The sequence below is a fragment of the Bacteroides sp. 3_1_23 genome (assembly GCF_000162555.1).
GTDB classification, from domain to species: domain Bacteria; phylum Bacteroidota; class Bacteroidia; order Bacteroidales; family Bacteroidaceae; genus Bacteroides; species Bacteroides ovatus.
Genome location: NZ_GG774949.1, coordinates 2,452,814 through 2,507,130 on the forward strand (window position 1 = coordinate 2,452,814; position 54,317 = coordinate 2,507,130).

The 54,317-nt window shown below is 42.4% G+C and carries 50 protein-coding genes, 1 tRNA gene and 1 pseudogene (1 of these 52 cut by a window edge); 18 read left to right on the forward strand and 34 right to left on the reverse strand.

Annotated elements, in window-relative coordinates; translation table 11 throughout:
• The 10 genes in view from HMPREF9010_RS14665 to HMPREF9010_RS14620 are tightly spaced (at most 40 nt apart) and all read left to right on the forward strand, a layout consistent with a single transcriptional unit that may run on beyond the window.
• Window positions 1-252, forward strand: partial view of a DUF3876 domain-containing protein gene (locus tag HMPREF9010_RS14665; protein WP_004326111.1) — the 3' portion only. Its footprint begins 99 nt before the window's first position; only the last 252 of its 351 coding nucleotides appear in the window; its start codon lies beyond the left edge, outside the window; its stop codon occupies window positions 250-252.
• Entirely contained in the window at window positions 252-878 is a 627-nt protein-coding gene (locus HMPREF9010_RS14660; RefSeq protein ID WP_008648479.1) for a DUF4141 domain-containing protein, read from the forward strand. Before HMPREF9010_RS14665 ends, HMPREF9010_RS14660 begins: the two co-directional genes overlap by 1 nt.
• Window positions 879-897: 19 nt before the next feature.
• Window positions 898-1,893: a conjugative transposon protein TraJ gene (gene traJ, locus HMPREF9010_RS14655; RefSeq protein WP_008648480.1), complete on the forward strand. Its 996-nt coding sequence runs from the start codon at window positions 898-900 to the stop codon at window positions 1,891-1,893.
• Between the two features lie 20 nt (window positions 1,894-1,913).
• Window positions 1,914-2,537, forward strand: a complete 624-nt coding sequence (gene traK, locus HMPREF9010_RS14650; protein ID WP_004308760.1) for a conjugative transposon protein TraK — start codon at window positions 1,914-1,916, stop codon at window positions 2,535-2,537.
• A 4-nt stretch (window positions 2,538-2,541) separates the two neighbouring features.
• Entirely contained in the window at window positions 2,542-2,838 is a 297-nt protein-coding gene (locus tag HMPREF9010_RS14645) for a TraL conjugative transposon family protein (RefSeq protein WP_008648481.1), read from the forward strand.
• A complete protein-coding gene (gene traM / locus HMPREF9010_RS14640) occupies window positions 2,816-4,147 on the forward strand; it encodes a conjugative transposon protein TraM (RefSeq protein ID WP_008648482.1) in 1,332 nt (443 codons plus the stop codon). The genes HMPREF9010_RS14645 and traM overlap by 23 nt, the downstream gene beginning before the upstream one ends.
• A gap of 40 nt (window positions 4,148-4,187) precedes the next feature.
• Window positions 4,188-5,123, forward strand: coding sequence for a conjugative transposon protein TraN (traN, locus tag HMPREF9010_RS14635; RefSeq protein ID WP_008648483.1), 936 nt, complete (start codon window positions 4,188-4,190; stop codon window positions 5,121-5,123).
• A gap of 3 nt (window positions 5,124-5,126) precedes the next feature.
• Window positions 5,127-5,708: a conjugal transfer protein TraO gene (locus HMPREF9010_RS14630; RefSeq protein WP_007845747.1), complete on the forward strand. Its 582-nt coding sequence runs from the start codon at window positions 5,127-5,129 to the stop codon at window positions 5,706-5,708.
• 13 nt (window positions 5,709-5,721) lie between these two features.
• Window positions 5,722-6,180, forward strand: a complete 459-nt coding sequence (locus HMPREF9010_RS14625) for a DUF3872 domain-containing protein (RefSeq protein WP_008648484.1) — start codon at window positions 5,722-5,724, stop codon at window positions 6,178-6,180.
• A gap of 12 nt (window positions 6,181-6,192) precedes the next feature.
• Window positions 6,193-6,513 carry a hypothetical protein gene (locus tag HMPREF9010_RS14620; RefSeq protein ID WP_004327301.1) on the forward strand — a complete coding sequence of 107 codons (321 nt, stop codon included), beginning with the start codon at window positions 6,193-6,195 and terminating at the stop codon, window positions 6,511-6,513.
• Window positions 6,514-6,716: 203 nt separating this feature from the next.
• Here HMPREF9010_RS14620 and HMPREF9010_RS14615 read toward each other — a convergent pair whose 3' ends face one another.
• From HMPREF9010_RS14615 to HMPREF9010_RS14590, 6 genes are all read right to left on the reverse strand, one after another.
• Window positions 6,717-7,199 carry a DUF6956 domain-containing protein gene (locus HMPREF9010_RS14615; protein WP_032852536.1) on the reverse strand — a complete coding sequence of 161 codons (483 nt, stop codon included), beginning with the start codon at window positions 7,197-7,199 and terminating at the stop codon, window positions 6,717-6,719.
• An 11-nt stretch (window positions 7,200-7,210) separates the two neighbouring features.
• Window positions 7,211-7,432 (reverse strand): DUF3873 domain-containing protein, encoded by a 222-nt coding sequence (locus tag HMPREF9010_RS14610; RefSeq protein ID WP_008648489.1) that lies wholly within the window; start codon window positions 7,430-7,432, stop codon window positions 7,211-7,213.
• 77 nt (window positions 7,433-7,509) lie between these two features.
• A complete protein-coding gene (locus HMPREF9010_RS14605; RefSeq protein ID WP_008648490.1) occupies window positions 7,510-8,043 on the reverse strand; it encodes an antirestriction protein ArdA in 534 nt (177 codons plus the stop codon).
• Window positions 8,044-8,677: 634 nt separating this feature from the next.
• Window positions 8,678-9,208 carry an ORF6N domain-containing protein gene (locus HMPREF9010_RS14600; RefSeq protein ID WP_008648491.1) on the reverse strand — a complete coding sequence of 177 codons (531 nt, stop codon included), beginning with the start codon at window positions 9,206-9,208 and terminating at the stop codon, window positions 8,678-8,680.
• 84 nt (window positions 9,209-9,292) lie between these two features.
• Window positions 9,293-10,522: a site-specific integrase gene (locus tag HMPREF9010_RS14595; protein WP_008648492.1), complete on the reverse strand. Its 1,230-nt coding sequence runs from the start codon at window positions 10,520-10,522 to the stop codon at window positions 9,293-9,295.
• Between the two features lie 273 nt (window positions 10,523-10,795).
• Window positions 10,796-10,880, reverse strand: a tRNA-Ser gene (locus HMPREF9010_RS14590).
• Between the two features lie 241 nt (window positions 10,881-11,121).
• Between HMPREF9010_RS14590 and pflB the strand changes: the two genes are divergently transcribed.
• Both pflB and pflA read left to right on the forward strand, forming a co-directional pair.
• The gene (gene pflB, locus HMPREF9010_RS14585; protein ID WP_004308785.1) at window positions 11,122-13,350 is read left to right on the forward strand and encodes a formate C-acetyltransferase; all 2,229 of its coding nucleotides are present in this window, start codon (window positions 11,122-11,124) and stop codon (window positions 13,348-13,350) included.
• A 15-nt stretch (window positions 13,351-13,365) separates the two neighbouring features.
• Window positions 13,366-14,094 carry a pyruvate formate-lyase-activating protein gene (pflA, locus tag HMPREF9010_RS14580; protein ID WP_004308786.1) on the forward strand — a complete coding sequence of 243 codons (729 nt, stop codon included), beginning with the start codon at window positions 13,366-13,368 and terminating at the stop codon, window positions 14,092-14,094.
• A gap of 27 nt (window positions 14,095-14,121) precedes the next feature.
• Here pflA and HMPREF9010_RS14575 read toward each other — a convergent pair whose 3' ends face one another.
• Genes HMPREF9010_RS14575 through HMPREF9010_RS14565 form a run of 3 tightly spaced genes read right to left on the reverse strand, consistent with a single transcriptional unit; the run spans window position 14,122 to window position 15,243 of the window.
• Window positions 14,122-14,565, reverse strand: a complete 444-nt coding sequence (locus HMPREF9010_RS14575) for an N-acetylmuramoyl-L-alanine amidase (protein WP_008648493.1) — start codon at window positions 14,563-14,565, stop codon at window positions 14,122-14,124.
• Window positions 14,552-14,743, reverse strand: coding sequence for a hypothetical protein (locus tag HMPREF9010_RS14570; protein WP_004302306.1), 192 nt, complete (start codon window positions 14,741-14,743; stop codon window positions 14,552-14,554). Before HMPREF9010_RS14570 ends, HMPREF9010_RS14575 begins: the two co-directional genes overlap by 14 nt.
• A complete protein-coding gene (locus HMPREF9010_RS14565) occupies window positions 14,740-15,243 on the reverse strand; it encodes an HU family DNA-binding protein (protein ID WP_004305836.1) in 504 nt (167 codons plus the stop codon). The genes HMPREF9010_RS14570 and HMPREF9010_RS14565 overlap by 4 nt, the downstream gene beginning before the upstream one ends.
• A 193-nt stretch (window positions 15,244-15,436) precedes the next feature.
• Between HMPREF9010_RS14565 and HMPREF9010_RS14560 the strand changes: the two genes are divergently transcribed.
• Both HMPREF9010_RS14560 and HMPREF9010_RS14555 read left to right on the forward strand, forming a co-directional pair.
• A complete protein-coding gene (locus HMPREF9010_RS14560) occupies window positions 15,437-15,667 on the forward strand; it encodes a DUF4248 domain-containing protein (RefSeq protein ID WP_004305834.1) in 231 nt (76 codons plus the stop codon).
• Window positions 15,668-15,754: 87 nt separating this feature from the next.
• Window positions 15,755-17,872 carry a BT4734/BF3469 family protein gene (locus HMPREF9010_RS14555; protein WP_008648495.1) on the forward strand — a complete coding sequence of 706 codons (2,118 nt, stop codon included), beginning with the start codon at window positions 15,755-15,757 and terminating at the stop codon, window positions 17,870-17,872.
• Between the two features lie 238 nt (window positions 17,873-18,110).
• Here HMPREF9010_RS14555 and HMPREF9010_RS14550 read toward each other — a convergent pair whose 3' ends face one another.
• The 14 genes from HMPREF9010_RS14550 to HMPREF9010_RS14490 form a co-directional block, all read right to left on the reverse strand.
• On the reverse strand, window positions 18,111-18,416 hold the full coding sequence (locus HMPREF9010_RS14550; RefSeq protein WP_004325432.1) for a helix-turn-helix domain-containing protein: 306 nt from the start codon (window positions 18,414-18,416) through the stop codon (window positions 18,111-18,113).
• A 101-nt stretch (window positions 18,417-18,517) separates the two neighbouring features.
• Window positions 18,518-18,763, reverse strand: coding sequence for a hypothetical protein (locus tag HMPREF9010_RS14545; RefSeq protein WP_008648497.1), 246 nt, complete (start codon window positions 18,761-18,763; stop codon window positions 18,518-18,520).
• Between the two features lie 8 nt (window positions 18,764-18,771).
• Window positions 18,772-18,906 carry a hypothetical protein gene (locus tag HMPREF9010_RS26700; RefSeq protein WP_004325429.1) on the reverse strand — a complete coding sequence of 45 codons (135 nt, stop codon included), beginning with the start codon at window positions 18,904-18,906 and terminating at the stop codon, window positions 18,772-18,774.
• Window positions 18,907-19,025: 119 nt separating this feature from the next.
• Complete coding sequence (locus tag HMPREF9010_RS14540; RefSeq protein ID WP_008648500.1) at window positions 19,026-20,297, reverse strand: histidine-type phosphatase; 1,272 nt, start codon at window positions 20,295-20,297, stop codon at window positions 19,026-19,028.
• 36 nt (window positions 20,298-20,333) lie between these two features.
• Window positions 20,334-21,539, reverse strand: coding sequence for an MBL fold metallo-hydrolase (locus tag HMPREF9010_RS14535; protein WP_232284332.1), 1,206 nt, complete (start codon window positions 21,537-21,539; stop codon window positions 20,334-20,336).
• 102 nt (window positions 21,540-21,641) lie between these two features.
• Window positions 21,642-22,493: an endonuclease/exonuclease/phosphatase family protein gene (locus HMPREF9010_RS14530; RefSeq protein ID WP_032852537.1), complete on the reverse strand. Its 852-nt coding sequence runs from the start codon at window positions 22,491-22,493 to the stop codon at window positions 21,642-21,644.
• Between the two features lie 9 nt (window positions 22,494-22,502).
• Window positions 22,503-23,426, reverse strand: coding sequence for a fibronectin type III domain-containing protein (locus HMPREF9010_RS14525; RefSeq protein ID WP_032852538.1), 924 nt, complete (start codon window positions 23,424-23,426; stop codon window positions 22,503-22,505).
• 22 nt (window positions 23,427-23,448) lie between these two features.
• Entirely contained in the window at window positions 23,449-24,867 is a 1,419-nt protein-coding gene (locus tag HMPREF9010_RS14520; RefSeq protein ID WP_004325424.1) for a RagB/SusD family nutrient uptake outer membrane protein, read from the reverse strand.
• Between the two features lie 19 nt (window positions 24,868-24,886).
• Entirely contained in the window at window positions 24,887-28,225 is a 3,339-nt protein-coding gene (locus tag HMPREF9010_RS14515; protein WP_008648505.1) for a TonB-dependent receptor, read from the reverse strand.
• Between the two features lie 170 nt (window positions 28,226-28,395).
• Complete coding sequence (locus HMPREF9010_RS14510) at window positions 28,396-29,955, reverse strand: ATP-binding protein (RefSeq protein WP_008648506.1); 1,560 nt, start codon at window positions 29,953-29,955, stop codon at window positions 28,396-28,398.
• A 76-nt stretch (window positions 29,956-30,031) separates the two neighbouring features.
• On the reverse strand, window positions 30,032-30,991 hold the full coding sequence (locus tag HMPREF9010_RS14505; protein ID WP_008648507.1) for a FecR family protein: 960 nt from the start codon (window positions 30,989-30,991) through the stop codon (window positions 30,032-30,034).
• Between the two features lie 63 nt (window positions 30,992-31,054).
• Window positions 31,055-31,651: an RNA polymerase sigma-70 factor gene (locus HMPREF9010_RS14500; RefSeq protein ID WP_004302285.1), complete on the reverse strand. Its 597-nt coding sequence runs from the start codon at window positions 31,649-31,651 to the stop codon at window positions 31,055-31,057.
• Window positions 31,652-31,863: 212 nt separating this feature from the next.
• The gene (locus tag HMPREF9010_RS14495) at window positions 31,864-33,168 is read right to left on the reverse strand and encodes an outer membrane beta-barrel protein (RefSeq protein ID WP_008648508.1); all 1,305 of its coding nucleotides are present in this window, start codon (window positions 33,166-33,168) and stop codon (window positions 31,864-31,866) included.
• 6 nt (window positions 33,169-33,174) lie between these two features.
• Entirely contained in the window at window positions 33,175-33,723 is a 549-nt protein-coding gene (locus HMPREF9010_RS14490) for an RNA polymerase sigma factor (protein ID WP_004305819.1), read from the reverse strand.
• Between the two features lie 175 nt (window positions 33,724-33,898).
• Between HMPREF9010_RS14490 and HMPREF9010_RS14485 the strand changes: the two genes are divergently transcribed.
• Window positions 33,899-34,621, forward strand: a complete 723-nt coding sequence (locus HMPREF9010_RS14485; RefSeq protein WP_004325420.1) for a NigD-like protein — start codon at window positions 33,899-33,901, stop codon at window positions 34,619-34,621.
• Window positions 34,622-34,752: 131 nt separating this feature from the next.
• Here HMPREF9010_RS14485 and HMPREF9010_RS14480 read toward each other — a convergent pair whose 3' ends face one another.
• Both HMPREF9010_RS14480 and HMPREF9010_RS14475 read right to left on the reverse strand, forming a co-directional pair.
• Complete coding sequence (locus tag HMPREF9010_RS14480; RefSeq protein WP_004302280.1) at window positions 34,753-35,433, reverse strand: MIP family channel protein; 681 nt, start codon at window positions 35,431-35,433, stop codon at window positions 34,753-34,755.
• A gap of 146 nt (window positions 35,434-35,579) precedes the next feature.
• Complete coding sequence (locus HMPREF9010_RS14475; RefSeq protein ID WP_004302279.1) at window positions 35,580-36,506, reverse strand: hydrogen peroxide-inducible genes activator; 927 nt, start codon at window positions 36,504-36,506, stop codon at window positions 35,580-35,582.
• A 136-nt stretch (window positions 36,507-36,642) separates the two neighbouring features.
• On the opposite strand from HMPREF9010_RS14475, the gene HMPREF9010_RS14470 reads away from it, so the two are divergent.
• Window positions 36,643-37,119: a Dps family protein gene (locus tag HMPREF9010_RS14470; RefSeq protein ID WP_004305814.1), complete on the forward strand. Its 477-nt coding sequence runs from the start codon at window positions 36,643-36,645 to the stop codon at window positions 37,117-37,119.
• Window positions 37,120-37,236: 117 nt separating this feature from the next.
• Here the strand turns inward: HMPREF9010_RS14470 and HMPREF9010_RS14465 are convergent, their stop codons facing one another.
• The 9 genes from HMPREF9010_RS14465 to HMPREF9010_RS14425 form a co-directional block, all read right to left on the reverse strand.
• Window positions 37,237-39,585, reverse strand: coding sequence for a glycoside hydrolase family 3 N-terminal domain-containing protein (locus HMPREF9010_RS14465; protein ID WP_032852640.1), 2,349 nt, complete (start codon window positions 39,583-39,585; stop codon window positions 37,237-37,239).
• 73 nt (window positions 39,586-39,658) lie between these two features.
• Complete coding sequence (locus HMPREF9010_RS14460; protein WP_004310010.1) at window positions 39,659-40,735, reverse strand: DUF1573 domain-containing protein; 1,077 nt, start codon at window positions 40,733-40,735, stop codon at window positions 39,659-39,661.
• A gap of 65 nt (window positions 40,736-40,800) precedes the next feature.
• The gene (locus HMPREF9010_RS14455) at window positions 40,801-42,075 is read right to left on the reverse strand and encodes a BT_3987 domain-containing protein (RefSeq protein ID WP_224440802.1); all 1,275 of its coding nucleotides are present in this window, start codon (window positions 42,073-42,075) and stop codon (window positions 40,801-40,803) included.
• Window positions 42,076-42,105: 30 nt separating this feature from the next.
• Window positions 42,106-43,320 carry a DUF1735 and LamG domain-containing protein gene (locus HMPREF9010_RS14450; protein WP_032852641.1) on the reverse strand — a complete coding sequence of 405 codons (1,215 nt, stop codon included), beginning with the start codon at window positions 43,318-43,320 and terminating at the stop codon, window positions 42,106-42,108.
• A 22-nt stretch (window positions 43,321-43,342) separates the two neighbouring features.
• Complete coding sequence (locus HMPREF9010_RS14445; protein ID WP_032852642.1) at window positions 43,343-44,428, reverse strand: endo-beta-N-acetylglucosaminidase family protein; 1,086 nt, start codon at window positions 44,426-44,428, stop codon at window positions 43,343-43,345.
• A gap of 24 nt (window positions 44,429-44,452) precedes the next feature.
• A complete protein-coding gene (locus HMPREF9010_RS14440; protein WP_008648518.1) occupies window positions 44,453-46,066 on the reverse strand; it encodes a SusD/RagB family nutrient-binding outer membrane lipoprotein in 1,614 nt (537 codons plus the stop codon).
• Between the two features lie 23 nt (window positions 46,067-46,089).
• On the reverse strand, window positions 46,090-49,383 hold the full coding sequence (locus HMPREF9010_RS14435; RefSeq protein ID WP_032852539.1) for a SusC/RagA family TonB-linked outer membrane protein: 3,294 nt from the start codon (window positions 49,381-49,383) through the stop codon (window positions 46,090-46,092).
• 251 nt (window positions 49,384-49,634) lie between these two features.
• Entirely contained in the window at window positions 49,635-50,555 is a 921-nt protein-coding gene (locus HMPREF9010_RS14430) for a FecR family protein (RefSeq protein ID WP_008648521.1), read from the reverse strand.
• Between the two features lie 94 nt (window positions 50,556-50,649).
• On the reverse strand, window positions 50,650-52,641 hold the full coding sequence (locus HMPREF9010_RS14425; RefSeq protein WP_008648523.1) for an SUMF1/EgtB/PvdO family nonheme iron enzyme: 1,992 nt from the start codon (window positions 52,639-52,641) through the stop codon (window positions 50,650-50,652).
• Between the two features lie 173 nt (window positions 52,642-52,814).
• Between HMPREF9010_RS14425 and HMPREF9010_RS14420 the strand changes: the two genes are divergently transcribed.
• The gene (locus tag HMPREF9010_RS14420; protein WP_008648524.1) at window positions 52,815-53,378 is read left to right on the forward strand and encodes an RNA polymerase sigma-70 factor; all 564 of its coding nucleotides are present in this window, start codon (window positions 52,815-52,817) and stop codon (window positions 53,376-53,378) included.
• A 634-nt stretch (window positions 53,379-54,012) separates the two neighbouring features.
• Window positions 54,013-54,317 (forward strand): annotated as a pseudogene (locus HMPREF9010_RS26345) (ISL3 family transposase); the annotation flags it as partial.

Genomic DNA, 54,317 nt, shown 5'->3' on the forward strand with positions numbered 1-54,317 from the left:
TATTGGGTACACGTCAGGGGACACCCGGCTTTCACACTCTCGGAAACGGGCGGCAGATACACCGTCACCCGGAAAGCGAATGTCAGGGGCAGAATACTGGAAACGGCTTACCCGGTAACAGAACGGAACGGCTGCCTGTTCATCGAAACGGGCTTCCGCATACAGTTCACCTATGACAAAAAGACCGACCGGATAACGCTCATGCCCGGCGGCGAATACAAACGAGTTACAAACCCTGAAAACAAAAGATAATGAAAAGAACAATTCTCCTTATGGCGGTGTGCCTTTGCTTCATCGGCAAGGCATCCGCACAGTGGGTGGTGTCAGACCCCGGCAACTTGGCGCAGGGCATCATCAACACCACCAAGCAGATAGTGCAGACTTCCACCACTGCCAAGAACACGCTGGACGGCTTCATGGAAGCGCAGAAGATTTTCCAGCAGGGTAAAAAATATTACGATGCGCTCAAAGCGGTACACGATGTTGTCAAGGGCGGCATCAAGGTGAAGAAGTCCATTGAGCTGGTGGCGGAAATATCCGAAATCTACGTGCGAAACTATCAGAACATGCTGGCAGACCCGAACTACACGCCGGATGAACTCACCGCCATTTCAGCCGGGTACGCCAAGCTGCTCTCCGAAAGTGCGGACGTGTTGCAGGACTTGAAGAATGTAGTGAACGTGACGGGCATGTCGCTGACGGATGCCGAAAGGCTGGCGGTAATCAACAACGCCTATAAAAGCCTGCTCAACTACCGCAACCTCGTGAACTACTACACCCGAAAGAACATATCCGTGTCCTACCTGCGGGCGAAGAAGAAGAACGACACCGACCGGGTGCTGGCTCTCTACGGCTCGGCGGATGAACGCTACTGGTAACATATAAATCGGTATGCCTATGTTATTAGCAGCGGTGGATTTTGACAACCTGCACCAAGTGTTGCGGGTGCTGTACGATGAAATGATGCCCTTGTGCAGCAACATGACGGGGGTAGCCAAAGGGATAGCCGGGCTGGGAGCTTTGTTCTATGTAGCCGCCAAAGTGTGGCAGTCGCTCGCACGTGCCGAACCCATAGATGTGTACCCGCTCCTGCGTCCCTTTGCGTTGGGGCTGTGCATCATGTTTTTTCCAACTTTCGTGCTGGGGACTATCAACACGGTATTGTCGCCAGTGGTAAAAGGGTGCAACCAGCTTATGGAAACGCAGACTTTCGACATGAACGAGTACCGGGCGCAGAAAGACCGACTGGAATATGAAGCCCTGATGCGAAGCCCCGAAACGGCTTACCTCGCATCGGACGAGGAATTTGACCGACAACTGGAAGAACTGGGCTGGTCGCCCTCCGACATGGTGACTATGACGGGCATGTACATGGACAGGACGGCTTACAACATCAAGAAGTCCGTCCGGGACTGGTTCAGGGAGTTATTGGAAATGCTCTTTCAGGCGGCGGGGCTGATTATAGACACGCTGCGCACGTTCTTCCTAATCGTGTTAAGCATACTGGGTCCGCTGGCGTTTGCGATTTCCGTTTATGACGGTTTCCAAAGCACGCTGACCCGGTGGATTTCACGCTATATCTCCATTTACCTGTGGCTGCCCGTGTCGGACTTGTTCAGCAGCGTGCTGGCACGCATACAAACCCTGATGCTCCAAAAAGACATCGAGCAGCTTTCAGACCCGAATTTCATCCCGGACGGGAGCAGCACCGTGTATATAATCTTTATGATTATCGGCATCGTGGGCTACTTCACCATTCCAACGGTGGCAAGCTGGATAGTGTCGGCTGGCGGTACGTCTGCCTATAACCGCAACGTGGCACGGGCTGGTTCAATCGCCGGGGCTGCGGTCGGTGCGGCAAGCGGGAAAGTAACCGGGAAACTACTCAAATAACCAACATCAATATTTAGTATATGGAATTTAAGTCATTAACGAACATCGAAACGAGTTTCCGGCAAATCCGGCTCTTTGCGCTGGTATTCATCTGCCTGTGCGCACTGGTGACGGGCTTTGCCGTGTGGAACTCGTACAGCTTCGCCGAAAAGCAGCGGCAGAAGATATACGTCCTCGACAACGGCAAAAGCCTGATGCTGGCACTCTCGCAGGACATGGCACAGAACAGACCCGTGGAAGCCAAGTCGCACGTGCGGCGTTTCCACGAACTTTTCTTCACCTTATCACCCGAAAAGGGAGCTATCGAAAGTAACATCAAACGCTCGTTGTTTCTCGCCGACAAGACCGCTTTCAACTATTACAAGGACTTGGCGGAAAAGGGCTACTACAACCGGGTGATTTCCGGAAACGTCACGCAGACGGTGGAGATTGACAGCGTGAAGTGCGACTTCGACCAGTACCCCTACAAGGTGAACACGTATGCCCGCCAGTTGATTGTCCGGGAAAGCAGCCTGACGGTGCGAAGCCTTGTCACCTCGTGCCGGTTGCTTAACGCCACACGGAGCGACAACAACCCGCACGGCTTCATCATCGAAGCGTTCACCATTACCGAGAACAAGGATTTGCAGACCATTAAAAGATAGCCTTATGGAAAGAAAACGAAACCACATCGAAAAGGTGCGGGACTGGGCGGACGACCGCCTGCGCCGAATGTGCGGACGGATTACGCCGGGCAAAAGGCTGGCGGTTATCCTCGTGATGTTCTTCTTTTTCGGCGGCTTGTCTATCTACATCACCGTTTCATCAATCTACAATATCGGGAAACGGGACGGGCAAAGGCTGCAAATAGAACACATCAGACAACTGCCGTTGCACGGCAATGACACAACCAAAAGTATCAACCCGTTAAACAGACCGCAATATGGAAGAAGTACAGAAGAATGAGAACGGCACGACCGTACCGCAGGCGGACGGGAAGCCGAAAAAGGAAGATAAACCCAAACGGGAACTTACCCCGCAGCAGGTGCAGCAGCGCAGGAAAATGATAGTCTTCCCGCTGATGTTCCTTGCCTTTGCAGGGTGCATGTACCTGATATTCGCACCCTCCGGCAAAGAGGACGTGAATGTGGAAAGCGTGGGCGGCTTCAATGCCGACATACCCCTGCCCGCAGAGGACGGGATTATAGCCGACAAGCAAAAGGCTTACGAGCAGGCGGTGACAAGCCGCAAACAGCAGGACAAGATACAATCCTTGCAGGACTTCGGTTTCACGCTGGACGATGATACGGAAGAACCACAAGAGGAAATCAATCTGATGCCGGAAGAAGATCCTAAGCCACAAAGGGGCGGCGGTGCTTCTTCACGGGCGGCTTACCGGGACATCAACCGCCAGTTAAGCACGTTCTACGAAACGCCCCCTGTGGACGAGGAAAAAGAGGAATTGAAACGGCAGGTGGCGGAACTGACCGACCGACTGAAACAGCAGCAGAACGCCACGCCTACGGCTGACGACCAAATGGCACTCTTGGAAAAGTCCTACGAGCTGGCGGCAAAGTATATGAACGGGCAGGACGGACAAAGGGGACAGATTGCCCAAATACCGACAGCCGGGCAGAACGGTGGCGGTATCGGCACTCCGGCTATTCCGGTGCAGGCTATCCGGGAAACGACCGTTTCGGGATTGCAGCAGCCCATGAGCGATGCCGACTTCATCCGGGCTTACAGCCAGCCACGAAACTACGGCTTCAACACGGCGGTAGGCACGGGGTACGCTATGGGAAAGAACACGGTAGCCGCCTGCATACACCAAGACCAAACGCTGGTGGACGGGCAGGCGGTGAAACTCCGGTTGCTCGAACCCATGCAGGCGGGAAATATCGTTGTGCCGAAGAATACCCTTGTGGCGGGAACGGCAAAGGTGCAGGGCGAACGGCTCGACATACTGGTGTCCTCGATTGAGTACGCTGGCAACATCATCCCGGTGGAACTCGCCGTGTTCGACACGGACGGGCAAAAGGGGCTTTCCGTCCCGTCCTCTATGGAGCAGGAAGCGTTCAACGAAGCTATGGCGAATATCGGAAGCGGGCTGGGTACAAGCATATCCTTTGCCCAAAGTGCCGGGCAGCAGGTGGCTATGGACGTGACAAGGGGCTTGCTGCAAGGAACGTCCGGCTACCTCGCCAAGAAGTTCCGAACCGTGAAAGTGAAGCTGAAAGCCGGGTACAGGGTGATGCTTTACGCCAAACAGCAATAATTACTCAACAAATATTCATCCACTAAAATTTTAATTGACAATGAAACAGATTTTTGTATTGCTCGCCCTCTTGCTGGGCGTGTGTGCAGCAAACGCACAGGAAACCGACACAGTGAAGTATGCGGCTGGCAACGACTTGTACCGGGGGATTACCCGGAAACTCCCGTACCGACAAATGGTAACGCCCTACGGCGTGGAAGTGACCTTTGCCAAGACGGTGCATATCATCTTCCCCGCCGCCGTCCGCTACGTGGATTTGGGAAGCAACCACATCATAGCGGGCAAGGCGGACGGTGCGGAGAACGTAATCCGGGTGAAAGCCACGACAGAGGGCTTTCCGGGAGAAACGAACTTCTCCGTCATTTGCGAGGACGGGAGTTTCTTTTCATTCAACGCCAAATATGCACGTGAACCGGAAATGCTCAACATCGAAATGAAAGACTTCTTGGAGAACGAGGACACCAGCGACTTTTCGCATACCCGCATGAACATCTATTTCCGGGAACTGGGTAATGAAAGCCCGCTGCTGGTGAAGCTGATAATGCAGAGTATCTACAAGAACAATGACCGGAAAGTGCGCCACTTGGGTAGCAAGCGTTTCGGCATACAGTTCTTAATCAAGGGGATTTACACATATAACGGGATGCTCTACGTGCACACGCAGACAAAGAACAGTTCCAACGTGCCTTTCGACACGGACTTCATCAGGTTTAAGATAACCGATAAAAAAGTGCCCAAACGCACGGCTATTCAGGAAACGGTACTGGATGCGGTACGCAGCTACAACGAGGTGATAGAGATTGCCGGGAAATCGACCGTGCGCACGGTGTACGCCCTGCCGAAGTTTACCATTCCTGACGACAAGCTGCTGGTCGTGGAACTCTACGAGAAGAACGGCGGGCGGCATCAGACCATACGGGTGGAAAACGCCGACATCGTGAACGCAGAAGTGATTGACGAACTAAAAATCAAATAGGGAATGAAAAGACACATCTTTATAATGATGCTCTTTGCGCTGTGCCTGACCTCGTTTCAGGCACACGCACAAAGATACCTGCCGGGCATGAAAGGCTTGCAGGTCACGGCGGGCATGACGGACGGGGTGCATTGGAACGCTGGCAGTGATTTCGCCTACCACATCGGGGCGGCGTACAGCGTTTACACCAAGAACGCCAACCGCTGGGTGATTGGCGGCGAATACCTGCACAAGAAGTATGACTACAAGGATATGCAGATACCCGTAGAACAGTTCACCGCAGAGGGCGGCTATTACCTGAAATTCCTATCGGACAGACGAAAGACCTTTTTCCTTTCATTGGGCTTGTCGGCTCTCGCCGGGTACGAAACAAGCAACCGAAGCGAAAAGCTGCTGCCGGACGGCTCTACCTTGCTGGATAAGGACTGCTTCATTTACGGCGGTGCGCTGACGCTGGAACTGGAAACCTACCTGACCGACCGGGTGGCTCTGCTGTTGAACGCAAGGGAACGGGCGTTGTTCGGCTCGGACATCGGCAAGTTCCACACGCAGGTATCTTTGGGACTGAAATTCATTATCAACTGACCGCTATATAATAATGTATATGAAGAATGTAATGTATAAAATCATCATGGGCTGCTGCATCGTGGCCGCCCTCGTGCTTGTGACCGCCTGTAATGACAACTTGGATATTCAGCAGGCGTACCCGTTCAGCATCGAAACACTGCCAGTACCCAAAAGGCTGAAAGTCGGGGAAACCGCCGAAATACGCTGCCGACTGGTGCGTGGCGGCTACTACCAGCCGACTACCTATCAGATAAGGTACTTCCAGCCGGACGGCAAAGGGAAGCTGGAAATGGATAACGGCACGGTGTTCCTGCCCAATGACTTTTACCCGCTGGAGAAAGAAACATTCCGGCTCTACTACACCTCGGCATCGACAGACCAGCAGACGATTGACATTTATATCATCGACAGCTTCGGGCAGATGCAGCAACTTACACTATCATTTAATAATGACAACAGCGAAGAAGGAACGGAAACAATAACCCCCTAATAATAAAACGACATGGTAAAAATAGAATTGGATATAGAAGGTATCTCGTGGTACATAGAAACCACGTTGGAAACAGATACAGTTCCGGCAGTAGGTGACATCATCATTGTGGACAAGGACTGTATTTCCGAACGTGACAGTGCTGAATTATGGAAAACGCCGTCCAATCAGGTTTTCAAATGGGCGGACGAAGAAGATGATGCGCCCGTAATGGTATGGTTCGATTGCGAAACGGAAATGCTTGTCACTAAACGGACATGGAAATATGACATCGAGGAAGAAGAAACCGTGTGCATACTTGGGGTAAAATTTATTCACTATGAGGATTTATAGTTGCGACATCCGTTTTTATCATCCTCTTGGGAAACCGGGTATGGAATGATACGCAAAGCGTAAATATCGGGCAGACAGCCCGCCGGGAAGCATCGGCGGGCTGTTTCCATGATAGGGAAAACGAAAGGCTTCTTTGTTACTTTCTTCACCCGCTGGCAGGCTCACGGAAGAAAGTAACGGCGGCAAGCAGCCGCCGTCCTCTATCAACTGGTTTTAAGGCTCTTTATGGACGTGTATTTCTCTAACCACACCTTTACCTGCTCCATGTTATATTCGCCCGTGATGATTGCCGTATGGTCGTCTATGGCTACAAACCGGACACTTTCATAGCTGTTTACCCAACCTTGCAGGGAACAGACGCCCCACGTTTCCACATCTTCAAAAACACTGCGGTCTATCCGGCTGATTGGCTCGCCGAAAACTACCGTCATTATCTGAAAGTCCGGTTTGTCCTCCAACAGTTGCAAATGGTGCAGCGTGCCGAACTCGTCTATTTTGCGCCCCCACGCCCACACATCATTATACAAATCATCGCCCCACTGGTGCGGGTGGTCGAAACGGACTTTTACCTCTATGGTGTGTTCGTTTTCTTCTGTGTCCTCGATAACGCCCGTTACCATTAAGCCCGTAAAAATACACTCGCAACGCCTGCCGATAAGCTTCTTGTTTACTTCTGTTGTTTTCATGTCCCTGAAATTTACTTGTTTATTACTCCGTTCTTCTTCACTACCCATTCGTCACGCCTGCGGCGGCACTCGTCCAGCGTTTTGGCTACCATGCTGAAAAGTTCGCCGTCCGTGTGGCGGTAGTCATATTGATAATAAATTTGTCCCCTGAAAGCCCCTAAACGGCATTTCACGAACTTTTCTTCTCCCGGTGTTTGGGTGATGCTTACCCCGTTTTTGTTAAGTGACTGCATGATGTCTTATTTTTTTATGGTTATAAACTTGGTTGTTTTAAGCGGGCAGGGCTTTGACACCCCGCCCGGATTGGTTGTTATGACGCCCGGAACACAAAGCCGTCATCAAACCAGTAATCGCACATGAACAGGTCACGGGCAAACTGTTTGTAATCGAAATAGGTCTTTGCGAACTCCGGCAGGTCGTAACATTCCTCTACAATTTCATAGGCGAAATCTTCTTCATCGTCATATTCCCCTTGATATTCATCCCGGAAATCCCGTACAAGGTCGTCCGCATCTTCCTCGCCCAAATCATGGCTTTTATAGTTGCACCACACGAAAAAGGCTTCCTGCTCGGTGTCGCTCAAATCCTCCACCGCATCACGCAGGGCAAAGAAGTTTTCAGAAATCCAGCTTTCGTCGATTAAGCCCTCCGGCACGTTCTCCCAGTCCTGAAACATGTATTCCGCATCTTCCTCGTCCTTGTGAAGTTCCCGGCAGGCTTCATAAAATTCTTCCTTGTCCGAATAGTCCGAAAGGTCGAGCCATGCGCCGGACAATGAACCGTTGTTGTACTTGGCATAAGTGCCTACATAAACTTTTGCTTCCGATAATACCTTTGCTTCCATATTGCTGTAATTTTTAAGTTTTTAATTTTATGCGGATTTGAGAGGTGAGGGAGTTGAAGTTTCACTGAACTTTTTTCCTGTTTCCCGTAAATCCGACTTTTTTTTTATGCGTCTTCCGGTCGGGTCGGTCGTTTTCGTTTCACATAGGCGTAAAAGGGTAGTGTTTAGAGTTTGCAAGGTTTTGGGCAAAAAATACCTCGCAAGGCAGGGAAGATTTTTTCGCCAAACCGGAACGGCTCGACCTTGCAAAATCGTGAAGAACACGTAACTACCTTTGCCTATTGAAATGATTAAAACGACTGTCCCGGCTGGGGGACTGCGTAAGAGGAAGATTTACAGATAGGGAAACCGGGAAAAAGTGCCTGTTCTCTTTCATCTTTTAGGGAACACTCCATGCGGGCGGGAAAGGCAAGGGTATGGCAAGTTTACCTTGCGGTACGCTTGTGCGGGTTTCCAACGGCTCTTTTCACGAAATACAGTCAGCCATGCCACGCACGGCTGGCGTTTCGGGGAATGTGCCAGTTGGAAAAGGATATAAAAAATGCGGGTAGTCGGTGGACTGCCCGCAAGGTGGAAGAATGTACTTTATTGGGATATAGTTTGTTAGGCGGAATTTCGTTACCGAAATCGTTACCTATTCGTTTTTGTCACGGTTATAGGTAACGAAACCTACCGGACGGCGTTCTTTCTGTTGTTTCGACTGGCTTAGAAGCTGGGTAAGGGCTTGGTACAGTTCGTTGAACTGCGCATCGGTGCTTACCTCCAGTTCCTCGATGCGCCTTGACAGTTCCTCGTAACCGATTGCCATTTGGCGCATGAGGACAAAAGACCGCATGATTGAAATGTTTACTTCTATGGCTACTTTGGAGCGGAGAACCGAAGAAAGCATGGCTACGCCCTGCTCGGTGAAAGCCATAGGCATAGCAACGCCGAAGTTGTAATCAGGGGGTATCACATTTTGTGATACCCCTATGGATAACAGCAAGTTAGCTTCCTCTTGGGTGAGTACAAACATAAAATCACCCGGAAAACGCTCGATATTGCGCTTGACCGCCTGCTTCAAGGCTCGTGTTTCCACTTGGTAGAGTTCTGCCAAATGATAATCGAGCATCACCCGGCAACCTCTGACCTCAAAAATCTTGTTTTGGATAATCTGCAAATCCATAATCGTATATTTTAGGAGATTTAGCAATGTTGGAATAATAGTAAGGACTGGTCACAAATTGTGACCAGTTCCCAATAATCAAGATTACATGGCGACTTCCTTGTAAATCTTCTCGATGCCGACAAACTTCTTGTCAAGCCCCTGCATATCGCTGCCTATCTTGCTGTTGGTGATGCGGGCGTAGATTTGCGTGGTTTCTATGTTTGTGTGTCCCAGCATCTTGGACACCGTTTCAATGGGTACGCCCTTTGACAGCGTGGTGGTCGTGGCGAACGTGTGCCGGGCAAGGTGGAACGTCAGGTTCTTTTTAATACCGCATATATCGGCAATCTCTTTCAAGTAGGCGTTTAGCTTCTGATTGCTGATTACGGGAAGTATCTTGCCGTCCGGCAACTTGCCCTTGTACTTCTTCAAAATCATCTTGGGAATATCCAGCAGGGGAACATTCACGTCCGTATTCGTCTTTTGCCGCTTGGTGATTATCCAAAGGTTACCGTCAAAGGACTTTTGGATATTCTCCTGCCGCAAGTTGGCGACATCGCTGTAAGCCAAACCGCAGAAACAGGAAAAGACGAACAAGTCCCTGACGTGTTCCAGCCGTTCGGAAACCATTTTCTTTTTAAGGATGATTTTTATCTCGTCCTCTGTCAGATAACCCCTGTCCACTTTCTCCAGCCGGATTTTGTAGCTGGCGAACGGGTCGCCCACCAGTATGCCATTGTTACGGGCAATGATGATGATACGCTTGAAGAACTGCATGAACTTGGCGGTGGTGTTATAGCCGCACTTGCAGGCGGTACGCAAATACAACTCAAAATCGGTAATGAACATCGGGCTTATCTCCTTTATGGATATGTCCGATACATTGTACTTGCTTTGGATAAATTCAGCGAGGTGGCGGCGGGTCACTTCATACTTGCGGTAGGTCGCTATCGTCTTGGATATGCCCACAAGCTGCTTCACATCGTCATTGTGCTTTTGGAACAATGAAAGGATTGTTTCGTGGCTCTCGCTATGACCTAAAAACTCGTTTTTCACTTTCTCGGCGGTCACGTAGTTGTCACGCCGCTGCATTTCGTGGTAAATGGTATTCAGGGAAGAACGTATGTCGTCCAAAAGGGCGTTTATCCTCCCGGCATCCCTGCCTTTGGCTTTGCCCGCAGCAATGCTCCAGTTGTCGGGCTGGATGCTCTGTTTCGTACTGAACTGGCAAAGTTTGCCGTCTATGGTGATGCGTGCCATAATCATAACCTCGCCGTTTTTCTTTTCAGAACCTTTCTTCAAATAAAAAAGAACCTTGAATGTCGATTTCATAACTCAAAATTTTTAGTTGCAAAATTAGTTTTTACCTCTCATTTTCGAGTTATGCAGACTATGGACTAATATAGTCATTATCAGGTCATTTATGGACAATTCGTTACCGTTTTTGTCCGGCAGGGAATAGGTAACGATTTAGTAACGAAACTTTGTCTTTTACCGTACTTTTGAAGTCTTGGAAGCAGGACTTTCGGGCAATAAAAAAAGCCACAAATCATTGATTTGTAGCTTTTTGTCCGTTTGCTGACCATTTCTGTCCAGCACGTTCAGCGGAGAGACAGGGATTCGAACCCCGGGTACCTCGCAGTACAACGGTTTTCAAGACCGCCGCAATCGACCACTCTGCCACCTCTCCAAAACTTCTTTATCAGAAGTGCTTTTCGTTAAAAGCGGTGCAAAGGTACGAATATATTTTAAACTTACAAGAGTTTTCACAAAAAAAAATCACGAACATCATTTCCAAAGAATAGCAATATCTAGGTATTTTATGTTGAAAAGCATAAAATAGAGCATATTTATGCTGATTATATGAAAAAACGTTGTAACTTTGTGCGCTCTAAAGAAAAGGATAACTACAACCTCTAATTTTATCATTTATGGAATTAAATAAGATCTTTAAAGACGGTCTTTGGAGCACTGAAATCAATGTCAGAGATTTCGTAAGTCATAACATCACTCCGTATTACGGAGATGCTTCTTTCCTCGAAGGACCTACCGAACGCACAAAAGCTGTATGGAACCGCTGCCTCGAAGCACTGGCAGAAGAAAGAGCCAATAACGGAGTACGCTCACTGGATAATGTCACCGTCTCAACCATCACTTCTCATAAAGCCGGATATATCGACAAAGAAAACGAACTGATCGTCGGTCTGCAGACAGACGAACTTCTGAAACGTGCCATCAAGCCTTTCGGAGGTATCAATGTGGTAAGCAAAGCCTGCCACGAAAACGGCGTGGAAGTGGACGACCGCGTAAAAGATATCTTCACTCACTACCGCAAGACGCACAACGACGGAGTATTTGACGTATATACCGAAGAAATCCGCTCGTTCCGTTCTCTGGGATTCCTCACCGGACTTCCTGACAACTATGCCCGCGGACGTATCATCGGCGACTACCGCCGTATGGCTCTCTATGGTATCGACCGATTGATTGAGGCAAAAAAAGAAGATTTGCGTAACCTTACCGGTCCGATGACCGAAGCCCGCATCCGCCTGCGCGAAGAAGTGGCAGAGCAAATCAAGGCATTGAAGGACATGAAGGTAATGGGCGAATACTACGGACTCGACTTGAGCCGTCCTGCCTACACCGCACAAGAAGCCGTACAATGGGTGTACATGGCTTACCTTGCTGCCGTAAAAGAACAAGACGGTGCTGCTATGTCACTGGGTAACGTCTCTTCGTTCCTCGACATTTATATGGAATATGAATTGAGCAAAGGAACCATCACAGAATCTTTCGCACAGGAGCTGATCGACCAGTTTGTCATCAAACTGCGTATGGTGCGTCACCTGCGTATGCAATCTTACAACGACATCTTTGCCGGCGACCCGACATGGGTAACCGAATCCCTGGGTGGACGCCTCAACGACGGACGTACCAAGGTGACAAAGACTTCTTTCCGCTTCCTGCAAACACTCTACAACCTCGGCCCTTCACCGGAACCGAACCTGACTGTATTGTGGAGCCCGGAACTGCCGGAAGGATTCAAAGAATTCTGCGCAAAAGTATCTATCGACACTTCTTCCATCCAATATGAAAACGACGACCTGATGCGTGAAGTGCGCCAGTCTGACGATTACGGAATCGCATGCTGCGTATCTTATCAGGAAATCGGAAAACAAATCCAATTCTTCGGCGCACGTTGCAACCTGGCAAAAGCCCTGTTGCTTGCCATCAACGGCGGACGTTGCGAAAACACCGGTACGGTAATGGTGAAAAATATCCCCGTACTAACCAGCGACACACTGAACTTCGAAGAAGTAATGAGCAACTACAAGAAGGTATTGACGGAAATCGCCCGTGTTTACAACGAAGCGATGAACATCATCCATTATATGCATGATAAGTATTACTACGAAAAAGCCCAAATGGCTCTTGTAGATACCAACCCACGCATCAACCTTGCTTACGGTGTAGCCGGACTTTCTATCGCCCTCGATTCACTGTCGGCCATCAAATATGCCAAAGTAACTGCACGCCGCAACGACATCGGTCTGACAGAAGGTTTCGATATTCAAGGCGAATTCCCTTGCTTCGGTAATGACAACGACAAGGTAGACCACCTGGGTGTTGACCTGGTCTATTTCTTCAGCGAAGAATTGAAGAAACTTCCGGTTTACAAAAATGCCCGTCCTACTTTATCTTTGCTCACCATCACTTCCAACGTGATGTATGGCAAGAAGACAGGTGCTACTCCCGACGGACGCGCCAAAGGTGTCGCTTTTGCTCCGGGAGCCAACCCTATGCACGGACGTGACAAGAACGGTGCCATCGCCTCTTTGAGTTCCGTAGCGAAATTACGTTACCGCGACTCACAGGACGGTATCAGCAACACTTTCTCCATCGTCCCCAAATCACTGGGAGCTACTGAAGAGGATCGCGTAGAAAATCTGGTGACAATGATGGATGGCTATTTCACCAAAGGCGCTCACCACCTGAACGTGAACGTACTGAACCGTGAAATGCTTTACGATGCCATGGAACATCCGGAAAAATATCCGCAACTCACCATCCGTGTTTCCGGTTATGCCGTAAACTTCGTGAAGTTGAGCCGCGAACATCAATTGGAAGTTATCAGCCGTAGCTTCCACGAACGTATGTAATCAGATCTACTCAATATGACGATAAACGTACATTCATACGAAAGTATGGGAACATTCGACGGGCCGGGCTTACGGCTCGTCGTTTTTCTTCAAGGATGCAATTTCCGCTGCCTATATTGCGCCAACCCCGACACAATAGCCGGAAAAGGAGGCACACCTACCCCACCGGAAGAAATCGTCCGCATGGCTATGAGTCAACGTCCTTTTTTCGGGAAACGCGGAGGAGTCACTTTCTCCGGAGGAGAACCTACGTTTCAGGCCAAAGCACTAGTCCCTTTAGTGCGTGAACTGAAAGAAAAGGGAATACATGTATGCATAGACAGCAACGGCGGTATCTGGAACGAAGAAGTAGAAGAACTTTTCAAACTGACGGATCTTGTATTGCTGGATATTAAAGAGTTCAATCCGGCACGCCATCAAGCACTGACCGGAAGAAGTAACGAGCAAACCATCCGCACGGCAGCATGGCTGGAAGAAAACGAGAAACCTTTCTGGCTGCGTTATGTATTAGTGCCCGGATACAGCGATTTCGAAGAGGATATCCGCCGCTTGGGAGAGGCTCTGGGAAAATATAAGATGGTGCAACGAGTGGAAATCCTGCCTTATCATACATTAGGCGTACATAAGTATGAAGCGATGGAGCAGGAATACAAGCTGAAAGACGTAAAAGAAAATACCCCCGAACAACTTGAAAAAGCCGCGGAGGTATTTAAAGAGTATTTTACTACTGTGGTGGTCAATTAACCACCACAATAATAAATAGGATAAAAATCACCATGTCTCTGTTTTCACCTCAAAACAGGGACACTCTTTGATCCGCTCCCAAGGGTCAACAATTCCATTATAATTAGTATCAGGACTCAAGTCCCGGTGACCGACCACCTTTGCATCCGGATAACGCTGCAACAACTCGCTTACCAGACGATGCATCGCCTCTTTCTGGCGGGAAGTACGCGTATCTGCTGCCTTTCCGTTCTCATCCAGCCCGCCTTCATAGCACACCCCTAAACTAATCGCATTAAAACCGCGTGCATGAGCACCCACCGTATCTTCATCCCTCATCGGTTCTATCTGTCCCGACTTGCGGATATAATAATGATACCCCCAACAAGAAAAGCCCCGAAAGCGATGGGCAGTGTCCACATCCTTCGCCGTGAAGTCGCGATCAGCACGGGTAGCAGAGCAGTGAATCACAATCAGACTAATCTTTCTCATCGTCCTTTTCCCTTTCCGTCGTTTTCACATTACACACTTCCTTATGGGTGGCATTGAAGCGCACCTCTCTCACAATTCTGTTCCGCTTTCTTTTTCCGAAGAAAGGCACAAGGAACATAATTACATCCAAAATCTTAGTTACAATTTCTTTCATTTGATCCAATATTAAAGTTATCATGCTGCCGGATCCGGAGCTTCTCCGCTTCCACCACCGTCTGAACCGCCACCGGAACCTTTGTCATCATCTTCTCCTTCATTGCCGCTACCGCCCGTTTGAGCCACCGCACGCGTCGTTACCTGCTGGTAGCTAAGAATCTTCGTGATGTCCGCCAACGTCTTTCCGGGACGAAAAATAATATGGGCAGCCGTAATCAGCGAACTTGAAAACTCCTTGACCGACACAGCTCCTTCACTGTTCAACCCGATCTGCAAACTACCCAAATCACCCAGCCGGACTATTCTTCCCGCTTTCAACGCACGCTTCGCCTCATAAAGAATACCCGAAATGGCGGCACGCACATCTGTCTCCGTACAGGTAGACCGGCTGGTGATTCCCTCGCACAACTCTTCAAAATCCAACTCTCCCGAAGCCTGTGCCTGCGCGTAATACTTTGCCGACTCATCCTTTTTGGCAGGATTCTTGCGCGGCACTACTGAATAAGTTACTGTCATTGCCATAATAAAATAATTTTAAATTTTCATACATTTCGAACGCGTTCCTTATTTGTTAACGACATAAAGATAACACATTTTTCACCCTCCGGATTCCCCAACGAAGTTTCCTGATATTCTATGAATAATAATGACGTTATTCTTTTAATAAGCCATTAATTTTCAGTAACTTTATAGCATAAACCAAATACCATTCATCATGTATTATCCGGATCAGCCGTTTCATATCCGCACTTATAAAAAGTCGGAACTAGCTCATCTTTACAACCCCAACGTATGCCTTAAAGTAGCCTTACAAATACTACGTCGTTGGATTGTCTACAACCTTCCGCTCCTGCAAGAACTCGAACAAGAAGGCTATCGTGCCCGCAACCGCCTTCTCTCTCCCCGGCAAGTGGCAACGATCATACGCTATTTGGGAGAACCCTAGGAACTTAATCAAAAAAACGAAAAGTTCCATTCTATTATTTTACAAACAAATTTCTTTGCAACCGCAAATTAAAAAGAACAAACCAACATGGAGCATTTTACCATCTTTCAAGACTTTTACCGCGTCATAGCCGAAATGACAGAAGAAGAAATCGTATCGGCCATCAGCAACGGCACATACCGGGAAACAGTGGAGGACGTGCGCCGAATCTTCGCGGAACAAGGCGAGAAAGCAGCCAACGAAAAGAAAATAGAACTACCGGAAATCACCTTTTCAGCCAACTACCGGGGAGGACGTTCAAACGCAACTCTCGTCAAGTATCTGGGATACATCGTGGTAGACATCGACCATCAGACACAGGAAGCATTGGCACGCATCCTCGCACTGGCAAAAAAGTGTGCCCACACCCGCATCGCTTTCATCAGTCCCAAAGGAATGGGACTGAAAATCGTGGTACGTGTATGCCGGACAGACGGGACATTGCCCGAAACAATTCAGGAAATTGAAGATTTCCATCATGCTGCTTATCACAAAATCGCTTCCTTTTATGCCCAGCTCTGCGGAGTTGAGGTCGACACTTCCGGGCAGGATGTTAGCCGCACTTGCCTGTTCTCTTACGATCCGGATATTTATTTCAATCCCGATGCCACAGCTGTCATCGTGGAACAGCCACCGATGTTCTTCAAGTCTCAAAAGAAGAAAAGGGCATCCGGCAAAAAGAAAAAGACGACAGCACCAGACAACAATCCCCTCACCGAACAAGTGGCCCTCAACTACCATTCCTCGCACGCTTCCTTAATGGTGACTCTGAACTATTATCACAATAAATCCGAAAAGTACGTCACCGGCAACCGGAACAACTACCTGCATTGCCTGGCTTGTATGTACAATCGCTACGGCGTCCCCCAGGAAGAGGCGGCAGCTTTTATCAAGAGCCAGTTCACCGATCTTCCCGCGGATGAAATGGACGCACTGATCGGGAGTGCTTACGGACACAACGAGGAATTCGACACCCGCAAGCTGAATAGTACGCAGAAGCGAATGTTACAGATTGAGCAACATATCAAAGAAAATTACGATACACGCTACAACGAAGTGCTTCATATCATGGAATATCGCAGAAGGAAAACGGACACGGAGCAACCGGAACCTTTCCATATTCTCGACGAAATGATGGAAAACAGCATTTGGATGGAGATGAACGAACTGGGCTATTCGTGCACCGTCAAGACGATTCAGAATCTGATCTACTCCGACTTCAGCATCACCTACCATCCTATTCGCGAGTATTTAGACTCGCTGCCTGAATGGGACGGAACGGATTATATCGGTATCCTTGCCAACAGCGTGCATACTAGTCACCAGAAATTTTGGGTAGAATGTCTGGAACGTTATCTGGTGGGAATGTGCGCTGCCGCCACACAAGACGATGTGGTGAACCACACTGTTTTGTTGCTTTGCAGCGAAATACAGAACATCGGAAAGACTACGTTTATCAACAACCTGCTGCCGCCCGAATTGCGCGCCTATCTTTCTACCGGTCTTATCAACCCGAGCAACAAGGATGATCTGGCTAAAATAGCGCAGGCGATGCTTATCAATCTGGATGAGTTTGAAGGGATGAGCGGACGGGAACTGAATATCTTCAAGGATTTGGTTACCCGCAAAGTAATCAGCATCCGCCTGCCATACGCGCGGCGTTCGCAAAACTTTCCTCATACGGCTTCTTTTGCCGGCACATGCAATTACCAGGAAGTGCTTCACGACACCACAGGTAACCGCCGTTTTCTCTGCTTTCATGTCAACTCGATGGAGTTTATCAAAATAAACTATGCGCAGTTGTATGCACAAATCAAGTATCTGCTCAACAAGCCGGGGTATCAGTATTGGTTCACCCAGTCGGAAAACTCACGGATTGAAGAAAACAACGAGGATTTCATTTTCCACTCACCGGAAGAAGAACTGGTGTTGACACATATCCGCAAACCGGAACGTTTCGAAAAGGTGCATTATCTGACGGTCACTGAAATTGCGGAATTGATTCGCGAACGGACGGGGTATCAATATTCTCACGGAACCAAAGCCCAACTGGGAAAAGTGATGTCCAAACACGGCTTCGAATTTCATAAGGGAAAAAACGGGAGAAGATACACTGTATTCATTATTGATACGGAACAGGTGAAATCAAACAGGCTATATGAATAAGATTTCATCTCCTTCGCACGCAAAAAGGTGAGGGTTGGTGAGGGTACTTTTGCAACTTTTCATTTTTATATTTCTTATTTCTATTCTTCTATTTTCTTCTAAAAAAAAATACGAATGTTAGAAATTGACCCTCACCTACCCTCACCTTTTTCCTTTTTCTTCCTCAAAAAAACGGTGGGAAATTTGAAAAAGACAGTTATCTTTTTCAAATTTCCCACCATGTTTTTTTAATCGCTTCTTATAAAGACATCGAAAATTCTATCCTACAACCTAACGCATTCATGATACGATAGAAGGTAGAAACCTTAGGTTCTGTCTGACCACTTTCCACTCTTGAAATATAAGAACGGTCGGAACCGATACGCCGGGCTAACTCTGCTTGAGTAATCTTAGCCTTTTTCCTTGCGTCTTCGATAATTTGCCCGGTGTAGAAAGCATACGCTTTTTCTTCTGCTTCCGCACGAGTAACAGTTCCTTCCTTACCAAAACGCTCATCTATTAATGCGCTGACGTTAAAGAATTCCTCATTTGTTTTTGCTTCCATAATACTCCTTTCTTAATATCTTTGCTTTTTCAAATTCTTTCTTTGGAGGTCAATATACGAATTGTTGTTCAACTATACAACAATCGTCTTTTTATTTTATATTATTTTTCCTCAAATTCTCCGGCACGCTTTTTCTTCTCATAAGACACCAGCGTCTCTACACTAAGCGTTTTCCCATTCTTAGGGCTTATCACATCTACAACGCTTGCTAACGCACGAAAAGTCTGTTCGCAATTTGCTACTCCGTCATACGTCAACCTACCCAGATTGATGGCATCGAGCACAACAGAGACATATTGCTTCGGATTTCCCCGATACTCGATGGTGACAGGCGTGAGATGCGACATCTCTCGAGTCAGTTGACTGACGATTCTTTTTTTTGGTCGAGCAGCTCCATTAATTTTTCACTATGCACATTGATTTGTGCGGTTACTTCACGAAGTTCATTTTTCAATGAACAAAACAATTCATCATTACATGAATTTTCCATAAAACTTTTCATTTAATTGATTATAAAAAAGCCATTCCAGAAAGATAAGCAATCATTACTTACTTCCCGGAATGGTGACTAACATTTTTAAGACCAGTTTTTGTATATTACTGTTTCTTTCAATGGACAAAAGTAGCCAATTTATTCCTATAATATCTTTCCACCTCTTCCCAATGATAATAGGGTACTAGCTCACTTGCAAGCGGAAGTTTCATTTCTTGTTCATTGAGTAAAATTTTCACCAAGATATTATCATTTCCTTTCTTACGGTAAAAAACGAACTGAATATTACAAGCTTTTGGAAAGATACGATAGTTACGCCATATATCTGACAATTTATTTATATCAGTAGTCTGATATGCACAATCACCTAATTCCAATAAACAAGCCAAAGGAAGTAGACAAGTCTCGTGCCCGAAGCGCAGGGTAGCACTATCCTCTTTTTTCACGACGCAAGTATCTACAGTATTCAGTATATTCTCAAGCAGGTTTGCTTCCACATAAGGCATCTTACCTTGAGTGAGCGGAGACGGCCCGTAGTCAATATACCAATTCAGATTGCTGATTAGCCATAAATCATAACACTCTTCTTTGGTAAAAAGAGAATAAAGATCAAGGTCCGTGTCGTGACTTTGCGTAATGGCTGCCAGTTCAAACAAATAACTCATCAACTTGCCAGCATCCACTTTCCACTTTACATAATTATCGTTATTAAAAAGAGACTTCATCAAACGTTCGGGATGGAGATGCTCTTTCCGAAAAGCTGCCTTTACAGCAATCACTTCATCTTCCTGACGCTTCTTTTTGAAGTATTCATTTCCATAATTCATATAATACATATCATAAGAAGTAGCCTCATCCTTGATTCTCAACTCCGGATTCAGAGATTGCAATTGCAAGCACTCAGCCGTCATAGAGAGTATACAGCGGATAACGGTTGTAGAACGTGCATCCACCTCTGCCGCTCCCTGAAACACTTCAGGAAAGTTATTGTACATTCTTCGGGCAATTCCCCTGTGTTGACGGGCACCTAATGGAGTCAAATCACCATATCTATTTTCTGCTCCGCGCGCAAGGCTGTCTACAAGCCAGAGGGCCTTCTTGCCTAAATCTGTAAGTACTCCGTCTTTCTCTGCTTCGCAAAGAATTGCCAACGGCTTCGTATAATCATCAGGATTCACTCTATAACGGGAACCGTGACGAGCATAATGGCTTAGGTAGAACGGTTTATACCCCTTGGGTGGGGCAGTCATTGTGAAATGGGGATCAGGATAGGCATAATGGTTGGCTGCCGAGCGATGTATGTCTTCAAATATTTCATCTCTTGCTGTCTGTGCACTTATACTAAGCACAAGACAACAAAGGATTGTCAATAAAATAAAACGTTTCATACTTTCTTTTTTTAATAAGTTTAAGATACCACAGAATTATTCACTAGAGTAAGGACCAAACCTGTTCGATATAACCAAGTCTGTTTTCCGGGCATCCAGCACATATACTTCATATTCCCCGTCCGGATATACCCTTATCACAATGTGCCCCTGTTTCGCTTTCAAGCTACGGGCAAACCAAGGACCAATAGCTACCCCCGTTTCATCATCATAGTAAGTCATAAAAACATCCCTAGGTTGCGTTCCGATATTCTTTGATAACAACCGTTGCCCCACTTCCGCTCCCGGATGATCCGTACTCCATGATTGAGCCACTACTACTTTAGGATCGAGCACTTCGAGAAAGTTCTGGTTAGTGGCATCCCGATTGCTATGATGATTGAGCGATACTGCCGACACCTTTCCTATTATGGGTGCCATAGGAGTTTCTATATCATACCATTCCGCATGGTCTTGGTCTACCAAACCGGAATTATCCCCTCCCGCATAATACTTGAATGCGCCATATTTCACCACAATAGCCGTCGACATTTGGTTTTCACTATACTTGTCATTTTTTGCCATCAATTCTTCCTTGGTAAACAGAATAGTCGTTTTTTTACCTTCCCCTGTCCACAACCGATTATTCGATTTTATATTCCTGACTTCAACCCCCGGATAAACTTTCGGTTCTTTCTTTAATACAAATTGCGTATTAGAGCCTATGTCGAACTTTTCAACTTTCAATCCGTTGTGTTTTTCCTGATAGTTGAGGAACTCCAATAGGTTCAAGAAAGTAGGCAAATCTACTCCATCATTCTTTGATCGTAAATCCACGGGGAATTGGTAGTCAGGATAATCCCTATCAACATACATTTTGATAGGAATCACATCTCCGACTTCCGTCAGCCCCGTAATACGATATCCGTTTTTGGAAGTTCCAGTGGCCTTCTGAACATCACCATAATGATCGGAATGAAAATGGGTCAGAAGAAAATAGTCAATCACTACATCCTTTCCCAATAGATTTGTCACATAATTAATGATAGACGAACCGGGCGTATAACTACTATCCGGAAATATCGGAGCTGCATGCATTGGTGCATACTTAGCGGCATATTCGTTGCCATCAAAATCACCGGCATCAATCATCATGGTCGTTCCGTCAGGAAAAATCAGAAAAGCACAATTCCCCCGCCCGGTATTGATATGATGAATATCAAGGCATCCTTTCTCCCATTTAGGGAAAGGCGATATTGCCATTTGAGCCTTGATTATACAACTAAAAACGAGTAAAAATATGAGATTAACAATTCTTTTTATATTCATCATTTTATCAATCTGTTTATGAATTATTACTATGTTTTATTCTCCGATATCTATTTTACTCCATAGAAACGGGTGATCTGAAAGACTAACGTCTGTTTTATAAACGCTATATGCAATTTCTGCTTTCATCCCTGAACTCTTATTGATTAACATATTATCAATCTGCCCATATTTGTATTTATCAATATATTGTTCAGCATCTTCCACATCATCCCATACACTCTTAAAGCCTGAATAAAAGATGTATTGCATGGCATTAGTTTCCGGCAAATCATTGAAGTCGCCCATGACTATGATTCTTTTACTAGTATCTTTCATCAAAACAACATCTACTAAATTCTTCATGACAGAACCTTCAACTACTCCTGCGCTACCCGGAATATGCAGACTATAAAAGGTTAGTTCCTTATTTTTAATCTTGGTTTCAATCCGAATAGTCGATGAATGTGTCCAACCTTTTCCCTCCAAAGCAAATTCTTTTGACTGCAATATAGGAGTTTTACTCAATATTACTTTGTATTTTCCAGCATATTTTCCAGTTTTATCCTTTCCCCATTCAATCCAATGATTTCCGGAGGATATATCACCGATATAAAAATATTCCATTCCCAAAGCTTTACCTATTATTGAATAAAACTCTTCAACTTCGGAATTCTTATCAATCAAAATGGGACATTCTTCCAATGAAAGAATATCTAAATAAAAAGACTTTAGACTCAATGCTATTTCTTCCGCTGTCGCCGTTTGCCCTACACCCACGTTAAAAGTTCCGACACGAATAGAAGTATCTATTATAGGGGGGATTTTTTCCTTATCATTCTCCGGAGTATCACTACTGCATGAGAATATAAAAGGCAATATTATAAGCAAAATATTCAGATATTTCATAGCTATTAATTATTTAGAATCAGACCCTCCATCATTTAAGATATCATCTACTGATGGATTGTAAGCATTACCTTCACAATGATAACTTACTGTAGGCAGACTGGTTAATATTGGTTTTAATGCGGAAAAGTCAGTTAATTTTTCATTACCTTTGTCCGATTTATTTCCACTTCTTATCCCTATATTAATTAGTTTCACTGCCGTAAGCCCTTCTAATCCATTCAAGTTTGTAAGGCTGGGATTTCCCATAATATAAAGATTCGTCTTTATTTCACTTAAATTTTTCAGACCGGTTATTGAAGTCAACATTGGATTATTTCTCAACCAAAAATTACCGCCAATCTTCTTTAGATTTTTTAGAAAATCAAGATTTTCCAGAAGACTATTACCATCTACCTCAAGGTTTGTACCCACCTCGGTAATGTTTGCAAGCATAGATACATCTGTAATATCACTGCCTGATGTCCCATTTCCAATTCGCAATTTACCGGTCACAGAAGTGTATTTCAACTGTAGACCATCGATTGCCGCTTGATTAGGCAAAAGCAAATCGCCTATATAAATATGCTCTATCACTCCTTCTTTCTGTGGAATCGTTACATGAACCGTATTTGCAAGAGAACGTACATTTGCATTATTCACCCAATACAAATCAATCTCGTAGTCCGTGCCCGGTTTCAACTTTTCAATTGAATATTTAGTTATAGCAGGATCAACGATATCAATCAGTCCGTCTCCGGGATTATATACAATGACATACTTCTTCACTTCTCCGTTTGGTACATCCCATGATAAAGAAATACTTTCTTCAAATACCTCAGTTGTCAACCCTATTATCGGATCTGGTTGATTTATCCCGTCTTTATCATCTCCACATGAGGCTAACAATAAGGACATCGATAAAATAATGATGAAGTTTAAAATATCTTTCATGACTCTATTTTTATTTTTTATATTAATATTCCGGATTTTGTTTAATAACGACAGGATTTGCATTAATCTCGCGTTGCGGTATAGGATATACTAATTGATAATCTTTCACCGTGAACTTACTGCTCTCCTGGCTGCTATTATTCATTGTTTCGACAGCAGTACCTGTACGAATCAAATCGAACCACCTATGGTTTTCAAAAGCGAGTTCCAATCTTCTTTCATCCGCAATGGCTTTTCTGAAACTTGTTTGATCCGGCAAATCGTCTGAATCATAAGTAGATACTCCTGCGCGCGAACGTATACTGTTCAGAAGCGTAAAGGCCTCACCTGAATCGTCACCCGTATATCCTATTTCATTTAAAGCTTCTGCCAGCATAAGAACTACATCCGCATATCTTAAAACTATCACATTTATATCAGAATCCTGATCCTTAACGGTAGGACCTACATATTTTTTTGCATATAATTTATTGTTGCTGACTCCGATTGTTACATTCTTGCGCTTGTCATCTGAAGAATATAAATCGTACAATTCTTGTGTCGGTATATTCTGGTTGTATACAGCTCCCACAATACCCAATGTCGGACCTTCGCCTGTAGGTGCAAACAGATTAGCCAAAGCACTTCCCTCGTTTTCTAAGTTTGAGGTAAAGTTAACTTCAAAAATGGATTCTTCATTGTATTCATTATCCGGACCGAATATTTGTGAATAATTTTTCACCAAAGCATATCCTTTTACGTTGTGCAGTGCTTCCACAGCTTCCTGATACTGCTTCAATGTAAGATATACTTTTCCCAAAAGCGTATATGCCGCCCCTATAGTAGCCCTTCCTTTCTCTTCCTGAATAGCAGGCAATCTTTTGATCGCTTCTTTCAAATCGATAATTACCTGTTCATATACTTTAGACTTATTTTCACGACCGACACTTAATAAATCTGCGGGGTCTTTAGTTTCGGTAAGAATCAACGGAACATCACCAAACAGTCTGACAAGATTAAAATAATTAAGTGCTCTTAAAAAGTAGGTTTCTCCTATAGTAATTGTTTTTAGGGGTTCATCCATAGCTATATTGTCTATCCGCTCAAGTAAAATATTACAAGATTGAATTGCTTTATAACAGTCAGTCCATGAAGCTTCTATGATGCTATTGTCTGTTGCTACCTGAAGTATCTCAAATTGATAATACACACCTCCACGCACTGTGGCAGACGTTTCTTTCGAATTATCAGAAGGAACTTCCATCAGGAAATGGAAATTTTGTCCATATTGGCCGTTTGATTGCAGAAAAGCATAAACCGAATTTAATAGCTGTGTGAAATCTTCGGGCTTAGTATAACTATTTTCTTTAGTCGAACTGGAAATAGGATATAAATCCAACATATTCGTACAAGAAGTTATAGTAAAAATACCACTAATGAGAATAAATAATATTTTTTTCATAATGCAATTTTTAAGGTTGTTAAAAACTAATGGAAGCACCTACGACAAAATTCTTCTCTGCAGGATATTGTCCTAAGGTCACACCAGCGTTAAGTGGATTTGACGAGCCTTCACTTTCGGGATTCAGCCCCATGTATTTGGAAACAAGAAGCGGGTTTTTAACCGAGACGTAGACTCTTACATTAGTCAAAAAGGTTCGCGTTAACCACTTCTTATCCAATGTATATCCCAAGGAAATATCCCTTATTCTAAAGAAACTTCCGTCTTGCATCATTAAGTCAGACTCTCTGCTTAAAGTATTCGAGTTTGACCCGGCTTTTGCGTATTTTCCGGGCTTATCAGGACTTATCCATCTGTTGTTATAATATTCCTTGGACATAACAGACCAAATTTCACTACTTAAAATGGTAGTAGGAAGGTCTCTGTTTATAACATCAACACCGTAAACTCCCTGTATCGTTATACCTAAATCAAAATTCTTATAAAACAATTGAATGTTTCCACCATAAGTAAATTCGGGGTGAGGATTACCGATGATTTCCCGATCTTTTTCCGTTATGGTATTATCGCTGTCATCAATGTTTTTGAAAATATAGTCACCCACTTTTTGTGAGTCCCGATAATTAGGTAAAGATTTCAGTTGCTCTTCGTTTTCAAATATACCGATGATCCGATAACCATACAATGCTCCGATGGGATGACCTACTTTTGTGATATTTCGTGCCGTAATTATTTCATTTTGATTTGCCCCCAATGACAATACTGTATTCTTATTGGTCGAGAAATTGGCAGAGATCTGATAATTAAAATCTTTGATAGGGTTCTTGAATGAAGCTGCAAATTCAAAACCTTTATTCCGAACACTACCTACATTCTGTAAAGAGGTAGAATAACCGGAATATGCAGGTACCGGCACTTCAAGTAGCATATCGCTTGTTTTCGATACATAATATTCAAAGTTTAAATTCAGCGCATTCCTAAATAAGCCAACATCAAGTCCGACATTAACAGTATTATTTTTTTCCCAGGATAAGTTGGCATTGGGAGATGTGTTTGGTCTCATTCCGGCTACCAGATTGCCATTGAAGTTATATTTAGCGCTACTCATCAGAGACAAACTGGAGTAATTACCAATCTCATCATTTCCTGAAATACCCCAACTTATACGTGGTTTTAATTCACTAATAATATCATTTTTCGGAAAAAAGTTCTCTTCTGATATTCTCCATGCGGCAGAAAGTGATGGAAATAGTCCAAATCTGTTATTGCGTCCAAATCTCGATGAGCCATCCATACGTAAAGCTGCCGTAAAAAAGTATTTCTTCTTATAGTCATACTTCAGTCTTCCAAAATATGAGAGTAACGCCCATTGATAACGGGTTGCAGAAGCGGTGTTTATAGTAAGAGCCGCATTCAATGTGGGGATATCATCATTAGGAAAGTTTTCCGCATCAATAGAGTTATTATTTGTCGTTTCTTTTTGGAATGACATACCACCCAGTATTTCAAAATCATGTTTTCCCCAACTCTTGTTGAAGGTTATTGTATTTTCAGACATCCAGTTGAAGGTTTCATAGGTAGAAGACGCAGCTTTTGCTACAGTCGGAGCGGCTTGCCTATAAGCCCCAATCGTAGATGGTCTATAATACTCGGCTCTGTTGGATATAAAATATCCTCCAACATAAGTTTTGAACGTAAGACCTTTAAGTGGCGTATAAGACAAGTATGCACCACCTAGAATCTTAAAGTTTTCAACTTGATTGGTCGTTAAGTTGGCAGTTGCAACATTGTTCTCCACTTCTGCCATACCTCCATAATTTTGAACCGCATGGATCTGTTTGCTTATTGCATAAGATCCATCGGGTTCATATACCGGGAAGAATGGATAGGAATTGTAAATCCCCATCGATAAAGGAGACTCTTCCCAGCCTTCCGTTATCTTATCTTGCATAGAATAATTGGGATTTAAATTAATTCCAAATTCAAATTTGTTTGATAGTTTTGATGTCAAATTTACTCTGCCCGAAATTCTTTCGTAGTCAGAACCGATTACTATTCCTTTTTGTTTGTAGTAACTGCCTGAAACAAAATAAACGGTTTGTTCATTTGCGCCTGAAACCGATAACTCATAATAATTTGTAGGTGCATCTCTAAATATATGATCTTGCCAATTGGTATTTACCAATCCCTGTTGATGCTCTAAATATGGCTTTATAAAATTGGGAATTTCTTGATTCTTATATTGAAAAGCTTCAGCCATCAATTCGGCCTGCTGATATGCATCTACAAGATCATATTTTTTCTCAACTTGTTGAACACCATAATATGTGTTAAATGTGTATTGTGCCTTACCAGCTTTCCCCTTCTTTGTAGTAATAAGAATTACACCATTTGCAGCTCTGGAACCATAAATTGCTGCAGAAGCTACATCTTTCAGAACGTTAATGCTCTCTATATCATTAGGATTGATTGAATTCAGTCCCACATCATCCGTCACCGGTAAACCATCTACAACAACCAAAGGTGAACTTCCGGAACTAATGGTTCCAGTACCTCTGATAGAAATCTGTGGATTGCCACCCGGTGCTCCACTTGCTTGTTTGACATAAATTCCTGGCATTCTTCCCGCAATAGCCTGTCCGGGATCACTATAAGATATGCTTTCAAAATCTTTAGACTTAACTTGGCTGACAGCGGTTGATAAATCAGATTTCCTTTCCGTTCCATAACCAATTACAACCACCTCATCCAACAATTCAGAATCTTCTTTTAATACAACTCTTGCCAACTGCTTGTCCTTCGCCGAAAATGTCAATGCGCCATAGCCAACAAATGAAATAGCAACCTTTGAATCTTCCTGAACATCAGTTAGAGAATACTTCCCTTCCAAATTGGTTATAGTACCTAACGCCGTTCCAACCACCGTAACACTCGCACCGATAACAGGTTCACCTTTCTCATCTACTACCGTTCCGGAAACATTTATATTCCGCTTCTTCTCTTGTTCTTTACGAATCAAAACGATGATATTTTCTTGTTCCTGTTTGTAAGTGAGTTCCATTTTGCCTAGAAGTTGCTTCATGACCTGCTGAATCGTTGTATTCTGTACATTCAACGATACTTTCTGATTTAATTCAGGAAGATTCTCATTGTAGAAGAATTTGTAATTACTTACTTGCTCGATTTTCTTTAAAGAGGCTCTTAAAGAGATGTCTTTTACATTCACCGTTATTTGAGAATAAGCGGTAAAAGAGACGCTTAAAAACAATAGCAGACAAAGAGCCCGCAGTGTTTTCCAGTTCTTACTTCTCCCTGCATTTGTTCGAGGGAATTTCTCAAAGGTTGTTCTGTTTTTCATATATCAAAACTTTTAAGTTGTTTGATAGGCATACAGACTGTCATACTCGCTCGTCCAATCGTCTATCAGACTTTAACTCTCGTTAACTTATTCAATTCAGAGAACAAAAAAACCATTCCAAAGAAGCGGGCTCCGGAATGGCTCTATTCTAGATTTTACTCAATAAGTAATTATACTACTTTGTATTCACCAATATTACGTTCTTCAGCATTAAAGGAGACACCGACTTTAACCAGCTCACGCCCGTCTGTTTGATAAGGTAACAGATATCCTTTTTCATCTATTTGTTTCAGAGCTTCGTCTACTGTTCCTTCCAGCTTAAACTCAAAAACATAAATACGGTCTTTTGTTTCCACCACGGCATCGGCACGCCCTTTTGCACTGCGGACTTCCGCATCTACATATTGTCCCATCAACTTAAAGACAAGATAGAAAATAACCTGATAATGACGTTCAGTCTTTGTATTCAATTCGTAGGGAATGTCGGCAAAGAATGATTTCATACGTTCCATAAAAGAATGAACGTCGCCCGACTGAAGTTCACGGACAAACTTAACGGCGTTAAAGTCCGTTTCATCAGAAGAGATGGGGGTATAATAGGGTATCAGGAATTTAAGGAAACCATATTTCACCTCGTCATTCGGGAAGCCTAATGTATATAGGTTCAATGATTTATCGAAATTTTTAATCGTCAAATAGCCGCTTTGGTAAATCATCGGAAGAGGATTCTTTGCTTCGGCCCGATATTCGGCAAAGCCGGAACTACCGACTTCCAAACCGTCTATGAGTAAACGTAAGTCATAATCACTTTGTTTCAACAAGTCTACAAGATAGGTAGGGGTACCGGTCTGGAACCAGTAATTATCAAACATTAATCCATCAAAAACATTGAGCACACTGAAGGGATTAAACAATCCATCTTCGCTATATGTAAAGTGATATCCATCGTACATCGCTGTCATTTTATCGACTGTATCGTCAAAAGACATCTCCTGCACTTCTGCCAAGCGCTCCAACTCGGGAGTAAATGTGGATACTAATTCCTTTTTAGTAATACCGCAGATATTGGCGTATGGAATCTTCATACTTATATCATTCAGCTGATTCAAATCACTGAACACACTTACTTGGGCAAATTTTGTGACTCCTGTCAGGAAGATGAACCGAAGATAGCGGTCGGAACTTTTCAGTACACCGTAAAAGGCTTTCAGGATACGACGGTATTCATCCAGCAGGTTCTCGTCTAAAAGGGCTTGCAGCAAGGGTTTATCATACTCATCTACCAATACCACAACTCCTTTTCCTGTTTTCAAGCAGGCTTGCTCAATGACATAGCTAAAACGTTCTTCAGGACTGCGGTCTTTTTTCTCATCGCCATAGACGGCTTCCCATTTTTCCAAATATTGGTTTAGCATGGCAACCAAATCTGCCGCCGTCTCATATTTCTTCGCATTCAAGTCAAGATGCAAAACCGGATATTGCTCCCATTTCTTCTCTAACTTTTCAATTGCCAAACCCTCAAAAAGGTCTTTACGACCCTGAAAATAGGCTTCAAGAGTAGAAATAAGCAGACTTTTGCCAAAACGACGGGGACGACTAAGGAAATAAGGCTTTCCCGTATTTATTATTTGCCATAAAATAGATGTTTTGTCCACATAAAGATAATTCCCTTGGCGTATATCTTCAAATGTCTGTATCCCTATCGGCAATTTGCGCTCTAATGTATTCATTGCATCTTCAAATTAGTGTACCACAAATATAGACGTTATTCGATGAATAAACAAAGATACTCTATGAAAGTTCCACTTATTTCTCTTTCAAAACTATCACCGAACCGTCCATTTCATAATAGAAAGGTGAAGTTAGCATCAGAATATTCAGCGCATTCTGTATGCCGCCTCCTGGAATGGTTCCGGTGAAATATTCATTAGGTAGTTTATTGGAGTCGAAACGAATCTCTACGTCATAAATACGTGAAAGGGTTTTCATGATATTTTCCAAAGATTCTTTCTCAAAGTACATATTTCCTTTCGTCCACTCAATATAGTCAGTCGGATGCACTTGAGTGGCTGTTATCTTATGAGTGGCTTTATTATATTCTATTTTGTCGCCGGGCTTCATGATATGCGATATTTTCTGCGCATAGACCCCAACTTTCCCTTCCAAAAGAACGACTATCACGTCTTTAGCATCTTCATAGGCGGATACATTAAAAGAAGTACCGAGCACTTTCACTTCCAAATCACCGATTTGCACAATGAAGGCGTGTTTCTCATCATGGGCTACTTTAAAATAGGCTTCACCATTCAGTTGCACGCGACGAACTTTTTCTCCGAAATTATTCAGATAACTTAATTGGGAAGCTGAATTGAGCACGACATTTGTTCCGTCCGGCAATTCAATGGTTGCTTTATCTCCTTTGCCCGCTTTCACAATAAAGGGTGTTTCTGCCGTTGGAGAAGAATCTAAAAGATAGTAAGTGAAGAAAGCGACACAGACAGGTAATAAAATGGCAGCAACCCATTTCCAAGGGATGATACGGAGGGGGCGCACTTCCTTGCCCAAAGTCTCTTCTTTGATCCGGGCAAAAAGTTTATCACGCAACACTGGGTTCATGGAGGAATCCGATCTCTCAAACTCTTGTTCCCACCAGTCATGCAACTGACGGTCATTCTTTATCCAGTCTGACAGTTCTTTTATCTCGACATCCGTGATCGTTTCTTCGAAATATTTTTCAATTAGCTCTTTATAATGTGTCTTATCCATCTTTCCACTTATTTACAAGTATACATTTTCATCCTACTTCCCATCCAAAAACAAGTATTACTATTACATTTCATTAACAAAAAAGGCCAACAAAAGGGTAATTACCTTATCATAATGCTTCATCAACTGTTCACGCATAAATTTCACAGCCAAAGATAATTGGGTAGCAACCGTACTTTCGGAAATTCCCATGATTTCGGCTATTTCTTTATTTGTGTAATTCTGCCTTTTGCTCAAAATGAATATTTTCTTCCGTTGCGCAGGCAGTTCTTCGGCAAGAGAATCGATATACTCATTCAAAAAGCGCAGATCAATATTCTCTTCTGTCTGTGAATCACGGTCTACGCTACTTTTCATGAGATATTCATTGTAAACATACTCTACGGTCTGACGCTGATACATATTCATCAATAAGTTTTTGGCAATCGTACAGAGAAAAGAGATAAACGAGGAAGCCGGGTCTACTTTTTCATGCACTTCCCATATACGAATAAAAGTGGCTTGCACCACTTCTTCGGCCATATATTGATTGCCGGAAGAGAGTCGCATAATGAAATTGTACAGTTTGCCACTATACATATTATACAATCTTTCGAATGCCTGAAAGGAACCGCCTTTTAAGTCGATTAATAAATGTTTTTCATCTGTAGAATCTACCATATCTTAGAATTTTGCAACAAAGGTATGCAGCCATAGGTCATAAACAGGTGACAATATTATTAATATTTTCTCAATTATCCGACTTTTCTGAAGAAAAAGATAGTAAATAGCAAATAGTAACGCCATCCGGTCAGGATAATGACGCTATCCAATCAGGATAGTGACGGTATCCGAACCGGATGGCGTTACTATATTTAGTGAGGTAGTTCGTACTAATAAGTCAGACGAACACCTGCTTGTATGTTGAAGTTAAACGGATTCTCTTTACGTATAGTCTGTATATCGGAGCCATCATTGAAATAATAAGCAACACCCGGTTCCACGTAAATACCCAAACGTTTCGTTGCATTGATCTGCGCACCTACACCACCGGATACCGAGAACTGCAAAGGCTTCACTGTTTCTTTTTCAGATCCTAGCTTTCCATAAACACATTTCTCAACCATACCTCCACCGGAAACATAAAGAGTGACGAGTTTCTTATCCAGGAAGTTCCAGTTGGCACGCAACGGAATACCGATATAATGCAGTTTCTGCTCTATCTGTTGTTCTTCACCTGCCAGTTTTGCATCCGAAGAAAGCAGCGTATAAGTCAGTCCTGTCTCAAGAGAGAATCCTTTAGCTAAACCTTTACGAACGGACAATCCGAAAGAAATAGGCTGATGATGTTTAATGTCAACCACCTGTTTTGCCTGACGCAGGTAAGGTACTCCATCTTCGAAAACCAATGTTTGGTCATTAGGAATCGTCTCCATCAGACCGTTGGAAACTGAAAGCATACTCACACGTGACATATAAGCATGAGATCCGGCACCTACTTCTGTTGAAGCACCTCCTGAATTTCCTACCGAAAGTCCCATTGACCATGTTCCCTTTTGAGAAGATCTTTTTTCTGTCGGAATATGAAGTTTGTCTTTACCGGAAGGACGACGCGGTCTGTTATTCGATCGCTCTGTATCCTGTGACTGTCCCTGACTGACATCTGTATTTTCTGCCTGCTTCGGTTCATCTTTTACATTTTCAGTTTCTCCATTTCCTTTTACATTCTTATCTTCCTCACTCAAAGAGTCTTCTCCATTTCCTGTTGAAAGTTTATTTTCATTACCGATCCCTAATGGATCTACACCTGTTTTCTGCTCCGTATGATTCCTGTCGACTTTCACCAAACGATCTTTGCGAGTTACCGGCCGTAAGACAGGTTCCACAGCAGTTCCCTGCATATCCGGTTGTTGCACACCCGGCAATGCATCGGGCGTGGAAGCCAATGCCGGAGTTTGTATATGACGTATTTCATCCGCAGCGGGTGTCCCTAGAAAATACAGACTTACTGACGAAACGACAGCTAATATTATAACAGCTGCAGCAGCCATCATCCATTTTCGATAAGGATATATTTTCTTCTCCACAGGAGGCATAAGTTCTTTCTCCAGTTGTTCCCAACCGGAAGCAGGCACCGGCTCGGAATAATCCGCGAGCTTCTCCTTCAACTTATTCATCCACAATTCTTTCTCTTCCATCTCTATCTATCCATTATGCATTATCCATTCTTTTACTCTTTTTGCTAATACACTCTTCGCACGAAACAGTTGCGAAGCTGAAGATTTTTCATTGATACCTAATACCTGTGCGATTTCTTTATGCGATTTGTCTTCAAATGTATAAAGATTGAACACAGTACGATAGCCGGCGGGTAATTCTTCAATAAACTGCATCAACACATTTTGTGGTATCGCTTCTACATCGGAAGCATCCGGCTCTTCATATTCTTCGGGCAACTCTTCCAAAGGTGTCGACTGATTAATCACATCATTTTTCCGAAGATACTGTAAAGCTGTGTTGACCATCACCCGTTCCATCCAGGCTCGCAAAGAGCCTTCACCCCTCCAGGTGAACTTATCGAACGAATCGAATATCTTTAAAAAACCGTCGTGAAGCAGATCCTGGGCTGTATCCCGGTCGCCGGTATAGCGTAGACAGATGCCAAGCATACGCCCCGCATACTGTTCATACAGTTCCTTGCGGGCCCGGTTATTACCCAGCCTACATTGTTCCGACAACTCTATTTCTTCCATTCTCTTATACACGTGTTTACCTTATAAATGCAGCAAAGATAGAAATACTGCATAGAGAGAACAACTCTTTTATCACTTTTGTTTCTTTAACAGATCCGAATGCAATATTTTCTATCCTCTTGCATTTTCACTACAGAAAACATAAATATTATAAAATCTAAAACCTAGTAAGTATATGAAGAAATTTAAATTCATTGCCTTTATCTTTGCTATTATGACTACCATGCCGATTCTCCAGTCATGCTTGGACGACGATGATAATTCGTCCGATCTTCTGGCTATCAGCACCATCAATATGATTAGCCAGGATAGCAAGGAATTTTATTTCACTTTGGATGACGGGAAAAAGATGTATCCCAGCAACTCACAAGGATGGAACAATGAAGATTGGGTGGAGGGACAAAGAGCTTTTGTGATATTCAACGAGTTGGAAGAGCCTGTGAATGGATACGACCTTAATATTCAGGTGAAAGGTATCAATCCAATCTTAACCAAAGACATCGTCACAATGGGTGAAGATGACAACGACGAAGAGAAAATCGGAGATGATAAGATCAACACGACTTATATGTGGATCAATAAGGATAATAAATATCTGACGATTGAATTCCAATATTACGGAACACATAGTGAAGATAAAAAACATTTCCTGAATCTGGTAATTAATGACAAAGAAGAGACTGCTCCCACTGCTGACGAAGGCAATGCGGAGGACGAATATATCAATCTGGAATTCCGTCATAACAGTGAAGGAGATGATCCTCAACGTTTGGGTGAAGGATATGTGTCTTTCAAACTGGATAAGATTAAAGACCGGATGGAGGGGAAAAAGGGACTAAGAATTCGTGTCAACACCATTTATGGCGGGCCGAAAACTTATGAAGTGAAATTTCCTTAGACGACTAATCTAATGTGAACATGCGAAACACACTCTTTTTTAATATAATATATTAATTACGCAAAAGAGGGCGGTAGTTGTGAAACTGCCGCCCTTTTACTTTCTTCTTTATATTCTTTCTTCTAAAAGAGTTATTTCTTATCTCCCAGATAATTCCAAACAACTGCACTCAATGCAGCTCCTACAAATGGAGCAATGATAAACAGCCACAACTGCGACAATGCTTCTCCTCCTTGGAATAATGCCGGAGCAATACTACGTGCCGGGTTTACAGAAGTCCCTGTGATAGGAATACATACAATATGTACCAATACAAGAGTCAAACCGATGGCAAGTCCTGCCAGATTGCCTGCTCCCTTCTTCGGATCGGTAGAGCCGAGCACTACCAATACAAATATGAAAGTAAATACTGCTTCCGCAATAAATGCCTGCAACATTTCTCCATCACCAAAACCATTCGAACCTGTCGCTGTAGGCCCGTCATGAGCACCGGTAGAAACTAAAGCAAAAAGAATAGCCGAACCGATAATAGCTCCGATTACCTGGAAAATCATATACATACCTGCATCTTTTCCATTCATACGACCAGTCAAAAACACTCCTAATGTAATAGCAGGATTAATGTGACATCCCGAAATACCTCCGATAGCATACGCCATCGCTACTACGGATAAACCAAAGGCTAAAGCTACGCCGATTGTTCCCACACCAGCACCTACTGTATCAGCCAAACCACCAGCAAAGACGGCGCTACCACATCCCATAAGAACGAGCACCATCGTTCCAATCATTTCTGCAATGTACTTTTTCATAGTAATTAATATTGTTTTTGTTTACTTTCCAAAAATAAGCAATTCAGACTAGAAATCAAAACATATCCGTATTATTATAACGCAACTTTGCTACATTTTTTACAGAAAGAGATTGTTCTCGATGGAAAAAGGGATTCCCTAATGTGCTATAACAAACATTGTATGGACTGTAAAGAAAGCATTTCCTTGGGAACCGCCGCCTTTATTTCCTCTTTCAGGACGCATAAGAGACTGTGGCGAATAAAATCTTTATTTGTTACCAGTACCACTTGCCGTGTAGGTCGGGGAATGGCAAACGGACGTACCAACTGCCGCTGTTCTTCCGTCAATTGCATCACTGCCAATTCGGGAATAAAAGTGATTCCTTTTCCACTTTCTACCATTCGCATAAAGGTTTCCATACTTCCCAAACGATAGGCCATCTGATTAACCTTCACGGCCTCCATCTGACAGAAACGGACGAGTTGATCGCGAAAACAGTGTCCTTCGTCCAAAAGCCAAAGATGTTCGCCTGTTATATCAGAAGTACGGATCATATCATGCTTGAAAGAGGATTCTTTTCGTGACACATAAGCGTAAAATTGCTCATAGAAAAGAGTTTCTTCTGTCAAGAACGTATCTTCCAGTTTGCTGGCAATAATTCCCGCATCCAAATCTCCGACATGCAAAGCCTGCTGAATATCCTGTGTCTTCATTTCCGTGACACGAATATCCAGTTCGGGATATTTTTCCATTAGTTGAGGAAAAAAGCGAGGAAGCAGATAGGGAGCGATAGTAGGTAATACCCCCAAGCGGAATACGCCTGACAATGACTGTTTATCTTCACTGATTATTTCTTTCACTTGAGCTGCCTGCGCCAGAATCACGCGAGCCTGGTCTATCACTTTCTGCCCGATGGGTGTCGGACAAACGGGTTGCACTGTCCTATCGAACAACTTTACTCCCAGTTCATCTTCCAGTTTCTGAATCATTGCACTCAAAGTAGGCTGCGTCACACGACAATATTCAGCTGCCCGTGCGAAATGCCTGAACTGGTCTACAGCCAGTATATACTCTAATTGTTGTATCGTCATCTATCAAATCTTATTAAGTTATAGATTTCATCTATGCAAAGATAGAAATTTTCAGTTTGACAGCAAGCATTTTACGCCTTATCTTTGCAGTACAGAAAAAAAGAGAACAAGTATAAATCATTAAAAATAGAAGAATATGAAAACTTTAGAATTTATCAAATTGAACGAATCGGGAGCAAACAACGTAGTAGCATCTTTGCAACAACTATTAGCAGACTTCCAAGTGTATTACACCAATCTTCGCGGTTTCCACTGGAATATCAAGGGACATAATTTCTTTGTACTCCACAGTCAATTCGAAAAGATGTATGATGACACGGCTGAAAAGGTGGATGAAATCGCAGAACGTATCTTGATGTTGGGCGGCACTCCTGCCAATAAATTCAGCGATTATCTAAAAGTAGCAAATGTGAATGAAGTGGATAAGGTAAGCAACGGAGACGAAGCATTGAATAATATCCTTCAGTCTATCAGCTATCTGATTGGCGAAGAACGTAAGATTTTGTCTATCGCTTCTCAAGCCGGAGACGAAGTAACCGTTTCGATGATGAGCGATTATTTGAAAGAACAGGAAAAATTGGTTTGGATGTTGGTTGCTTATAATAGCAAGTAATTGAAATAAAAGGTTTAGGTGAGAAAGAGAGGATATTTCCGCAAAAGGAATATTCTCTCTTTTTTTATTTAAGAGAAAACGAAACAGGAAATCTCTTAATATAGATATTAATAAAAATTACTCCACTAAAATAACATTCTGCAACCTAATATCATTAGAAGCGGCACCAATCATAAGATGGAAATTTCCAGACTCTACTACTTTCTTCAAAGTATAGTTAACCAAGAAAAAGTCCTCCTCTGTCAAAACAAAAGTAACTTTTTTCTCTTCTCCTTTTTTCAAATGGAAACGTTCAAAATGTTTCAACTGTTTCATCGGCTGAACAACTGATGCATATTCATCTCTCATATAAAGTTGTGATACTTCTTCGCCATCATACTTCCCTGTATTCTTTACTTTAAATGAGACTTCAAAACAACGAGCAGATTTCTGCACTACCTGCAAATCAGAATATTCAAAAGTGGTATAACTCATCCCATAACCAAAGCTATATAACGGAGAAGATGACACTTCCACATAATCATGATTCCGAGGAGCTTTCTGATTATAATAAACCGGAATCTGACCTACAGAACGCGGAACGGAGATTGGCAAACGTCCAGAAGGATTATAATCTCCAAAGAGAACATCCGCTATGGCATTTCCACCCTCCTGCCCCGGATAGTAAGCAGTCAGTAGTGCATCAGCATATTCCGAAGCCCAATTCTTTTCTAAAGGACGACCTTCAATATAAACGACAATCAAAGGCTTACCTGTCTTTTGCAAAGATTCCAATAGTTCTTGTTGTCTACCAAGTAAGGATAAACTGGCACGGTCAAATCCTTCTCCACACTCCATATCACTTACACTACCCTCTTCAGCTACAGCCGCACCTGTTTCTTTATAGCTCGTTTTAAAATCACGGGCACTGGAACCACCCACAACCACAATTACAACTTCGGAGCGACGGGCAGCTTCAATTGCTTGTTCTATCTCATTCACTGTAGTATCACGAATAGCACAGCCTCGTACATATTCCACACGAGAAGGAGATAATTTTGTTATAATTCCATCAAGAACAGTTTTCACGTTACTATCTTCCTGCGGAGCTGTATAGTCCCCTAACATATTATATCGATTGTCAGCATTAGGGCCAATTACCGCCACCTTATTTATCATCTTGCTTAAAGGAAGAATTGAATTCTCATTTTTGAGAAGTGTTATGGAAGACTGTGCGATTTTACGTGCCAGTTCGATATGTTCTTTACGGCGTACTGTTTTAGCAGCAATTTTCGGATCCACATAAGGATGCTCAAACAAGCCCATCTCAAACTTCATCCGTAACACCCGGCAGACAGCCGTATCAATCACAGTCTTATCCATTTGTCCGGATTGAACTGCATGACAAAGGTTGGTATAAGCATCCCCACCCAAGTCAACATCAACGCCAGCCATTACAGATTGTATGGCTGCATTCTCTTTGGTTGGAGCAACAAAGTGGCTTTCGTGAATCCCTTCAATACTATATAAATCGGAAACTACAAAGCCGCGAAACTTCCATTCATTACGCAAAAGTTTAGTCAGCAAATAATGGTTCGACGTACAAGGTATCCCATCTATCGAATTGTATGAAGTCATTACAGACAATGCCCCTGCATCTATTGCCTTACGAAAAGGAGGAAGAAAATTCTGATGCAAATCACGAATACCCACTGAAGCATAATTACCATTCTGTCCACCCTCCGGCACAGCGTATGCCAGAAAATGTTTCAAGGTAGCTATGGTAGCGTATTTTTGTGATAGATTACCTCCACCTAAACCGTCAACCATAGACGCCCCTAAAATACCGCTTAATACCGGATCTTCCCCAAATGTTTCTTCCACGCGGGACCAACGGGGATCACGGGTCAGATCAAGTACGGGACCGTAACTAATATGCCCACCTTGGGAACGAATTTCTTTAGCGATAACTTGACCAACTTCTTTTACTAACTCCGGTGACCAGGTAGCCGCCATTCCGATACCCGTAGGAAAAACAGTAGTACCAATTGCCATGTGCCCATGAGGGGCTTCTTCTGCTAAAAACATCGGAATTCCCAGACGGGTATTCTCCATCACATACTTTTGCAATGCATTTCCTGCCTTTGCTGCCAGTTCCGGATTAAGTCCATTTGCTATAGTTTTCTTTGTCCAAGGATCGGCACGATAGGTTGCCCAAAGCATTCCTACATTCCTTTCTTTGATTAATTGCTTGAACTTTTCGGAAGGATGAACTTCACTACCATGGATTTCATACATTTCCCAACCTAAAGGACAAAGTAACTGACCGACCTTTTCTTCTAAAGTCATGCGGGAAAGTAAATCTGAAAGTCTTATATCTATCGACAAACAGCGATCTTTGTAAGCAGGTAACGAGGGAGAGGATTGAGTAAACCCCAAAGTACATACCATCTGTACTATCACCAAGATATACAATCGTTTTATCATAATGTTATATGCAGTAAAATGACTCAATTAATTTATAGTGTATTTCTAATCTTTCAAATAGAGATATTCAATCCTACTTACCTATTTCTCCTTCAAATATAACTGTATGTACAGGTTGATGAGCATCATTTGTTATCAACTTGACCTTTGCATCCAATAGATGGTTTGAAGATGATACATTTAATTCAAACAGAACCTCCAGACACTCATTTTGCTTCAAAACCTTTTCACCCCGGATATTAGTAGAAACAAATTCCGGACATTCTATCTTGCGGATAATAAGAGGATTCGCCCCTTCATTAGTAACTTTTACTTTTCGCTGAATATGCTTTTTTAATGAGATATTCCCCAAATTAAAATAAGATTGTGAACATTTCATCCGGGGAGCAGTTGCCGTGCTTACTTTTCTCATATCATCAATCACTGTACCAAAGATTTGTATAGGAGAACTGTGTACGGAATTGGCACTAATAATAATCTTATCTTTAAATGTACCGTAAAAGCCTTTTAAAGGAGAAGCTGTTATTTTTATAGTCGCATAAGATCGACCTTGAAGAGATGATGGCATAGAAATCGACAAACATCCGCTCTTATCCAACAGCGAGTATGACAACCTGACCATTTTATCCGATCGGTTATAGATTCTAATTTCCAATTGTTTTGGCCTCCCATTATGTTGTAACAGATCATAAGATAGAGTCATTCGGTCTGCCAGAATATCTGATGATAAAGAATAAGGATATTCATCCTCTATACGATTCATTGTATTTATCGTGCCTTTTACCCAAAGAGTATTGACACTTTGCCCTGAATTAGAAACAACCCTTATACTCTTAGAGAAAAAGTTTGTTCGCCCTTTAGGATCGAAAGTTACGGTAATAGTGCCTGTATGCCCTGGTTTTACAGGTTGTTTACTATAAACAGAAATGGCACACCCACAAGTTGAAATCACTTCTTCAATCACAACCGGAGAAGTATGCATATTAGTAAAATGAAAAGTATGACTCACTTTGCCTCCTACTTCCTGAATATTACCAAAATTCCAAGTAGTAGTATCAAAACGCAATACAGCTCTTCCCTGTTGTTGCGCACATACGCCAACAATAGAGCACAGTAAAACGATCAAAGCTGACATAAAACGTTTCATCATCATTTCTTTAAGTTAATATTGGGAGCTACGTAAAAACACAATAACTCCCAATATAAAATCACATTTTAATTATCTTGAGGCAAATCATTGAATTCTGCATTCCAAATGATATTTGCCGAAGCCGGGAAAGTTAAATCACGCCCATTGCCCGAACTGTCCTTCAATGTATTTCCTTCTCCTTCATCCAATTTCCAATAGCCATATAAGTCCGAAGAAGATGGAGAAGCTATTGTACGCAAGTTAGCTTTTACTTCTTCCGCTGTCAGACACTTCTTCCACATACGAATATCAGAAATCAGACCATCAAAATACATACTTGAACTTGTATTACCAAACTGAATACCAGTCAACGTATATCCCACCTTGAATCTTTGAGAAGAGGATGGTCCCCAACGTTTAGTAGGTTTTGCAGAAGCAACTTCCTCACCGTTAATATATAAACGATAAGCAACCTCAGTATTCTGGCCCGTTTTCGTTCCGTCACAAGTAATAGTCAACCTAACCCATTGATTAGCCGGCAACGTTATATTTTGATTAGCCAATGTCAAGTCACATTGACGATTACCAATATTAGACGCTCCCGTTGCACCAGTTACACGTAGTTCACAACCACTAAAAACCTCATTATTATTGTTGGTATCCTTACCACGCCATGTACCTATATAATTAGTTCCACTGTGCCAATTATATGGATATACAAGCATTTCAAACGTATGTGTATTATCTTCAATCGTAACTACTTCATCATTTGCGAAACTTAACGTACGATACATATCCGTTGAATAAGAACTCATATTCAATCCCGGTATATAATCCAATTCCCCATCAATGCTAATCGTAAAATAAGAAACAGAACGAGTGTCCGTTACAAATTGTCCTACACACGTTTCATCTATTGTTGCAACAATAGGAAGCAAATATTCTTCACCTTCCACCAAACCGAACAATGATGAAAACTTAACTGATAAGGAATTGGATTCTTGCTGTCCTGCCTTCACTATCGCATTTTTAGCTTGCAACTCATAGACAAAAGCGGGCATCATCTTATAAGACGTGTTATTTGCAGCGTTATAAGCCTCTACCATACTTTCGTCCACGGCAATGTCACACAATAAAGTAGTAGCAGCAGGTTTATCCAGTTTGATAGTATAATCATAAACATAGCTTCCTGCATCCAGTATCTCCCTATAATCAATAGAAACAGGTCCTGCCTCCGACTGTGGCATCTCTATTGTCGGCAATTCAATAAAATCATTGTCATCATCCGAACAAGATGTGAATCCTACTCCTCCCAATAAAACAAGCAAAAGGAGAGTTAATCTATTTATATTGTTTTTCATTATCATACAGTCTATTCATTTATTATTACCTTATTCAAGACATTTATTCGTATCATCATAAGTCCAGTCAATCGTGATTCCATTCTTATAACTGATATCACGCTTTGACGGAGATAAATCATAGAAAGTAGTTCCTTCTCCTTCATTCATTCTCCAATAAGACACAAGCCCATTGGTAGAAGGGTCTACCCCACATACATTTGCTTTAATTTCACGAGCAGACAAAGGACGAGTCCAAAGACGCATCTCACTCAAACGACCATAAAACAATTGTGAAGATTGATAACCTTTTGAAGGCATACCGATCTGTACTCCATAAAGCGCATATTCATACGGAGCAACTGTCATTGAGTTATCTTTCTCTCCATTGATATACAATGTCAACGTACTGCCGTCATTTACCAAGGCAACAGCATACCAGGTATTTAAAGCAAAGCGAGTATTCGATGACATTTTACCCTGTTTAGTTGTTACATGCAACTGGTTCGGTTCATCCGTTCCTTCACCAAAACGAAGCAGGTTCTGGTCACATTTAAAGCCTCCATCATCAATCGCTCCCCCTTCTACAGATGCTTCACTACCTCCAAATGAGCAAACACGGGTAGTACCGGAAGCTCCGGAAGAACGGAATTTAGTGGCGTAAATCTTCACTTCCCATGTATAAGTAGGCAAAGAAGGAATAGGATCCGGAAGCAAAAATTGATAAGCCATAGAAGCCTGTCCTACATACGGAGCATGGAAACGCAATGTTCGAGATACTTTCAGGAAAATAGTACGCCCTGCTTCTATAATATCCAAATCTCCCGTCGCACTTTTTATGGTAACCGGTATCAAATAAACACGTCCCGGAACAAATTCCGAATCATCGGCAATTGAAAGAGAGGCAGCAGAAGAAATTGCCTGTCCTGCTGAAATCGTAACCTCCGGATTTTCAAATGTATATGATTTATCCGGAATGGGATAATAATTGGTTCCCATTTCCTCATTATAAGTATCAACCAGACTTGCATCAACAGCCAAATTCACCTGAATATCCGATTCAACGCGAGAAGTTGAAGTCACAGAAACAGCATACGCAGATGGAAATCCATCAATGGCGAACTTTACCAATCTATCCGAAGATGTTCCGGTCATTAACAACCCGTCACCTTTTTGAGCGGCTTCCTGGCATCCCTGCAGCATAAAAGAAGCTATTCCTATCAAAGCAACTCCCCATATCTTTTTTATATTATTCAATGTTTTCATACCTTGCATACAAATTTAAAAATCATCCATTTTCTTCTTCCGTTTCTTGTTTAGTAGACTGTTGTACAGGCTTTCCGGCAGGATTTTGTTCCTGAATACCACGCCGAAGGCTATAATAAGGAATAGCGGCTTTCTCTTTATCACCTATAGCCTGATTAGCAGGACGAGTGGTATTGTATTCATATTCAAAATAATATCCGCCGAATCCGCCTTTTCGTCCTTGTGTAGGATTCCAGCGTGCCATACCTATTACAGAATAGATTGGATTGCCCCATGAATCTACTTTATTTCCATCGGCTTCCGTAAATTCGACTCCACCATTCTGCCAGTACCATCCCATTTGTTCCGTAGCAACGAATTTTTCAGGAGGACACCAGCTGCTAAGCTGGTCAAATTTAGATTGCAAACTTTGAGCACTACCGGTGGTGTAACATTGTCGTACAAAATAATCGACATAAGGTTCTGTTTCCTTAGGAGGAAGCTGATTATAGAAGTCAACAATTAATAATTTGTCTGTACCCGATTGAGGACCGAAATAATTTCCCAATACCTTTATAAACTTTGTAAAGTTATCATTTTGCAACCAGTCGCCTTCCGGTTCGTAGTCCAAGTCCAAACCATCCAGATCATTACGCAACACACATCTCGCAAGATGCAAAGCATAAGCCTCGATACCTGCGTCGGTTTTAGGAAACTCCGTACTTCCAATACGGCAAATCGTACACATCACAACGCGAGTTCCCTTTACTGTACGGATATAATTCATTTCCTCATAAGCAGTCGGCAAATAACGCTCGTTATAATAACTCGTTTCTACATAAGCCGGATTGTTGGAAGGAATACCTGACCACAGACTGACAATGTCCAGACTATCCGGCAGACCAGTGAAATGAAGCCCCTGCGAAGGAGATGCTTCTGAAGTATAACCGGCATACCAGCCGAAACAAATAGCATGATCTGTTTTCTTATATTCACGCAGGTTCTGATAATATTCTTCATTATAAGTATTAGCTGCCTGTATAACTTCCGGTTCAATATCCGTATCACAACCACTCACAACAAATGTCAAGAGACAGGTGAACAAAAAATATACATAATTTCTTTTCATATTCTGCATTATTTAAGTAACCAATTATTTATTAGGCACATCCCACCACAATCTGACACCCGGGTTATCTACGCCACCTAAAAGTGTGATGCCTTTATCCAACTCTGTTCTATTCGTATTATATTCCGATTCCGGATAAGGTAATCTGCGGATTTGTATATTTGTGTCTACAGAACCTCCGGAACTTTCGTTCACAACAACCGGAAATACTTTCGGATAACCGGTACGGCGGAACTCTGTCCATGCCTCTTGTCCCACCGGATAAAGAGCAATGTACTTTTGAGTAATGATTTGTTCCAGATTTGTTTTAAAATCCCCCGATTCATCCCAAGCAATAGAAACAGTACCTAAAGCATCCATGGAATGAGATGATGTCACCGGATCCTCATAATTGGCTGGCACATATCCACCCGCCGCAGTTCTTGTCAGATACGCGTCAGCTCCCGATGCGCCATGTTCATCAAAAGACATTCTTATTCCATCTTCATAATACTTTTTAGCATCGGCATTCGTTCCCCAACGCAAAGCATATTCCGCCAACAAGAAATATGATTCGGATGAACGCATCCACACTACATTGGAAGTAGCGGTTGCCTGTGGTTCGGCAAAGATTCCTGTTATATATTTATCCTTACTTACGTCCTTTGACATTCCGGCTCTTATACCCCGATATTTTCCACCCGTACCTGCCTCGAAGTAAGCAGAAAGTCGTGGATCCTGATAACCATTCATGTATGAATCCAGCGTCGCTCCCATACAAATATCATCCCATCCTTTCAGAATATACAGAGGACTTTCATAAGTCGCTATCGGAGTAATATGCTGAAGTTCTGCTAAATCAGACTTTACATTCATCAAACCATAACTGTTGCCAATAGCCAGTTGGGCTTCACTTTTTGCCTTTGTTTCATCCACATAGGCAAGACGCAATGCAAGACGCAAGCGAAGTGAATTGGCAAACTTTATCCAAGATGTAACATCACCGTTGAACACACAATCCCATGATGACAAAACTTTATTTCCGGATGCTGCGTAACTATCCAAGTTATTGATAGCTCCATCCAACTCCTCAAAGAATCTGTAATAAACATCCTTTTGCGAATCATAAGGCACTTCTTTTGAAACTCCAAAATTCAAATAAGGAATAGGACCATAGGTATCTGTCACACGATGCATTGCCGCTACTTTCAGAATTTGTGCCATAGAAAACCGGGGATCTTCGTCATTGTTAATCGCTTTTCTTATTTCACGCCAAGCATTCATAGTCGTCAGGTAATTGGTAGTGAACATATCACCATACCAACTTCTTTTATCCCAATTGTAACGACCGGCAGAATTGATACTGGGAGCAGGAAAACCAAAATAGCCGACATAACCATCTCCACCCATCACTTCCACAGTCTGATATCTGTCCGAACCGATATTAAGTCCCGGTTGTGCTACCACCAGTACGTTCTGCTCCATCTGTAAAAGAAGAGAACCAGTTCTCACATTATCCCAATCCGTCATCTCATCGGTTGCTTCATTAGGATTGGTATTGTACTCCAGAAAATTCTTCGTACAACCTACATTTATCATGATTACTCCAAGGAGTAAGTAGTAGTTCCTTACTTTAAAAAACTTACGTATGTTCATCATTATTTTTTTTAAAGGTTATCCAATTAGAAAGAAATCTTTGCAGAAAATCCCATCGATCTCAAACTCGGTTGCATGAAATAGTCCATACCCTGGTTATAAGTACCTGTACTTGCAGTAGATTCCGGGTCAAATGGAGCCTTACAATATAGCATCCATAAATTACGTCCTACAAAGGACACATTCAATCCAGAAATCCATTTACACCATTTATTGATCGGAATATCATATCCCAATGTCAATTCTCCCAAACGAACATTCGTCATACTATATACATACATAGAACCGACATAACCTGTACCATTAGCTCCGATAGTCTGATACCATGTCTGGGCATCAATCATCTGACCGTTTACTTTCACGCCACCATTATCCCGCGCTTCTGCCGATGTCTTAGACACTCCATAATAGTCCATTACAGCTTGAGTGGCAGAAACTCCGATACCACCTACACGGGCATTCAACATAAATCCGAGACTGATTCCTTTCCAATTAAATTCATTTCTCCAACTAAGAGTATATTTCGGATTGGTATTACCGGCATAGACATAATTATTCTTATCCGTTTCCAATGCACCTGTCATTGAATTCATCCAGATATATCCATGCTCGTCAGTTCTCATTGTATTCACATATACATCTCCCATAGAGCCCCCCACTGTTAGCCGTTGTTTGGCACCGCCTAATGAATAAACATCCATTTCGTCCAGATGTACTGTCACTCCCAACTCTTCATTTGTATATTCAGGGAGTAATTGGTCAATGCGGTTTCTGTTGAGCGACCATAGTAAAGTTGTTTTCCAATCTACAGGCCCTATATTCTGTTTAAAGCCAAGAGCTAACTCAATACCTTTATTCGTTACTTTACCTGCATTTACATATAGTTTAGAATATCCGGTTGTTGTAGAAATTTCCGGACTGAAGAGCTGATTCTCCGTATATGTCTTATAAGCTGTCACGTCCAGTGTCAGTTTATTATCAAACAAACCTAAATTAAATCCTCCTTCCCATGAATGAGTTCTCTCCGGTTTAAGGTCTTTTATCGGGAAATAAGAAGTGGTATTCAACCCTCCCAACACTGCGTAAGTAGTGATAGCCCTGAATCTTTCCGGTGCATTACCCACCTCACTATATGAAAGGCGGACCTTTGCATAAGAAAGAATGTTAGATTTCATTGTAAACATATTAGTCAGAATCGCTGAAGCACCGATAGAAGGATATAATATGGAAGAATGGTTTGTTCCTGCCAAAGCAGATATCCAGTCATTACGTAACGAACCGTCTACATAAACCATGCCCTTATATCCTAATGAGAATGTTCCGAATAAAGAATTGGTACGGTCGTGATAGTTCGTATTTTTATAGGTTAATTTACCGGAAACGTTCGCATTGTTAGAAGTAAACAGATTAGGAATGGTCAGCAATCCGCCGCCAAAATTAAGTTCCTTATAATCCAAATCCAATAAACTGGCACCTAAAGATGCTGTCAGATTCCATGTGTCGTGATAGAAATATTTATTGATATTCAACATGGCATCCGCATATATCTGACTGGTATTCTTGTTCGATTGCACGTATGCTCCTTTATCCGAGTTTTCAGCAATCACATTCAAAGTGGAAGCATACATTTTCTTTTCCGAGTTGATAGTTTCCTTATCCAGTTTCACGCGTCCGGAAACATTCAACCAATCTGTTATCGTATATTTTAGTGAACCGCTTGCCAGAAAACGGTCTTTCTTGTTGGTATACATATTCCGGTTCGTAATCCAGTAAGGATTCTGCATGGATAATCCATTTTCTTTCAATGGCCAGAACTGTGTTTTTATGTTACGGTCTACATCATATCGTTCATAATACTGATATTTCGAGAAATCATCACCGCGCGGAAATAAATAAACGGGAACCAATGGATTGGCATACTCTCCTTGCGACAACATATTCTGTTCCTTTACATTAGAATACATAAAACTTAAATCCATCGTCAGTTTATCATTCAGCATAGAGGTCGTGTTACGAACAGAGAAATTATATCTGTCCAAGTCATTATTCTGAATGATACCCCGGGCATTCACAGCACCTACGGATACATAGGTTTGATTTTTTTGTGTCCCTGTAGTCAGACTTACAGTGTTTGCTACATTGTAACCTGTCTGAAAAAAATCTTTAACTTCATAATCGGTAGGAGATGACAATTTAGATGCCCAACTATACCACTCTCCAGTTTCCGAACCATACGTATTCTGGAATTCCGGCAATCGGAATGGTGAATAGAAAGTTGAATTATTACTGTAAGTCAATCTGGTTTTATCTACAGCTCCTTTCTTCGTTGTGATAAGTACCACACCATTGGCAGCAGCCGAACCGTATAGTGCAGCGGCGGCCGATCCGCTAAGTACTGAAATTGATTCTATATCATCAGCGTTGAAGTTAGCCAATCCGTCACCGGATTGTCCGGCACCCGTATACTGATCGTCGGGTTGTTCACCTGATATATTAGCCAAAGGAACTCCATCTACTACATATAGAGCGTTGTTATTACCTGATATAGACTTCGTACCACGCATTACCACACGGGCACCGCCTCCAATACCGGATGAACTTGCATTGATATTCACACCCGCCACCTTACCGGCAAGACTGCTCATCACATTCATATCTTTCGCCTTTGCCACTTCGTCGCCGCCAATCTGCTGCACATTGTATGTCAAAGACTTGGTTTCGCGTTTAATGCCCAAAGCCGTTACAACAACCTCATTCAAGACTTTTGCATCTTCCGTCATCACAATGGAAAGCGATTTATTATCTGTAACCTTCACCTCTTGAGAAGCATATCCAATATAAGAGATCTCCAATACCGCTCCCTTTTTAGCTTGAATCTGAAAGTTTCCGTCGAAATCTGTAATAGCACCGGTAGTTGTCCCTTTTACTTTCACATTCACTCCGATCAAAGGTTCTCCTTTTGTATCTTTCACTGTACCTTTTACCTGAATAGTCGGATCTTGCTCTGTTACATTCAATTTATTGGTAGACAAGATAATCTGCTTATCAACCACTGTATAAGTAATGTTGGTTCCTTTAAATACCTCATCAAGAATATCCAGGATCTTACCTGAATTGTTTCTCACAGAAACAATACGATTCTTCTGAATTGTTTTATCATTATAAAGGAAAACATAGTCGGACGTCTCCTCTATTTTATTCAGTACCTGTTCTACAGATACATTGTTCATTGAAATGGCAACCCGCGTTCGCTGGGCATAGCCATCTTCGGCAGAAAGTTGTAATACTACTGCGAAAAGTAGTGCTAGACTAATCCTCATAACTAAAGGAAGTTTTAGATTTAAAGCATATTTAGGACATAATGCTGTAAATGAATGATTTTTTTTCATACATTTGTGGCTAACTAAAGTTTATTACTAAATGAACTATGGTTTGATTCCGGCTAGTGTTTGCGAGACCTTGTACCGTGAATCTGGAAAATTCGGAGGAAGACAGCTGTTGGTAGCAGCTTTCTTCCTTTCTTTTATTCTCTTGTGTTATTCCATGGGCTTTTATTTTAAGGGTTACTACTCTAATATAAATCTACTCTAATTTTAGTCTTTGATAATGTATCATCTGCCTGTTGTTGCGGTTCTTCAATTTTCCATTTTAAATCGGCAGACCTGGCCAGATAATCCAATATCTGCGACAGAGTTTCAGTCCGGAAAGTAGCCCGGTACTTATATTCTTTTCCAGACCTATTGTTAAACTGAATTTCTACATTGAAATGTCGTTCCAGACGCTTCAGGATTTCTTCTAATGAAGCATTTCTGAAAATTAGTTTTCCATCTTTCCAAGCTATCTTTCCATAGACATCCACTTTATTTTTTTTCGACTTTTGACTCTGTTTGTCGTAAAGCAACTGTTCTCCAGGAGCCAATACGATTGTTTCCTGATCGGGGGTTATCACATTTACCTTACCCTTTTCCAATACTGTTTCTATATAATTATCATCCTCATAAGCAGCTACATTAAATTTGGTTCCATAAACATATACGCTCAAGCCATTCGGAGTATTTACATAGAAAGGACGATCTTTGTCTGCCTGCACTTCGAAATATGCCTCACCCTTCAGTTCTACCAACCGGTTGTCTTTCTTGAAAGTGGTAGGATAACGCAATGTACTACCTGCATTCAACCATACTACAGAATGATCCGGAAGTTCATAACGTATGACAGAACCGGTAGCGGTTACCACCTCTGCATATTTCTCGTCGGTTTCTGTTCCACTAAAATATAAATATCCCAAAACCAGAGAAGAGAGAAATAAAGGTATAGTCAGAAATGCTGCATAACGCATCAGTTGATTATACATGTTCTTTCTTCTATTAGTTTTTATTTTGGTTTGTGCTTGATAATAGGCACCCAATACATCAATGGATTCCATTTCTTTAATATCATCTCCCAATGCTTGTGCTTTACGGAGCAATGATTCCGGACTCATATTTTCCATATTTTCTTTCAAAATCTTATCTTTTAATTGTAATTACACTTATAATACAACTGAAGTAATTGGAAAAGGACAGCAAAAACAAACTTTTTTTATTTTATTTTTCGAGCCATGCCAAATTGAAGCGGTAATGCAATCGGCTACTAAGGATATGAACCACATTATCAGGAGTTTGTGTTCCTGCAAGATAGCCACGTGGTTCAGCATGATTTTCATCCATTTCGAAATATCCCGTCCATGCTCCACCGTTTAAAAAACGATATTCACCGTCCGTCAGTAGTTTTCTTACCGGCCATGTTTTTCCCTCATCGTAGGAAAGAGCCGCATACATGCCATATCCTTTCTTCACATTTCCATTTTTATCCTTAAATTCCAGACCACGTTCTTCCAAAGGCGTACGTTGCGGATGGTCTGTGAAAGAAACCAATAGCAAAGGTCCTTCATTCAGTCTCATTAAAACAAGACGCTGACCTCCGTCAATAGGAGGGAGTTCGCTTGCTACATATTTCCAGGTCTTTCCCATATCATCTGATATGCTCATTGGCATTCGGAGCTTTCCTTCTTTATTCCGTATGCTATTACCACGCCCCATAGCCATCAAACTTCCGTTCCCTAATTGTACAATTCCCGCATGGATACCTGCGATTGTACTTCCCGTTCCTCCTTCTTTGAAATCCGGCAAAGGAGCGCCATCCCAAGGATCGCACCATGTTTTTCCTCCATCTTTACTGATTTGAACAGCTGCCCCGTCATGACTGCCGGGACCCGCATCACAGGCTTGAACCAGCCATCCCTCACGTGTGCGAATCGTACCAGCTATTACCTGATGACGTTTGGTATGTTCGGGAGCTATCAGTTTAGGAGTGCTCCATGAAGCACCGTTATCTGTGCTGGTACGTAGTACCATTGCGAGATTCTGCCAGTCTCCCGATGCTTCCACTCCATTGATATGATACAATTTTCCTTTCCCGTCATTGAGCAAAGCGCTTCCTGTCATATTCCGATCCGGAACTTTAAAGAATAAAGAAGCCACATCCCAATCAGTGTGCCCGGCACGCAAGCGGGAACCGAGTACTACCATCCCTCTCCCATTCTCTTCATTTGCAGAAAACCATATTGCCAGCAAATCTCCATTATCACACCACGTAACTGCAGGCTGATGATTATGCAGATAAAATGGGGTATTCGAATCACATACCGGACGTACCACAAATGGTATCGGAGGCAAAAACATCGGTGTGATAGCAGATACTTTTTTCCATTTTATAGATGTATTTTCTACAGATTTCTGATTGAACGGGACAGGGGCAGATGTTCCCGATACATTCAAACGAGTATCTGCTTCCACAATTCTAAATCCGGTTTGGGAATGTTTATCTTCCGGGAGCATAGCCAGTCGATTGGCACTTCGCAAGTATTTCTCCGGGGTGTGATGACTCCCTCCTCGAGTGACCCGAAACTCTCCGGTCAACGGTCCTGCCGGGTCTTTCTGCTTTTCTGCGGAATAAGGAGCATACCAATCCAAGCACCATTCTTCCACATTTCCATGCATATCATAAAGCCCGAATGTATTAGGAGGAGTCTGGGCTACTTTTAAAGATACCGGATCAAAGTCACGAACCACTTTTTGATTCCGATGATAAACTGCAGGTAACCCGTCTCCTGTAGAAAATAGTGTGTATGTGCCTGCCCGACAAGCATATTCCCATTCCGCTTCTGTTGGCAAACGATAGTTTTTGCCTTCTTTCCGGCTAAGCCATTCACAAAAGGCAACAGCATCGGAATAACTCACATTGACAACTGCTTCATCATCTTCCAGCGAAACACCGTTTTTTCCTCGTAATGCCCGATGTTCCGGACGGAATGATTCATATTGCGCATTCGTTATTTCAGTGATTCCCATACGAAACGGGCGAGAGATTACTACCTGATGGATAGGAGCCTCATCAAAATCTTCGCCTAATCCGTCACTTCCCATATAAAAACTTCCGACAGGTATTTCAGCCATCGGAATAAAAGACTTGGAAATTTCTTGAGAATGTATTGGCAAACAAAAGGTTATAGCCAATAAAAAAAACTTGTTTTTCATATTTCAATCCTGTTTATATATAATACAATCAACCTATATACAAAAGGACAGCCTCATCTGATTATTTTCTATTCATTAGTGTTGAAAGCAAAAAAAAGAATCGAAAATTAGGCTTTGATAATTATCTTATTATATATTTGCAGCAAAATGAAAAACTACAGAACCTCTAAATAATGAAAATATCTTTTTCCAAACAGACTAAGGAACGGGCTTTCAAACAACTTTATGAGGAGTATTATGCCCCATTTTGTCTGTATGCAAAAAGGTTTGTTGATGATAAAGAGACACGTGAAGACATCGTTTCGGATGTATTCGCTTCATTATGGGACAAGATGGATACCGATTCTTTCGACCTACAATCGAACACAGCATTGGGATATATCAAGATGTGCGTGAAAAACAGTTGCCTGAATTTCCTGAAACATCAGGAATATGAATGGAGCTATGCGGAAAACATACAGAAGAAAACTCCAGTCTATGAAACAGAACCGGATAGTGTATATACTCTTGACGAACTGTACCGAATGCTATACGAAACATTGTACAAACTTCCGGAGAACTACCGTACAGTATTTATGAAAAGCTTCTTTGAAGGCAAAACGCATGTAGAAATTGCAGAAGAGATGAATCTTAGTGTGAAATCCATCAACCGTTATAAGCAAAAGACAATGGAACTTTTGCGCAATGAACTGAAAGACTATCTGCCATTGTTACTTTTGTTAATCTATCGCACATAACAGTCTCTCCTTATCACCACATACTAACTATTACTTGTCCGTCCGGAAAGTATTAACAGTAAAGTTGCTATCGACTAATAGCAAACTTGCAAACCCTTATATATAAAGTTATTTTTGACTAATCATAAACTATAAATGCAATCTTCGTTTTTATAATCAAAGGTTGCATTTATAAAAATAAAACTTGCAATTATATAATCAAAGCTTGCAATTATAGTTTATAATAGGTGAAAAACAAGTTTACTATTAACCCAAAACAAGTTTATCTATAATGAAGAATAACTTTACTATTAATGATTCAGGCGTAAAATAGCAGTAGATTGTTATACAACTGCTATGAGAAATAACAAGAATGAGTATGAGAAATGCCTGTTTTTAGGGATAGAGCACAGGAAAAGTATGAGAAATGCCAACTTTTCAAAGTATTTCTCATATTCTATTACATTATGTTTCAACAGGTTGACTGATATTCATGAGAATATGAGAAATAGAATTGCCAAATCAGGTTCTTCGTCAAATTTGGTGGTAATCTCTTTTTTATTTCAACTGTCTTCTTCTTTCTTAATCCTATTAAAAGTTGTAGATATGTTTGCTTTTTAGTAACTTTAAAGACACCACATCATTAAGAGTTACAATGCAACAAGTCATATCTACAACGTACAAATATACATCAAAAAAAGAAAATGCTCCTACAAATAGGGGATTATTCCATGATTTCAGATTCAGTCTTGGCTACGATAATCTGCAACAAGATGGTATCTCTGAAGCTGTTGGCTCATTGACGGTCTTTCTACATACGGCTGGCAAAGGGGCTTCCTGTCCTTATTGCGGACATTTCAGTCACCGATTGCACAGTTACTACTCCCGTCATATTGAGGATCTTGAAGTTTACGGTCATACTTTGGAGTTAGTTCATCAAGGTTGGCAAATATTATTGTG

Coding starts and splice junctions, on each gene's coding strand:
- HMPREF9010_RS14660 (WP_008648479.1), top strand. CDS start 252: ATGAAAAGAACAATTCTCCTTATGGCGGTGTGCCTTTGCTTCATCGGC.
- traJ (WP_008648480.1), top strand. CDS start 898: ATGTTATTAGCAGCGGTGGATTTTGACAACCTGCACCAAGTGTTGCGG.
- traK (WP_004308760.1), top strand. CDS start 1,914: ATGGAATTTAAGTCATTAACGAACATCGAAACGAGTTTCCGGCAAATC.
- HMPREF9010_RS14645 (WP_008648481.1), top strand. CDS start 2,542: ATGGAAAGAAAACGAAACCACATCGAAAAGGTGCGGGACTGGGCGGAC.
- traM (WP_008648482.1), top strand. CDS start 2,816: ATGGAAGAAGTACAGAAGAATGAGAACGGCACGACCGTACCGCAGGCG.
- traN (WP_008648483.1), top strand. CDS start 4,188: ATGAAACAGATTTTTGTATTGCTCGCCCTCTTGCTGGGCGTGTGTGCA.
- HMPREF9010_RS14630 (WP_007845747.1), top strand. CDS start 5,127: ATGAAAAGACACATCTTTATAATGATGCTCTTTGCGCTGTGCCTGACC.
- HMPREF9010_RS14625 (WP_008648484.1), top strand. CDS start 5,722: ATGTATATGAAGAATGTAATGTATAAAATCATCATGGGCTGCTGCATC.
- HMPREF9010_RS14620 (WP_004327301.1), top strand. CDS start 6,193: ATGGTAAAAATAGAATTGGATATAGAAGGTATCTCGTGGTACATAGAA.
- HMPREF9010_RS14615 (WP_032852536.1), bottom strand. CDS start 7,199: ATGAAAACAACAGAAGTAAACAAGAAGCTTATCGGCAGGCGTTGCGAG.
- HMPREF9010_RS14610 (WP_008648489.1), bottom strand. CDS start 7,432: ATGCAGTCACTTAACAAAAACGGGGTAAGCATCACCCAAACACCGGGA.
- HMPREF9010_RS14605 (WP_008648490.1), bottom strand. CDS start 8,043: ATGGAAGCAAAGGTATTATCGGAAGCAAAAGTTTATGTAGGCACTTAT.
- HMPREF9010_RS14600 (WP_008648491.1), bottom strand. CDS start 9,208: ATGGATTTGCAGATTATCCAAAACAAGATTTTTGAGGTCAGAGGTTGC.
- HMPREF9010_RS14595 (WP_008648492.1), bottom strand. CDS start 10,522: ATGAAATCGACATTCAAGGTTCTTTTTTATTTGAAGAAAGGTTCTGAA.
- pflB (WP_004308785.1), top strand. CDS start 11,122: ATGGAATTAAATAAGATCTTTAAAGACGGTCTTTGGAGCACTGAAATC.
- pflA (WP_004308786.1), top strand. CDS start 13,366: ATGACGATAAACGTACATTCATACGAAAGTATGGGAACATTCGACGGG.
- HMPREF9010_RS14575 (WP_008648493.1), bottom strand. CDS start 14,565: ATGAGAAAGATTAGTCTGATTGTGATTCACTGCTCTGCTACCCGTGCT.
- HMPREF9010_RS14570 (WP_004302306.1), bottom strand. CDS start 14,743: ATGATAACTTTAATATTGGATCAAATGAAAGAAATTGTAACTAAGATT.
- HMPREF9010_RS14565 (WP_004305836.1), bottom strand. CDS start 15,243: ATGGCAATGACAGTAACTTATTCAGTAGTGCCGCGCAAGAATCCTGCC.
- HMPREF9010_RS14560 (WP_004305834.1), top strand. CDS start 15,437: ATGTATTATCCGGATCAGCCGTTTCATATCCGCACTTATAAAAAGTCG.
- HMPREF9010_RS14555 (WP_008648495.1), top strand. CDS start 15,755: ATGGAGCATTTTACCATCTTTCAAGACTTTTACCGCGTCATAGCCGAA.
- HMPREF9010_RS14550 (WP_004325432.1), bottom strand. CDS start 18,416: ATGGAAGCAAAAACAAATGAGGAATTCTTTAACGTCAGCGCATTAATA.
- HMPREF9010_RS14545 (WP_008648497.1), bottom strand. CDS start 18,763: ATGTCGCATCTCACGCCTGTCACCATCGAGTATCGGGGAAATCCGAAG.
- HMPREF9010_RS26700 (WP_004325429.1), bottom strand. CDS start 18,906: ATGGAAAATTCATGTAATGATGAATTGTTTTGTTCATTGAAAAATGAA.
- HMPREF9010_RS14540 (WP_008648500.1), bottom strand. CDS start 20,297: ATGAAACGTTTTATTTTATTGACAATCCTTTGTTGTCTTGTGCTTAGT.
- HMPREF9010_RS14535 (WP_232284332.1), bottom strand. CDS start 21,539: ATGGCAATATCGCCTTTCCCTAAATGGGAGAAAGGATGCCTTGATATT.
- HMPREF9010_RS14530 (WP_032852537.1), bottom strand. CDS start 22,493: ATGAAATATCTGAATATTTTGCTTATAATATTGCCTTTTATATTCTCA.
- HMPREF9010_RS14525 (WP_032852538.1), bottom strand. CDS start 23,426: ATGAAAGATATTTTAAACTTCATCATTATTTTATCGATGTCCTTATTG.
- HMPREF9010_RS14520 (WP_004325424.1), bottom strand. CDS start 24,867: ATGAAAAAAATATTATTTATTCTCATTAGTGGTATTTTTACTATAACT.
- HMPREF9010_RS14515 (WP_008648505.1), bottom strand. CDS start 28,225: ATGAAAAACAGAACAACCTTTGAGAAATTCCCTCGAACAAATGCAGGG.
- HMPREF9010_RS14510 (WP_008648506.1), bottom strand. CDS start 29,955: ATGAATACATTAGAGCGCAAATTGCCGATAGGGATACAGACATTTGAA.
- HMPREF9010_RS14505 (WP_008648507.1), bottom strand. CDS start 30,991: ATGGATAAGACACATTATAAAGAGCTAATTGAAAAATATTTCGAAGAA.
- HMPREF9010_RS14500 (WP_004302285.1), bottom strand. CDS start 31,651: ATGGTAGATTCTACAGATGAAAAACATTTATTAATCGACTTAAAAGGC.
- HMPREF9010_RS14495 (WP_008648508.1), bottom strand. CDS start 33,168: ATGGAAGAGAAAGAATTGTGGATGAATAAGTTGAAGGAGAAGCTCGCG.
- HMPREF9010_RS14490 (WP_004305819.1), bottom strand. CDS start 33,723: ATGGAAGAAATAGAGTTGTCGGAACAATGTAGGCTGGGTAATAACCGG.
- HMPREF9010_RS14485 (WP_004325420.1), top strand. CDS start 33,899: ATGAAGAAATTTAAATTCATTGCCTTTATCTTTGCTATTATGACTACC.
- HMPREF9010_RS14480 (WP_004302280.1), bottom strand. CDS start 35,433: ATGAAAAAGTACATTGCAGAAATGATTGGAACGATGGTGCTCGTTCTT.
- HMPREF9010_RS14475 (WP_004302279.1), bottom strand. CDS start 36,506: ATGACGATACAACAATTAGAGTATATACTGGCTGTAGACCAGTTCAGG.
- HMPREF9010_RS14470 (WP_004305814.1), top strand. CDS start 36,643: ATGAAAACTTTAGAATTTATCAAATTGAACGAATCGGGAGCAAACAAC.
- HMPREF9010_RS14465 (WP_032852640.1), bottom strand. CDS start 39,585: ATGATAAAACGATTGTATATCTTGGTGATAGTACAGATGGTATGTACT.
- HMPREF9010_RS14460 (WP_004310010.1), bottom strand. CDS start 40,735: ATGATGAAACGTTTTATGTCAGCTTTGATCGTTTTACTGTGCTCTATT.
- HMPREF9010_RS14455 (WP_224440802.1), bottom strand. CDS start 42,075: ATGAAAAACAATATAAATAGATTAACTCTCCTTTTGCTTGTTTTATTG.
- HMPREF9010_RS14450 (WP_032852641.1), bottom strand. CDS start 43,320: ATGAAAACATTGAATAATATAAAAAAGATATGGGGAGTTGCTTTGATA.
- HMPREF9010_RS14445 (WP_032852642.1), bottom strand. CDS start 44,428: ATGAAAAGAAATTATGTATATTTTTTGTTCACCTGTCTCTTGACATTT.
- HMPREF9010_RS14440 (WP_008648518.1), bottom strand. CDS start 46,066: ATGATGAACATACGTAAGTTTTTTAAAGTAAGGAACTACTACTTACTC.
- HMPREF9010_RS14435 (WP_032852539.1), bottom strand. CDS start 49,383: ATGAGGATTAGTCTAGCACTACTTTTCGCAGTAGTATTACAACTTTCT.
- HMPREF9010_RS14430 (WP_008648521.1), bottom strand. CDS start 50,555: ATGGAAAATATGAGTCCGGAATCATTGCTCCGTAAAGCACAAGCATTG.
- HMPREF9010_RS14425 (WP_008648523.1), bottom strand. CDS start 52,641: ATGAAAAACAAGTTTTTTTTATTGGCTATAACCTTTTGTTTGCCAATA.
- HMPREF9010_RS14420 (WP_008648524.1), top strand. CDS start 52,815: ATGAAAATATCTTTTTCCAAACAGACTAAGGAACGGGCTTTCAAACAA.